This window comes from Paenibacillus sp. GYB003 (assembly GCF_036577625.1).
In the GTDB taxonomy this organism is placed as follows: Bacteria; Bacillota; Bacilli; order Paenibacillales; family NBRC-103111; genus Paenibacillus_AB.
In genome coordinates, this window is record NZ_JARBDC010000083.1 from 1 (window position 1) to 57,671 (window position 57,671).

46 protein-coding genes and 1 pseudogene (1 of these 47 running past the window's edge) are annotated in these 57,671 nt (G+C 57.9%); 12 read left to right on the forward strand and 35 right to left on the reverse strand.

Translation table 11 applies throughout. From position 1 onward, the window contains the following. The 3 genes from PV407_RS25895 to PV407_RS25905 all read left to right on the forward strand — a co-directional run. Window positions 1-1,278, forward strand: a 1,278-nt coding sequence (locus PV407_RS25895) for a hypothetical protein (protein WP_332092893.1), incomplete at its 5' end; no start/stop codon positions are given. Window positions 1,279-1,320: 42 nt separating this feature from the next. Continuing rightward, on the forward strand, window positions 1,321-2,196 hold the full coding sequence (locus PV407_RS25900; RefSeq protein ID WP_332092894.1) for a caspase family protein: 876 nt from the start codon (window positions 1,321-1,323) through the stop codon (window positions 2,194-2,196). Continuing rightward, the gene (locus PV407_RS25905; RefSeq protein WP_332092895.1) at window positions 2,187-3,272 is read left to right on the forward strand and encodes a hypothetical protein; all 1,086 of its coding nucleotides are present in this window, start codon (window positions 2,187-2,189) and stop codon (window positions 3,270-3,272) included. Before PV407_RS25900 ends, PV407_RS25905 begins: the two co-directional genes overlap by 10 nt. A gap of 695 nt (window positions 3,273-3,967) precedes the next feature. Here the strand turns inward: PV407_RS25905 and PV407_RS25910 are convergent. The 5 genes from PV407_RS25910 to PV407_RS25930 all read right to left on the reverse strand — a co-directional run bounded on the left by PV407_RS25910 (window position 3,968) and on the right by PV407_RS25930 (window position 7,881). Further along, entirely contained in the window at window positions 3,968-4,969 is a 1,002-nt protein-coding gene (locus PV407_RS25910; RefSeq protein ID WP_332092896.1) for a glycoside hydrolase family protein, read from the reverse strand. A gap of 65 nt (window positions 4,970-5,034) precedes the next feature. After that, window positions 5,035-5,484, reverse strand: coding sequence for a zinc-binding dehydrogenase (locus PV407_RS25915; protein WP_332092897.1), 450 nt, complete (start codon window positions 5,482-5,484; stop codon window positions 5,035-5,037). A gap of 896 nt (window positions 5,485-6,380) precedes the next feature. Beyond that, the gene (locus PV407_RS25920) at window positions 6,381-6,902 is read right to left on the reverse strand and encodes a TetR/AcrR family transcriptional regulator (RefSeq protein WP_332092898.1); all 522 of its coding nucleotides are present in this window, start codon (window positions 6,900-6,902) and stop codon (window positions 6,381-6,383) included. A 141-nt stretch (window positions 6,903-7,043) separates the two neighbouring features. Next, window positions 7,044-7,520 carry an SRPBCC family protein gene (locus PV407_RS25925; RefSeq protein WP_332092899.1) on the reverse strand — a complete coding sequence of 159 codons (477 nt, stop codon included), beginning with the start codon at window positions 7,518-7,520 and terminating at the stop codon, window positions 7,044-7,046. A gap of 28 nt (window positions 7,521-7,548) precedes the next feature. Further along, a complete protein-coding gene (locus PV407_RS25930; protein WP_332092900.1) occupies window positions 7,549-7,881 on the reverse strand; it encodes an ArsR/SmtB family transcription factor in 333 nt (110 codons plus the stop codon). A 194-nt stretch (window positions 7,882-8,075) separates the two neighbouring features. On the opposite strand from PV407_RS25930, the gene PV407_RS25935 reads away from it, so the two are divergent. Then, entirely contained in the window at window positions 8,076-9,494 is a 1,419-nt protein-coding gene (locus tag PV407_RS25935; RefSeq protein ID WP_332092901.1) for a LysM peptidoglycan-binding domain-containing protein, read from the forward strand. 389 nt (window positions 9,495-9,883) lie between these two features. On the opposite strand, the gene PV407_RS25940 is transcribed toward PV407_RS25935, so the two are convergent. From PV407_RS25940 to PV407_RS25985, 10 genes are all read right to left on the reverse strand, one after another. Next, the gene (locus PV407_RS25940; RefSeq protein ID WP_332092902.1) at window positions 9,884-10,600 is read right to left on the reverse strand and encodes a metallophosphoesterase; all 717 of its coding nucleotides are present in this window, start codon (window positions 10,598-10,600) and stop codon (window positions 9,884-9,886) included. Window positions 10,601-10,818: 218 nt separating this feature from the next. Beyond that, the gene (locus PV407_RS25945) at window positions 10,819-11,691 is read right to left on the reverse strand and encodes an endonuclease/exonuclease/phosphatase family protein (RefSeq protein ID WP_332092938.1); all 873 of its coding nucleotides are present in this window, start codon (window positions 11,689-11,691) and stop codon (window positions 10,819-10,821) included. 242 nt (window positions 11,692-11,933) lie between these two features. Then, window positions 11,934-12,806, reverse strand: a complete 873-nt coding sequence (locus tag PV407_RS25950) for an aldo/keto reductase (RefSeq protein WP_332092903.1) — start codon at window positions 12,804-12,806, stop codon at window positions 11,934-11,936. A 54-nt stretch (window positions 12,807-12,860) separates the two neighbouring features. Continuing rightward, window positions 12,861-13,868 (reverse strand): aldo/keto reductase, encoded by a 1,008-nt coding sequence (locus tag PV407_RS25955; RefSeq protein WP_332092904.1) that lies wholly within the window; start codon window positions 13,866-13,868, stop codon window positions 12,861-12,863. Window positions 13,869-14,097: 229 nt separating this feature from the next. Next, window positions 14,098-14,586: a MarR family winged helix-turn-helix transcriptional regulator gene (locus PV407_RS25960; protein ID WP_332092905.1), complete on the reverse strand. Its 489-nt coding sequence runs from the start codon at window positions 14,584-14,586 to the stop codon at window positions 14,098-14,100. A gap of 16 nt (window positions 14,587-14,602) precedes the next feature. Beyond that, window positions 14,603-15,622: a hypothetical protein gene (locus PV407_RS25965; RefSeq protein ID WP_332092939.1), complete on the reverse strand. Its 1,020-nt coding sequence runs from the start codon at window positions 15,620-15,622 to the stop codon at window positions 14,603-14,605. Window positions 15,623-15,845: 223 nt separating this feature from the next. Beyond that, on the reverse strand, window positions 15,846-15,968 hold the full coding sequence (locus tag PV407_RS25970; RefSeq protein ID WP_332092906.1) for a hypothetical protein: 123 nt from the start codon (window positions 15,966-15,968) through the stop codon (window positions 15,846-15,848). Window positions 15,969-16,135: 167 nt separating this feature from the next. Next, entirely contained in the window at window positions 16,136-16,642 is a 507-nt protein-coding gene (locus PV407_RS25975; protein WP_332092907.1) for an SRPBCC family protein, read from the reverse strand. Beyond that, window positions 16,642-16,995: an ArsR/SmtB family transcription factor gene (locus PV407_RS25980; protein ID WP_332092908.1), complete on the reverse strand. Its 354-nt coding sequence runs from the start codon at window positions 16,993-16,995 to the stop codon at window positions 16,642-16,644. The genes PV407_RS25975 and PV407_RS25980 overlap by 1 nt, the downstream gene beginning before the upstream one ends. Before the next feature lie 34 nt (window positions 16,996-17,029). After that, the gene (locus tag PV407_RS25985; protein ID WP_332092909.1) at window positions 17,030-17,368 is read right to left on the reverse strand and encodes a DUF1801 domain-containing protein; all 339 of its coding nucleotides are present in this window, start codon (window positions 17,366-17,368) and stop codon (window positions 17,030-17,032) included. A 300-nt stretch (window positions 17,369-17,668) separates the two neighbouring features. Between PV407_RS25985 and PV407_RS25990 the strand changes: the two genes are divergently transcribed. Both PV407_RS25990 and PV407_RS29655 read left to right on the forward strand, forming a co-directional pair. Next, window positions 17,669-17,860, forward strand: a complete 192-nt coding sequence (locus PV407_RS25990) for a hypothetical protein (protein WP_332092910.1) — start codon at window positions 17,669-17,671, stop codon at window positions 17,858-17,860. Between the two features lie 229 nt (window positions 17,861-18,089). After that, a pseudogene (locus tag PV407_RS29655) lies at window positions 18,090-18,218 on the forward strand (YkvA family protein); the annotation flags it as partial. Between the two features lie 132 nt (window positions 18,219-18,350). Here PV407_RS29655 and PV407_RS26000 read toward each other — a convergent pair. From PV407_RS26000 to PV407_RS26010, 3 genes are all read right to left on the reverse strand, one after another. Then, window positions 18,351-24,287, reverse strand: coding sequence for an S-layer homology domain-containing protein (locus tag PV407_RS26000; protein WP_332092911.1), 5,937 nt, complete (start codon window positions 24,285-24,287; stop codon window positions 18,351-18,353). A 332-nt stretch (window positions 24,288-24,619) separates the two neighbouring features. Next, window positions 24,620-29,080 (reverse strand): copper amine oxidase N-terminal domain-containing protein, encoded by a 4,461-nt coding sequence (locus PV407_RS26005; RefSeq protein ID WP_332092912.1) that lies wholly within the window; start codon window positions 29,078-29,080, stop codon window positions 24,620-24,622. Window positions 29,081-29,587: 507 nt separating this feature from the next. Continuing rightward, window positions 29,588-30,067, reverse strand: a complete 480-nt coding sequence (locus PV407_RS26010; RefSeq protein WP_332092913.1) for a DinB family protein — start codon at window positions 30,065-30,067, stop codon at window positions 29,588-29,590. 184 nt (window positions 30,068-30,251) lie between these two features. Between PV407_RS26010 and PV407_RS26015 the strand changes: the two genes are divergently transcribed. Continuing rightward, complete coding sequence (locus PV407_RS26015; protein WP_332092914.1) at window positions 30,252-31,139, forward strand: LysR family transcriptional regulator; 888 nt, start codon at window positions 30,252-30,254, stop codon at window positions 31,137-31,139. 118 nt (window positions 31,140-31,257) lie between these two features. Here PV407_RS26015 and fsa read toward each other — a convergent pair whose 3' ends face one another. The 3 genes from fsa to zwf are packed head-to-tail and all read right to left on the reverse strand — an operon-like array spanning window position 31,258 to window position 35,456. Then, window positions 31,258-31,926, reverse strand: coding sequence for a fructose-6-phosphate aldolase (fsa, locus tag PV407_RS26020; RefSeq protein WP_332092915.1), 669 nt, complete (start codon window positions 31,924-31,926; stop codon window positions 31,258-31,260). Between the two features lie 19 nt (window positions 31,927-31,945). Next, a complete protein-coding gene (gene tkt / locus PV407_RS26025) occupies window positions 31,946-33,955 on the reverse strand; it encodes a transketolase (protein ID WP_332092916.1) in 2,010 nt (669 codons plus the stop codon). After that, window positions 33,933-35,456: a glucose-6-phosphate dehydrogenase gene (gene zwf / locus PV407_RS26030; RefSeq protein WP_332092917.1), complete on the reverse strand. Its 1,524-nt coding sequence runs from the start codon at window positions 35,454-35,456 to the stop codon at window positions 33,933-33,935. Before zwf ends, tkt begins: the two co-directional genes overlap by 23 nt. Window positions 35,457-35,579: 123 nt before the next feature. Here zwf and PV407_RS26035 point away from each other — a divergent pair, with 123 nt between their 5' ends. Next, entirely contained in the window at window positions 35,580-36,467 is an 888-nt protein-coding gene (locus PV407_RS26035) for a LysR family transcriptional regulator (protein ID WP_332092918.1), read from the forward strand. A gap of 64 nt (window positions 36,468-36,531) precedes the next feature. Here the strand turns inward: PV407_RS26035 and mnmH are convergent, their stop codons facing one another. The 3 genes from mnmH to PV407_RS29660 all read right to left on the reverse strand — a co-directional run bounded on the left by mnmH (window position 36,532) and on the right by PV407_RS29660 (window position 39,042). Continuing rightward, window positions 36,532-37,584 carry a tRNA 2-selenouridine(34) synthase MnmH gene (gene mnmH / locus PV407_RS26040; protein ID WP_332092919.1) on the reverse strand — a complete coding sequence of 351 codons (1,053 nt, stop codon included), beginning with the start codon at window positions 37,582-37,584 and terminating at the stop codon, window positions 36,532-36,534. Between the two features lie 32 nt (window positions 37,585-37,616). Continuing rightward, entirely contained in the window at window positions 37,617-38,657 is a 1,041-nt protein-coding gene (gene selD / locus PV407_RS26045; RefSeq protein ID WP_442951711.1) for a selenide, water dikinase SelD, read from the reverse strand. A 151-nt stretch (window positions 38,658-38,808) separates the two neighbouring features. Then, window positions 38,809-39,042 carry a hypothetical protein gene (locus PV407_RS29660; protein WP_442951708.1) on the reverse strand — a complete coding sequence of 78 codons (234 nt, stop codon included), beginning with the start codon at window positions 39,040-39,042 and terminating at the stop codon, window positions 38,809-38,811. A gap of 43 nt (window positions 39,043-39,085) precedes the next feature. On the opposite strand from PV407_RS29660, the gene PV407_RS26050 reads away from it, so the two are divergent. After that, window positions 39,086-39,502, forward strand: a complete 417-nt coding sequence (locus PV407_RS26050; RefSeq protein WP_442951709.1) for a CAP domain-containing protein — start codon at window positions 39,086-39,088, stop codon at window positions 39,500-39,502. A 90-nt stretch (window positions 39,503-39,592) separates the two neighbouring features. On the opposite strand, the gene PV407_RS26055 is transcribed toward PV407_RS26050, so the two are convergent. The 9 genes from PV407_RS26055 to PV407_RS26095 form a co-directional block, all read right to left on the reverse strand. After that, entirely contained in the window at window positions 39,593-40,903 is a 1,311-nt protein-coding gene (locus PV407_RS26055) for an ABC transporter substrate-binding protein (protein WP_332092921.1), read from the reverse strand. 331 nt (window positions 40,904-41,234) lie between these two features. Beyond that, window positions 41,235-42,911, reverse strand: coding sequence for an ABC transporter substrate-binding protein (locus PV407_RS26060; RefSeq protein WP_332092922.1), 1,677 nt, complete (start codon window positions 42,909-42,911; stop codon window positions 41,235-41,237). A 28-nt stretch (window positions 42,912-42,939) separates the two neighbouring features. After that, complete coding sequence (locus PV407_RS26065; RefSeq protein WP_332092923.1) at window positions 42,940-43,836, reverse strand: carbohydrate ABC transporter permease; 897 nt, start codon at window positions 43,834-43,836, stop codon at window positions 42,940-42,942. Between the two features lie 24 nt (window positions 43,837-43,860). Further along, complete coding sequence (locus PV407_RS26070; RefSeq protein ID WP_332092924.1) at window positions 43,861-44,835, reverse strand: ABC transporter permease; 975 nt, start codon at window positions 44,833-44,835, stop codon at window positions 43,861-43,863. Window positions 44,836-44,989: 154 nt separating this feature from the next. Next, window positions 44,990-47,314 carry a helix-turn-helix domain-containing protein gene (locus PV407_RS26075; protein WP_332092925.1) on the reverse strand — a complete coding sequence of 775 codons (2,325 nt, stop codon included), beginning with the start codon at window positions 47,312-47,314 and terminating at the stop codon, window positions 44,990-44,992. 201 nt (window positions 47,315-47,515) lie between these two features. Continuing rightward, entirely contained in the window at window positions 47,516-48,700 is a 1,185-nt protein-coding gene (locus PV407_RS26080; RefSeq protein WP_332092926.1) for a mandelate racemase/muconate lactonizing enzyme family protein, read from the reverse strand. A 49-nt stretch (window positions 48,701-48,749) separates the two neighbouring features. Continuing rightward, window positions 48,750-49,586 (reverse strand): SDR family NAD(P)-dependent oxidoreductase, encoded by an 837-nt coding sequence (locus tag PV407_RS26085; protein WP_332092927.1) that lies wholly within the window; start codon window positions 49,584-49,586, stop codon window positions 48,750-48,752. Window positions 49,587-49,602: 16 nt separating this feature from the next. After that, complete coding sequence (locus PV407_RS26090) at window positions 49,603-50,544, reverse strand: dihydrodipicolinate synthase family protein (protein WP_332092928.1); 942 nt, start codon at window positions 50,542-50,544, stop codon at window positions 49,603-49,605. A 269-nt stretch (window positions 50,545-50,813) separates the two neighbouring features. After that, entirely contained in the window at window positions 50,814-51,662 is an 849-nt protein-coding gene (locus PV407_RS26095) for an AraC family transcriptional regulator (protein WP_332092929.1), read from the reverse strand. A 194-nt stretch (window positions 51,663-51,856) separates the two neighbouring features. Between PV407_RS26095 and PV407_RS26100 the strand changes: the two genes are divergently transcribed. Genes PV407_RS26100 through PV407_RS26110 form a run of 3 tightly spaced genes read left to right on the forward strand, consistent with a single transcriptional unit; the run spans window position 51,857 to window position 54,306 of the window. Beyond that, on the forward strand, window positions 51,857-53,185 hold the full coding sequence (locus PV407_RS26100; protein ID WP_332092930.1) for an ABC transporter substrate-binding protein: 1,329 nt from the start codon (window positions 51,857-51,859) through the stop codon (window positions 53,183-53,185). A gap of 50 nt (window positions 53,186-53,235) precedes the next feature. Continuing rightward, window positions 53,236-53,478, forward strand: a complete 243-nt coding sequence (locus tag PV407_RS26105) for a hypothetical protein (protein WP_332092931.1) — start codon at window positions 53,236-53,238, stop codon at window positions 53,476-53,478. Then, complete coding sequence (locus PV407_RS26110) at window positions 53,479-54,306, forward strand: alpha/beta hydrolase family protein (protein ID WP_332092932.1); 828 nt, start codon at window positions 53,479-53,481, stop codon at window positions 54,304-54,306. Window positions 54,307-54,436: 130 nt separating this feature from the next. Here the strand turns inward: PV407_RS26110 and PV407_RS26115 are convergent, their stop codons facing one another. Next, complete coding sequence (locus PV407_RS26115; RefSeq protein WP_332092933.1) at window positions 54,437-55,651, reverse strand: VWA domain-containing protein; 1,215 nt, start codon at window positions 55,649-55,651, stop codon at window positions 54,437-54,439. Window position 55,652: 1 nt separating this feature from the next. Continuing rightward, window positions 55,653-57,671, reverse strand: the 3' portion of a protein-coding gene (locus tag PV407_RS26120; protein ID WP_442951710.1) for a DUF5682 family protein. The gene runs 372 nt beyond the window's last position; only the last 2,019 of its 2,391 coding nucleotides appear in the window; the start codon falls outside the window, past its right edge; the stop codon is at window positions 55,653-55,655.

A 57,671-nucleotide genomic window follows, 5' to 3' on the forward strand; every position in this document is an offset into this window, starting at 1 on the left:
ACCGGCCGCGGCGAGGCCGCGGACGGCCACAACCCGACGCCGCCGGCGGCGCCCCCCGCGGCGGGCGTCAGTCCGACGGAAGCCACCGGCTTTCCGGCGCCGTCCGCCGTCCCCCAGCCGCCTGCCGCCGTCGGCGTGAACGTCCCGCCTTCCCGGGCCGCCAACTTGCCGGCCGGCGTGGCCTCCGCTCCCGGCGGCATCGGGAGTCCGGCGCTCGTGTCGTTCAAGCTGCGGTTCGTCCGCCAGGAGGAGCGCAAGCATATCAAGCTCGTCTACGACCGCTCCGAGGCGACCCAGCGCACGTATGCGCCGCAAGGCTTTTTCGGCCTGTTGGTCGCGGATTTGGAGCGGGACAACCATTTCGTCGAAGTCGATCTCGACGATCCGTTTTTCCGCGTATTCACGATCCAGGCGGAGACGTTGGTCGACTTCGACCGCATCGGGCTCAGCTCGGCCCATCTGTCTCTTACTTACGGCAACCCGGTTGATCCAGCGACCATGAAGCATAAAGATTTCGTGTTCGACAAAACCCGCAACGCCCCTCAGACGTTCGAGGTGTACATGAACGAGCGGCTCGATACGGATTACGAGTATTCCGTCCAATACCATTTCAACCCGCAATCGGATTGGGAAGGCGGCCGGATGAGCTACGAACTGGCCCCGCGCCGGACCGAAGACCGGACGCTGCTGCTCAACCCGTTCGACAGCATCGGCTTTCTGGAAGTCCAAGTGCGGCCCGCGAGCGTCGACTGGGGCGTCGTCGATTCCATCGACGTTCACCTGGCGTATCAGCCGCCCGGAGGCGCAGCCCAGAAAAAGCAGCTCGTGCTGACGCAAAGCTCGGAAGCGCAAACCTGGAAGCTGCGGCTGGATGACCGTTCGATGCGCAGCTACACGTACCGGTTCGTCCATCACCTGAAGGACGGAACGACCCGCGAAACGGAGCCGGTTACGAGCGAAGCCGCGCTGATTCCCGTGGACGATCCGTTCCCCGGCGCGATCAAGATCGAGTTCATCCCGCTGTTCGAGGCCGCGAAGGTCAAAATGGCGTATATCGACGTCGAGTACGACGATCCGGAGCACGGGTATCGTCGCGAGGAACGGCTGAAAATGGCGGGCAACCAATCCGATTCCGTCCAGCTGGTCATCGCCCTGCTCAATCCGGCGCGCAAAACGTTCCGCTACCAGCTGACGTTCATCGGCACGGACAATTCGATGCGCCGCGTACCGTTCGTCGAAACCGCCGAGACGCTGATCCTGGTTCAGGAAGAACCGTAAGCCCGAATCCGAAATCCAGTTCAGTTCCAAGGAGGAACCGCCATGACCAAACGAGCCGTTGTCGTAGGCGTCAACAATTACTCCGTCCAAGGCTTCCGAAACCTCGGCGGATGCGTGCGCGACGCCCAGGCCATGTATCACCTGCTGGTGGATGCGTTTCTGTTCGATCCGAGCCAGATCTGGCTCTACACCGACAGCACCGCCACCTCGTCGAACATCCGCCAGGCGATTCGCTACATGCTGTCGATCTCCGAACCGGGGGACGTAGCCTGCTTCTATTTCGCCGGTCACGGCGGCCTGCATCCGATCGGCGGAGGAGCCAGCTACCAGACGATCATTCCTTATTCCGGGTCCTTCATCACCGACTGGGACTTGGCGGCCGCGGCCGAAAGCCTGCAGCCGTCGCTCGTGAACTTCACGATCATCCTCGACAGCTGCCACTCCGGCGGCATGCACGAGGAGACCGAGCATCCGGCCGCCGTCCGTTCCATCCGCTATGCGAACGAATTCATCCAGAACCTGATCGCCACGCTGCAAAAGGTCATTCCTTTCGGCGTGACCGTGCCGAACGTGCAAGCCTATACCAACAACGTCAGCCAGGTGAGCCAAGCCGGCAACGGCCTGCTGTGCATGAACGAGGATCCGAATCAGCTGTTCATCCCGCTGGCCAAATCGACCTTGTTCGCCGCTTGCCGGTGGAACGAATACGCCGGCGAGACGTCCAGCCACGGCTACTTCACTCAGGCTTTCCTGGACCTGGTCAACCAGAGCAATTTCCTGATCGATCACCGCACCTTCCACCAGCGGCTCGTTACCCGCGTTCATGAGCTGGCCGGCCCGTCGCAAACGCCGCAAATCCGCGGACAGCAAAACCGGATGGAGGAAGAGTTTTTGATGGGATGGAAAGATTGCCGCTAGAAAGGACGCCGGATCGGGCGCGGGAGCATGCGCCGAAGCATGCGCGGGAGCATGCGCAGGAACAGGCGCCGGAACGAGAAACGCCGCCGGCTCTAAATCGGGCGCTTGCGCATTATCGCCGCGAGTCCCCGCTCCCCGCCGCCCGTGCCGCCGCCGCACTGGCACGGCTGCTGGCGGGCGTCTCCGCCTCTTCATCGCCCGAAGCCGCTTGGCGGTTCAGTGCGCTGACCGCCGACGGTTTCCCGGTCGAGCTCGGGTTCGCTTCAACCGGCGAAGCGATCCGCTATACGGTCGAGAGCGCGGGGCCCGAATGCGGGCCGGCCGACCGGCTGGACCGGGCGCTGGCGGCGGTCGCCGGTCTGACGGGCGAAGCTTTCGCCGGGTGCCCGCCGGCTCATCTGAAGCCGCACCTCGAACGGCTGCGCCATATTCAGTCCGCAGGGCGGCTCGCATACGGCGCCTGGATCGGCGGAAGACACGGCCCCGACGGCGACGCCTTCAAGCTGTACGCCGAAGTGCCGGCGGGCGGCTCCCCGACTGCGGACGCCTGGGTTCGGGACTTGCTGGGCCGCGCGCCGCTGCTGACGGCTCGCTCTCCGGTCCTGCGCATGATCGGCCTCGATCTCGCAACGGGCCGGCTGGAGTTTTATTTTCGCGCCGACGGCCTGCAGCCGTGGGAGATTCACCGGCTGACGGGACGCGTCGGCTTGGCCGATCAAGCCGCGGACCTGCTCGATCTCGTCGAGGCGCTGGCCGGCCGTTCCGCCGCGCAGCGGCTTCCTTTCACGCGAGCCGGCTTCAGCGTGTCGGTCATGCCCGGGTCCAGTGCGTTCCCGGCCGTTTTCTCCCTGTTCGGCCTGGCCCGCACGGCGATCGGTCCCGACGGCCTCGTCCGCCGCCGGCTGCTGGATGCCGCCGAACGGCGCGGCTGGCCGTTCCGGCATTATGCCGCCGTCTCCGCGCCGCTAGCCGGCCGGACGGACTCGCGCCCGCCGACGCGGCACGGCATGCTGTCGTTCGTCGCCGCGCCGGGCGTCCCGCCGCAGCTGCATATCGGCTTGAGACCGCCGCCGTAAACGCCGGAGAGGCCCATTCGATCCCCGCTTTGGAATCGAACGGGCCTTTTTCTTTCGGATCCTTTCAGAATATCTCGTGAATACGTATGGACAGGATTGTTGATTGTACCGATGACGCGGCAGGTGAAGGGTACGGGGTTGCACAAGAGACCGCGTCCCCTTACAGCAACCGGAATAGAACGAACGGGAAAACCTCCAGTTCATTCGACCTTCTGCTGGCGTTTCGAATGACCGGGGATAGCTCCAGTACCGCGGCAATCGGAATGAGCCGGATCGGTGGTTAACGAACCTTGCGATACTTATTGGCGGAAAAACGATCGTTTTTCAAGGCTAACGAACCCGTGCAACGTTATCGAGCCGAAAAATGAAGAAAACGATCCGATTTGCGAGAAATAACGTTACTGGAGTTCATTGCAAATCCAATACGCCGCATTCGGCTCCGATAACGATAGTACGATTCGTTAACCGTATGTCCGAAAGCCGGAAGAAAGCTCGCGGAAGCTTAGGGAGAAACTGGGGACTAATGCGAAACGTTGACGCGCCTATGAAGTCGCGATGCGGCCCAAAGATCGAATAATGAGCGATTTCACAGGCCGCTGGAGCCTCCCCCGTTCCGTCCCCAGGATCAAGCGTATCGGTTTGCACGCCAAAGAACCGTCCGGACGATTCCGGACGATTCTCTTGCATAGCATTTGTCACAGCCGCTCCGGCCGTTTCAGCGGAATGTGTATATTGTAAGCCGTTTCCCTCTTGTCGTCCTCGGCGACCGCGCAAAACAGGACGGCCGGCTCCCCGTCCTCAAGCAGCAGCTGCGGTCTTTCCAGCGCGTCGACTTTTTGCACCGTTCCGTCCGCCCATGCGATCTCGCGCTTAAAGGCGAACGGTTTGGCGGCCGGCCTCCAGTCGATGCCGTCCGGCGAGCGGAACAAGGCGACGGAGCTTTTGTCGTTCCCGGCGAAATAGCCTTGAAAATCTTTCACGAGCGCCCAAAACATGCCGTCCTGGAACCAAATATACGGGTCCTCGACCGACCAATCGTGCTCCGGGTTCACCATGATCGGTCCGGCCGTCTTGCGGAACGGTCCGAGCGGATGATCCGCAACGGCGACTCCGAGCACGACGGGTCCGCCCCGGGGCAGCGGGCCGTCGCCAACCCCTTTGTATACCATCAGGATGCGTCCGTCCGGCATTCGCGTTACGGTCGGGTTGGATACCATCAAATGATCCCATTCCCCCGGACTGACGGTGACGACAGGCTCCTCGAGCCTGCGCCAAGGGCCCGCCGGATGATCGGCGACAGCCGCTCCGATCCGCTGGTTGTTGCGATGATTCCAAAACTCGCCGTTCCCTTTATTGCCCATGTAATACAAGTAGTAGCGGCCGTCGACCTCCAGCATCGTCGGATTGTGCACGACGTCCGCGTCGAAGCGGTCGCCTCCGCTCCCCCGCAAAACAACGCCCGTGACTTCGTACGGTCCGAGCGGATGATCGGCCGCCGCGTGGCACACTTCGGAATGGGTCACCCAAGCCCGGTGCCCGAGCCGCTGCGGCCAGCGGGAGAACAGCATATGATACCGGCCGTCGGCAGCCCTTGCGACGGTCGAGCACCAAACCTGGTAACCGACCATCCGAAACACCGCGGATTTCGGGACGGGCTTCATCAACGCTTGGAAATCGTAATCATGTTTCGCCATCACTTAACCGCTCCCCCTCCGTTTCGACGAGCCTTCCATCCGACCCGGTGTCGATAAAACCTCCCGCGCTACAGCTCAACCATAGCCTTGATGACTTTCGACTCCGGCATCAGCCAGCGATCGAATTCATGAACGAGATTATCGAGAGTAGCCCGGTGCGTGACGTACCTTTCCACGTCGATCGTCCCCCGCCCGACTGTCTCCATTACGTGCTCGAAGTCCTGGCGCGTAGCGTTTCGGCTGCTTAACAGCGTCAGCTCCCGCTTATGGAACTCGGGATCGTGGAAGACGATGTCCGACTTAACCAGCCCGACAAATACGAGCGTCCCCCCGTGAGCCGCGAGCTCGAATGCGCCGTTCATCGATTGGACGTTGCCTGTCGCGTCGAATACGACAGTCGGAAAGTCGCCGGACGTCATCGCCGCTACTTGCTTTTTGGGATCCTCCCCCGCATGGATCGTGTGATCGGTTTGCACCCACGTTCGGCTGAAGGCGAGCCTTTCTTCGTTGATGTCCATCGATATGACTTTGGCGCCGGCCTCTTTGGCCCCAAACCAATCGGTCCGCCGCCGATGACCAGCACCGTTTCCCCGGCCTTCACCCCGGCTCGCCGCACCGCATGAGCCCCGATGGCGAGCGGCTCCAGCACGGAGGCTTGATCCGGCGCGAAAGGAGGCTCATTAGCGGCCGCCATGTCCGTTAGACACTTGGAACTGGAGACCCGTCCCACCACCGTCCCATGCCCGCCTCCCGCTCCGACTCCCGACGACGCCGGCATAGATCATACGAGCCGGTATCGCCGTGTCCCGCCGCCGGCAGCGGGAAACCGCTCCGGCTTCGGCGCTTAAGCGAAGGTCGGGACAGGGCGGTCTTTTTCTGCGCAAACCGAAGGCGCCGAAAAGGCAGCGGAGCGGGGAACGAGATGGAAATGTTCCCGTTATTTTCGTTCGTATCCCGTTTCCGGGCAAAACAACGGGAAAACATCCCGCTAAAATCGTCCATACCGTGCATTTCGCCGATTCGGCACCGTTTTAGCGGGAGCTTCTCCCGGTATTTCGACACGACGCCTATACGAGGGCGAGTGAACAGGAGATTTTCCCGTTCGTTCGATTCCGACGGTTCGGCGGGATTAGGATACGCCTGCCGTGAGCCGAAAGGCGCTGCTCGCTGCATCCTTTAGCGCACTCTCCGTTTACAAAACTGTAAGAAGACCCACTCTCCCGTCCCCTCGTCCGCAGCATCGATAAAGTCAACATTTTCAGTCATCCGAACACCACGAGATCATCAAAAAGGAAACAGGAAAGTAATACCGAAAAGTAATACCAAAAAGGCGCTCCCGTGCCGTGAGCGCCCAATGCCATGATGAACTATGATGAGGAATCCGGACGTTAGGTGCAAATGGTAGTGCGCCGCTTCATACGTCCTTTAATTCGGGCATGCCCAGCGCTGCCGAAACGTTGCACAGCATCCCCCGGGCCAGGAACAGCATCGTCCGTTCCTCGGCGTTCGGCATGCCGGCTGCGCGGAAGGCGTCCAGAACGATTCGGCGAACTTCTCCGTAGCCGCTGCGCATCGCTTCCTGAATCGCGTCCTCCCGGATCGTTTGAGCCTGCATCTGCAGCAGCACTTCATGCTGATACGCGTCCAATATATCCTCGTAAGCTTGGATCAGGCCGGTTTCCAGCTGTTCCGGCGACGCGGTCTCGACTACTTTGCGGAAGGAACCGATCACGCGCGCCCAGGATACCTCCAACGCCGTCAACAGCAGCGCTTCCTTTGTCGGGAAAAACCGAAAAATATACGGCTGCGAAATTTGAGCCCGTTCCGCGACCTTTGCCGTCGTGGCTCGGAAATACCCGATTTCCGCAAATACTTCGATCGCCGCCGAGATGATGTCCGATTTGCGATTGACCGATATCGAATCGATTTTAGCCATCGTGCCGCCGCCTCCATGCCGGTTAGTGATTCATCAATCAGTATAACCAGTATATACGATCGACAGCCCGGAGGCAACGCGGCGGCATTATCGGTAACGGCGGCAGGACCTCCGGAATATCCGGAGATCCTGTCATTCGCTTCATGAGGAATGCTTGGCCAGCAGGTGGGCGAAACGATCCATGAGCTCGATCGCCCCTTCGGTCATACCCGAGCGAAGCACGCCGTCGCGTATGTCCACCGACGGGTAGAGCGAGGTTTCCGTCAGTTTCGTTTTCCCTCCAGCTACTTCTTCGAACGTGACCGTCACCAGTCCGACGGCCGGAACGCCTTCGAATTCGTACGTATAAATAAGCCTCTCCGGCGACGTCACTTCGTGAAAGACTCCGTTATGCGCGTACTCGTTGCCAGCGGGATCCCGCTGTACGTATCTCCAAATGCCGCCCCTTCTCGCATCGAGACTGTCGACGACGGTCGTCATGCTGCTCGGCCCCCACCAATCGTTGATTTGGGCCGCATCCGTCCATAATCGGAATACGAGCTCGCGGGGAGCGTCGAATATTCGGCTGATGACGACCTCCTGTTTGTTCGGTTCCGCAATGATCGACGTTTTGGACATGTTCCCGTCTCCTCTTTTCGATAATAGGTTAATTCGGTTCGTTTTGCTGTTCCTTCATCTTGCTCAAAAGAGCATCAAACCGGTCGAATTGCTCTTCCTTGGCCTCCAAAAACGTTTGCACCCACCTGTCCAACTCGGCGAAGCGGTCTTTCCGCAGCTTGAAAATTCGCCGGTTCGCGACGGCCTGCACGACGACGAGACCGGCGTCGGTCAGCACTTTAAGATGCTTGGAAGACTGCGGCAGCCGAAGTCCGAGCCTCTCGGCGATTTCGCCGAGCGTAAGCGCTCCTCGGTCCCGCAGCAACTCCACGATGTTCATCCGGTTCGGTTCGGCAAGCGCGCTCAGCATGGCCGCATGCATGGAATCCCTCCTTTTGCTGCCGATAACGATCGGCTCGAGTGCCTGAATCCACTATACCACAGTATCAAGTTTCCTGTAAAGGAAATTTCTTTTTTAGGAAACTTTCGGCCTGGATTTACCGCGTTGCTAGGCATGAACGGAGAATACCGGGAATACAGTGTATAAGCAAATTCCAAATAAGCGAGGTCGTTCCCGTGCATATTCATGTGGTGCAAAGTGGAGAAACTTTGTGGCAGCTGTCTCAGCGATACGGAATCGGCACCGATGACATCGTCAATGCCAACGGACTTGAACATCCAAACCAACTCGTCGTCGGCCAAGCGATCGTCATTCCTACGCCATATGTCAGGTATACGGTTCAGCCGGGCGACACCCTCTGGAGCATTGCCGGTCAGTACGGAACTACGGTACCGGCGATCATGCAAGCGAGCCGAATCGCAAATCCTTCCATGATATATCCGGGGCAAACTGTTACGATCCCCGTTATTTTTTATGCCGTGAAGCCCGGCGATACGCTTTGGAACATCGCCCGATCCTTCGGAACTACGGCGCTGGCCATTGTGCAAGCGAATCGGATTGCGGATCCCGCCGGCATTTATCCGGGCCAAACTTTAACGATACCGGAACAACCGAAACCAACGATTGACGTCAACGCGTTTACGACCCAATTCGGACCGGCGGGCGCGCAAGGCGTTCGCGAAGCGGCTTCCGATTTGACCTACGCAAGTCCTTTTGGATATCGCATCCGAGCGGATGGGAATCTGGAAAGCATCGATGACCGCGCGATTATTCAAGCCGCCCTATCGAACCGTGTCGTTCCGATGATGGCCATCACGAACTTCTCGGCAACGGAGGCCGGTACGGAGCTGGCGCATACGATTTTGTCCGACCCCGAGTTAATCGAAACGCTGTTGACGAATATCGTCCAAACGATGAAGGAGAAAGGGTATCGCGGGCTTAACGTGGATTTCGAAAATGTCGCGCCCGACGATCGCGAGCCGTACAATCAATTTTTGAGACGCACGGTCGACCGGATGCATGCCGAAGGCTACTTCGTCTCCTCCGATCTGGCCCCGAAAACGAGCGGCGAGCAGCCGGGCTTGCTTTATGAAGCGCACGATTACCCGGCGCACGGAAGCATTGTCGATTTTGTCGTCCTGATGACGTATGAATGGGGCTACAGGAAAGGCCCGCCGCAAGCCATCTCTCCCATCGATCAAATGGCCGCGGTATTGGACTATGCCGTTACCGTCATTCCGAGACATAAAATATGGATGGGATTTCAAGTATACGCGCGAGACTGGATCGTTCCGCATGTTCAAGGACAGGAAGCCGAAACGTTCGACATGCAGGAAGCGATCCGGCGGGCGATCGAGCATCGGGCGGACATTCAATACAGCACGCATAGCCAGTCGCCGTTTTTCAAATATGTGGACGGCCAAGGACGCTCGCACGAGGTTTGGTTCGAAGATGCGCGCAGCGCCCAGGCCAAGTTCGATTTGGTGAAAACCTACAATTTGCGAGGGATCAGCTATTGGGTTTTAGGTTATCCGTTCCCGCAAAATTGGGTGCTTTTGGAGAACAATTTCAACATTCGAAAATACGAGGTGTAGCCTGGCGATGCGGCTGAAACACCTCTTCGACATGCTCGACCGCATTGACCCGAGTCGTAAAACGCCCGGACGGCTCCGGCACATTGACACTTCGATCTCACGAGCACGGAGGCTCCACCGAGAAAACCAGCTCGATTCTCGCTCATCTACCTTCCTCCATGACAGCTTCGTCCCAAACCCCGAAAGAAAAAAGCAAGCAATTTCAGCTGTTCGCCCATTTCCTCCACAAGCCGTTTGCTCCCGAAACCGCTCGGAGCTAACGGTTGAACTTGGGGTGCTTCCGGCTCCGTGTTTCCGCGAACGTAATGGTACGGCAATACCCAAACGTTGTCTCGATAATGGATTTCCGGGGACGATTCATCGCCATGGACGGCGGTTCCGCAGGGGCATCACGGCGATGAACGCAAAAACGCCGTACGGCGGGAAAAGCTCCTTTGCCGTGCGGCGATTACTGCCCGAAATATCGGGACTACGGTCTTCTTATTTTCTCCTGCTTTTTGTTTTCCGGAATCGGCGCAGGCTCGGCGCGTTCGTCGAGTCGGAATACCCGAGCGCCGCGCAGTCGGTTCCGATCCGCTCCGGGCAATCCGTATGTACCGAAGCCCGCGCTTCCGGCATAGCCGAGCAGAACGCCGTAATAATTGCCGTGATACGTGTTGACATGATCTAAACTTATAGGCCATGTAAAATTGCAGCATTTCCTCTTCGCCCGGACCGGCGTTCGGAGTCGAATCCTCGTCGTGATTGCCGAACGTTACGGCCCATTTGATTCCCCGCTGCTCCATGGGCCGGGCGACGTTGTTCATCGCCTGCTTCATCTCCGCCGCCGTATCGCAGCCCGACGTAATGTTATCGCCGTTAAGTACGACCAAATCCGGCTTTTCGGCGTCCAGCACCTTCTCCATCAGCTCCACGTTCCGCAGGTCGATATGCTCGTCATCCTGGGTATCGTTGAACTGGACGATTTTAAAGGTCCCGTCGGAGTTGAACTGCAGCTTCAAATTGTCGTTGATCGCCGCTTTCGCCTCTCCTTCGCCGAACAATCCGACGGGCACGCCCGCCGACCCGAGCGTAAGCGCAAGCGCGCCCGCTCCGCCGGCTTTCATAAAATCCCTCCTGCTCATGCTTTTGCTTGTTTCGCTTCGGCTCATCGATCGAATACCTCCTGTCGCGTATTGGACTGTCACCTCCCCCTCAATGTATCGAAGAAATGTAAGACGGATATAACCCCGGTTTAAACGTTTTATTAAAGACGGGTGCAAAAAAAAAAGAAAAAAGCGCCGAAAACCGAAGTTTCGGCGCGTCGGGTCAATCCTTCCAACCGTTACCGTCCAACCCCGTTCTCGAACGGCGCCGACCGTTTCAGCACGAACTCGGCGGTTACCGGGAGATGGTCGGATGCCGGAGTGGCGATGACTTCAGCCTTTCCGAGCTCGAGATCGTCGGAATGGAAAATATAGTCCGCCCGAATACGCGGCGCGTTCGACGGGAACGTGTAATCGGCGGCGCTTCCGGCGAACGCGTCCCGGAAAGCGTTCGACAGGATCAATATCTCTTTCGTGTTCGGAGCCGCGTTCAAATCCCCCATGATGATCGAGCCGTTCTGCTCGCCGACGATTTCGACGATTTCGGCGGTTTGCTCGGCTCTCTCTTCCGGGCTTAGTCCGAGATGGGTATTGAAAATGTGTATAAAATTGCCTTTGACGTTGATCGTCGCTTTCAGAAGCCCCCGCTGCTCCCGCGGGCTGCTCGTAATCAGCTGATTGTCGCTTGCGATAATCGGATATTTGCTTAAAATCGCCGTCCCGTACTGGCGGCGTTCGCCCCCCTCCTCGAGAGGATCGCGGTCCAGATTGGCGCCGAACGCGTAATGCATGCCCAAATAGTCGGCGAGCCATTTCGTCTCGTCCAGAAATTGGCTTCTGGCGGACCAGTGCTTGTCGATTTCCTGAAGTCCGATCACTTCGGCGCCCGAAGCGGCGAGCACGTCGCCGATCCGCTTCAAATCCCATACGCCGTCGACACCCATGCCGTAATGAATGTTATAGGACAAAACTTTCACGGTAATGTTTTCTCCTCTCGGAAATTCCGGCGGCGCCCCTTCCGCGGATACCCGGCTTCCCATCCCGATTACGGCGATCGCCAATACAAGCGCCAACCATCGCGATAAAACGGCGGTTCCCCGATTGTTCCCCATGGCCCTCACAATCGCTCACTCCCCTAACTAAACTGGCAATTGACGTCAATGCGGATTCTATCGTGTCGCGACGCTTTTATTATAGATTGATAGCTTTCGGAAAAGGATACCCGATTCTCCGAACCTTGTACCCGATTGTCGGCTGTTGTCCGGGGATCGACATCATTCCTTAACGAAAAAAGCCGCGGCACCGGCTGACCGGTAAACGCGGCTTTCGGTTTTGGATGTATCGGGGTGCGGCTTTACGGCGTAGATGCCGCAAATGGAGAAGCATATCCGGAGATCCGCCGTAAAATGCGATGCGCGTCTTCGTCCTTCATCGAGCCGAACCGGTTCGCCGCATCCACAATTTTCGGGAACAACTGAATGTCTCCCGCGCTTGCCAAAGCGGCTACCCCGGGGAACGACAGCGCAAAGTGAACGCAAGCGTCGATAATGTCCTGCTGATGGAACGGTTCGTACCAGGTGGAATAGTTTCGCCGCTGTCCTTCGCTCCACGGACCTTTCGCAATCGCTTTGATGACTCTGACGGCCGCGTTCTGCTTCCCCGCTTCCTCCGTCAGCTTGTCGAAATCTTCCTTGTACTGCGGGATGGAATACAAAAAATAGTTGAGCGGGAGCAGCACCGTGTCGAACGGATACCGGCGAAGCGCTTCCAAATGAGTCGCCGGCGCTCCGTGTCCGTGTCCGGTAATTCCGATCGCCTTGACGATTCCCTCGTCCTTGGCATCGATCAGCGCCTCCAGCGCGCCGCCTTTTTTCATGCATAAGTCCAGGTTTTCGATGTCCCCCACAGCATGCAGCTGGATCAGATCCAACGAATCGACCTGCAACCGCTCCAAAGAGCGGCGAATTTCCGCTTTTGCTTTTTCTTTCGTGCGTTCCCCCGTTTTGGTCGCCAAAAAAATGCCGTCCCGAACTTTCGGCATCCACGGACCCATGCGCACTTCGGCATCGCCGTAGCTGGCGGCGGTATCGAAATGATGAACGCCGTTGTCCAGCGCGAATCGAATCGATGCGTCGGCTTCTTCCTGCGACACGGAGCCCAGCTTCGCGGCGCCGAACATCACGACGGACGTCCTGTAATTCAACCTGCCCATTTTGCGTTCCAACATAAAGACCAGCTCCCCGCGTAGGATTATGCAATCCGGTACATGCCTTGGCCCGCATTACGCTCGTTCCCTGCCCCGCCTTTGCTGCAGCTCGGCGGCTTGATCGTACGGATAAGAGACCGGCGTCTCGCTGACCCGATTCAGCCGCTCCACCTGGTCGGCCGTCAAAGACCAGCCGGATGCGCCCATATTGTCCTCCAGCTGCTCGACGCAGCGCGCGCCGATAATGGGCGCGGTGATTTCGTCCCGCGACAGCAGCCAATTGAGCGACACTTGCGCAGGCGTCCTGCCGGTTTCGCTTGCGATCTCTTGAACGGTGTCGATAATCGCCCAGGTCGTTTCCGTATTCCATCTGGACCATAGCTCGGGACTGTCGCCTACGCGCGTATTTTCCGGCGGCTTCTCCATGCCGCGGCGAAACTTCCCGCTCAACCAGCCGCCGCGCAGCGGGCTCCACGGGATGACGCCGATGCCTTCGGACGCGCACAGCGGCAGCAGCTCGTATTCAGTCGCCCGGCAGAGCAGGCTGTATTGCGGCTGCAGACAGACGAACTCTTCCCAGCCGCGCTCCCGGCATATGCCGATGGCCTTCATCAGCTGCCATGCGCGAAAATTGCTGGCGCCTATGTAGCGCACGAGCCCTTCCCGAACAAGATCGTGGAGCGTACTCAGCGTTTCTTCGAGCGGCGTGGCCGGGTCCCATGCGTGTACCTGGTACAGATCGATATAATCGGTGCCGAGACGCCGCAGGCTGGCTGCCACGGCAGCCCGAATATGTTTGCGGCTAAGTCCGATGTCGTTGGGGCCTTCGCCCATGGCTCCGCGCACCTTGGTCGCGACGACGAAATTTTCGCGACGCTTGCCCTTCAACCAGGCTCCGACGATTTCCTCGGAGCGGCCGCGGCCGTACACGTCCGCGGTATCCAGAAAATTGCCGCCTTCTTCGGCATAGCGGTTCATGATGGATGCGCTTTCTTTTTCGTCGGCCGCGCCTCCGAACGTCATCGTGCCCAGGCACAGCTCGCTTACTCGAAGCCCTGTCCTTCCCAAATAACGCGTTTTCATGCCTTCATCCTCTCCCTTCGCTTTACCGAATCGAATCGGAGCTTTATAGCTATTATAAGTGGCATTCGTCAATAAATAATAGTAGTCAATTCATTTTACAATAATTATATATTTTATTCTTAATACTATTTTTGTAGTAACTAACGATGAAAGCTAATCATTGAGCAAAAAAAAAATCGCGAATGCCCGTCGGACATCCGCGCCATCGTCGGCACCATAAGCAGCCGGCTTATATTTCTTCGTTTTCGTCTGCCGTAACCTTCAACAATTGTTCCTGCCGCTTCCGAATGTAATCGTCGGCTTTCCTCAACGTCCCGACCAAGCGAAGGCTCTCCTCTTCCCCCAAATGGTTGACGAGACCGACGAACATATCGAGGCGGGCTTCATTGATGCGTTGAATGTACGCTTTGCCTGCGTCCGTCAGTCGAATCCGGACGACTCGCCGGTCGGCCGAATCGGCATGCCGCTCGACAAACCCTTGCGCCTCCAAATGATTGATATGCTGCGATACCGTCGGCGAGGTGACGTTCAGCTTCCCGCTTATGTCCGAAACCTTCAGCCCCGGCTCGCCGTCCTTGACATTCTCGCTGATGAAATAAAGAACCATGGCCTCGCCCGGCTTCTGATTATAAATCGCGCGCTGCTGCATCGAATTCCCGCGACTTTGGATGAACGATTCCATTAACAGCTTCGCGATATGCTGCAGCTTATCCGACAATTCGCTTCCTCCTCGATTATTGTTGTTCCTTGGACGCCGCGAATCGCTCCGCGATCGTGTAAAACGCTTCCTTGGGTTCCCAAGGCATGTCGGGATAAGCCGTGCCTCGGCCTTCCTTGAAGACTCGCACGATCCCGTAAGAAGCCCGGTCGAAATCGCGGCGAGGGTCATCGTCGTACGGCAAATTATGGGACGCGAACGTACACCAAAACGCCGTATCGACTCCGGCTTCCTCGAAAACGTCGAGGCTTTCGTTAAAATACCGGCTCTGTTCGGACTCGTCGCGGTCGAAATCGCCTGTCAGGCGGACGGCGCGCGGACCGTCCCATTCGACGATGAACATGCCGCGAGCGCCCAAATCGCGCGCGCCTTTGAAGGTTGTGCATCCGAACTCGGAAATTGCCAGCGGCTTGCCCGAGCCGGCCAGCTTCTTGACCGAATCGGCGTAGCGATCCGCAACCTCGGCGGAATTGTAGGCGTCGACGGCGATCAAGTCGAAGAGCTCCCAGTTCACCGGTTCGGATGGCAGGGCCGCGTATGTGATGCGGCCGCCGAATCGGGCCCGAACAACATCTGCGGCCCGCTTCAGGAAGCCGTTGAGCAGATCCGGCAGTTTCGCGAAAGCCGCGCGGACAACGGCCGGCTGGGACAATATCGAGAGGCGCTCCGGCAAAGTCTCGCCGGGCAGAAAGCCGCGGGTAAAGAGCGTCAGCTCGGCCCCCGCGACCATGATCACCTCAGCCCCGGCAAGCCGAAGCCGTTCGGCTCGCTCGGCGCAATCCGCGAGCAAGGCCAGCAGCTCTTCTTGGTCCAGATCGTTCGTGAACGGCGAGAACCATACCTCGAGGCCCGCCGCTGCCGCCGCTTGTGCCGCAATGTCCAGGCGATCGGGCTCGCCGCCCGTCACGCGCACGGCAGTGCAATGGAGATCGCGCCGGATAATCTCCATCTCCCGGCTCACTCTCGCCGCATCAAAATCGGGGTGCGTGCTGCCTCCTTCGCTCAGGAAGCCGGTATCGTAGGTCACTCCTCGCATCCGCACAGCGGACAACTCCTTTCGCCTTCTCAACTACATAGGTATCCTAATATATTGTGTGGTAATTAATTAGGTAACCTAAGTATATGCGGAATCGTTCCGGTCGGTCAACTGTAAAATCGACGGCTCCCCGATCCCGTAAAAGAAAAAAGCCGCCGAGTTGGCGACTTTTTACGCGAATAGGGCTTTGTTCGAACGGCGCTTTTACTTCCGGTTGCCGTGCTTACTTGATCGTATCCGGCAGTCGTCCCGACAATATTCCCGCTCTTCGGATCACTTCGATTCGTTCCTCCCTACCTTCAATCTTCTCGATCATGTCGATAGCGGTTTTAAAATTCGTAATCACGTATCCCGTCGTCTCGAATCCGTTCGGAATTTGCCGGGCGTTCCTCCCGCTGCATGGATTTTGGGATTGATACGAAGAGGCGACCGACTGTCCCTGTCGGCCGCCCAAGCTGTCCGTTAGTCTTTCATTCGTTTATTTTTTCCGTAACGGTTCGTCCTCTGATCCGTTTATTGCTGGCCGGCCAAGTAGTCGGCAAGCTGGTCGAAGGTGCCGCCGAAGCCTTGTTTGACCATCGGGGCCATGCCGTCGAATGCGGCTTGCTCTTCCGCGGTCGGGTTCAGAGGGCCGCCTTGCAGCGTAAGAGTGGTCTTGTTGCCGGTTTCTTCGAGCGTTAAAATATTGATGATTTCAAGCGGCCAGTTCGGGTTGAACGGCGCCCGAATCGTGTTTCCTTGTTCGTCCGAAAACGATTGGACATACACCAGCTTTTCCGGAGCGGCGACTTCCCGATAAACGAACTTCCCCCACATGACCTGACTGCCGTCCGGCGACTTTTGGCAGCCCAGGAACATCCCGCCGGGACGCACATCCATTTTGACGACGTCGAGCGAGAAGCCTTTCGGTCCCCACCATTTACCGAAATGCTCGGGGTCCGTCCAGACCTTAAATACAAGCTCACGCGGGGCGTCGAAGACACGGGTGAGCACCAGTCCAACATGTTGTTGTTCTGCCATCACGATTCCTCCTCTTTATTGGGGAAAGGAAGTCCCTTTCCTTCTTTGTGCAAATGCTTCAAATAATCGGAAAGCCGGTCAAACCGTTCTTCCCATAAGCCGCGGAACGAATCCAGCCACTCGTCGATTTCTTGGAGCGGTTCGAGCCGCAGCCGGTATATACGTCGATTGGCCTCGGGACGCACCTCGACGATTCCCGCTTCGTTCAGAACTTTCAAATGCTTGGACGCTTGCGGCTGCCGCATTTGCAATCGATCGGCGATCTCCCCGACCGTCTTGGGGCCGTCTCGCAGCAGTTCGACGATTTGCAATCGGTTGGGTTCGGCCAGCGCACTCCATGTTGTCGCATTCATGTCTCAACATCTCCCCCTCCCGATACCGGCAGGCTTACAGCGTACCGGAAGCTTGAGCCAACAGCCGGGCGAGCAAGTCGTAGTCGGGCGTATCTCCTTCGCGTATTTTCAGCCACTTCCGTTCGGCCGGTCCTTCGAAGCTTTTGGGAACTTCGAGACCGGTTGCGTTCATAATCATAAACGCAATCGCGTCCTTGGAAGGCGAAATAACCGCCGCGTAATGCCCGTTTTTCAGAAAATGCGGTTTCTTGTATTGAATTCGTTCTTCGACATCCGGGATGGTTTCATGGACCATTTGCCGAAGTTTGCCGCACAATTCGACTTGCCACGGTTGATTCAGGTTTTCGATAAACGAACTGACCTCTTGATTCATTGGGGTACTCTCCTTCTCCTCATTAGTATGATCCGGATCGGAAGTTGCGGGATCCGCCAATCGTTCCTCCCTGTTGGGGATATCTGGATTGCTTGTTTTGAATATACCATTAAGGGAATATTCCCGTCAAGGAATTTTTAGACAAAAATTTCGATCATGCATCGGATCGGCTTTACGCTCGGGAATACGCCGGATTTGCCCGCAAGCATCTTGCGCGCCTGCCCATTTGGTGCTGGGCAAGCTTCCCAATCTTCCGGCCTCACATATGATGATGTAGACGAATGGGAGGGGGTGTTTGTTATGGCTTACTATCCTTACGGTCAATATCACCATCATCACGTACACCCGTATTACCATCATTATTACCCGCATTACTATCACCCTTACGGGTATGGGCACCACCATCATTATCATCCCTGGCATCATTTCGGTCATCACGGCGGAATGTACGGCGGCTGGGGCGGCCATCATGACGGATACCGAAAAAAATAAGTTCCGGGAAAGGAGAGGGGCTCCCCTCTCCTTTCAACTTTTCGTCCGGCACTCGTTCGATTTATCGATACTGCGGTGATAATCTGAAATCGATGGCGGTTCATATTCCATTCGGAATCGCCCGTTTCGGAGGGTACGATGGAAGCGGCGGCGGTACTGGATAAAGCGAAGAAGAAGGCAAGAGAGCTGAAGCGAAACCTGTTCGTTTTATTTTTAGCCTATAAAGATCGGAGTGCCGTGGTATGCCAAATGGTTTGCCGCGTTGGTGGTCGCTTACGCTTTCAGTCCGATCGATTTCATACCGGATTTTATTCCCGTTTTGGGCTATCTCGACGATTTGATCCTTGTGCCGCTCGGCTTTGCCCTCGCCTATTTCGAAACGACGCCTATGCGAGAGCGAGTGAACTGGAGGTTTTCCGGTTCGTTCGAGAAAAAGCCGGAAGTCGACGGACTGCGTCGACTTCCGGCTTTTTTGCGCATGTGCTGCATGTTATTTTCCGGCAGGCCGCATCGGGGTTTCCGCATCGGCGGATGAAATAAGTTCCGATTTTTGCAAAAGCCTTTGCACGATGACGGCCACTTCCGCTCGGGAAATGTCCGATTGCGGCGCAAGCCGGTTTGCTTCCCGGCCGGAGACGATGCCGGCCTGCAAGCAGTCGGCAATGGCGGCGATCGCCCATTCCGACGCGTCCGACGCATCCGCATACGGACGCAGCAAGCTTCCCGCTTCGCCGGTCCGAACGCCCGCCCGCAGGCCGGTCATGCCCATCGCTTTCGCCATGATCGTCATCGCCTGCTCCCGGGTGATCGATTCCGTAGGACGGAAGGAACCGTCCTCGAATCCGCCGATCAAGCCGTACGCATAGGCTGTCCGTACGGCGCCGCCATACCAGTCCGAAGCCTTTACGTCCGTGAACGGAACAGTTCCGCTTTCCGGTTTGAGGCCGAGCGCCCGGACGACGATCGCAGCGAATTCGGCGCGGGTTATCGCTTGGTCGGGAACGAACCGGTTATCGCCCATGCCGGAGATGACCATTCTCGAGCCCATATCGTTTACGGCCTCGCGGGCCCAATGCCCTTCGACGTCCGCAAATGCGAGCGGGTGCCAGACGACGGAGTACGCGCTGTTGGTCAAGCTGTTCAGCACCGCGTAATAGCTGCCGTCCGCTACAATGATTCGGGTCGGCACATGGCGGACGGTACCGTCGGGATCGATGACGACGCCCGTCGTTATTTTGCCGGGATCCATGCCTTCGGGAATGGCGATCGTTCGTTCCACGTAGTCGTTGAACTTGGATAGTTCGATCGTCGTTTCGCCGTACGTTCCTTTTACCGTAAATTCGAGCGGAGGTGCGACGATCGTAAATGGTCCGGCGGATGCCGCATGTTCCAAGATTTTCACCATATCCGCAGCCGGCTTCGCGATCTCGATCCGGATTTTGATATCGCGCAGCTCCACGGACGCGCCGAACTTTTCCGATAACGAATCGATGTCGATATGCCGCGCCGGCAGCGTATAGGCGGCGTTACCCGTTTTGATTTCGACGATCGCTTGTTTAAGCTCCATGCTTTTGACCATTCGCCCGTTAAGCTCTCCGATGACGATGTCGGAATTCGCGTTTACCGGAATCGTTATGACGGCTCCTTCCCCTTCCGCCGCCAGCCTGCTTTCCAGCTTGCCCGGGTCGACGGCCACGGTCGTTACCGTCCGGCCGTCGATTCGGCCGGTCGTCGCCGTACCGGCGTTTTCGACCTTTCCGTTGATCAGAACGTCCACACCGTTTCCCGAGGTTCCCGAGGTTCCCGACGTTCCCGACGTTCCCGATGATCCCGGGCTCGTGGGAATCGGCGCCGCTGGAGCAGCGGGCGTTTCGTCGCCTCCTTGGACGGGGGCTTGCGGCGTTACGGCTTGCGACGGAGCCGAAACCGGGCCGTCACCGACGCCGTTCACCGCTTTCACCGTAAAGGTGTAAGCCGTTCCGTTCGTCAGCCCCGCGACCGTGATCGGGCTTGCCGTACCGGTCGCCGTAACGCCTCCGGGCGAAGCCGTCACCACATAATGCGTGATCGCGCTGCCGCCGTTGCCGGCCGGCGGCGTAAAGCCGACGATCGCCTCTCCGTCTCCGGCCGTCGCCGTGACGCCGGTCGGGGCCGGCGGAACCGTCTTCGGCACGGCGCTCGCTTCGTTCGATGCGGCGCTGTCTCCGCCCGGATTGGTCGCTTTGACGACGAAATAATATGCCGTTCCGTTGCTCAAACCGGTCGCCTCGTAGCCGTATACCGAACCGGCAACCGTTCCGACCGCCTCTCCGTACGGCTCGGCAGCGGTTCTCATGAATATTTTATATCCCGTCGAACCGTTCACTGCCGTCCAGCTCAAGCCGACTCGCCCGTCTCCCGCGACGGGAGCATGCAAGACCGGGGCACCCGGCGACGGCACCTGCGGTATGGCGCTCACTTCGTTCGATGCCGCGCTCGCCCCGGCCGGATTGGTCGCTTTGACGACGAAATAGTACGCGGTGCCGTTTGTCAGTCCCGTCCATTCGTAAACCGAGCCGCTGACGGATGCGAACGCCGCTCCGTACGTCCCCGGGACCGTCCCGGAATAGACCGAATAGCCGACCGCTCCGTACACTTCGCTCCAGCCGAGCATCACGCGGCCGTCTCCGGCCGTTACCGTTTCGATGACCGGCGCGGAGACGCCCGGCCAAGGCAGCGTCACGGCGGCGCTGGAAATTTGCGCGAGCGAGCCCGCGTCGAACGCAAGCTGCGCGCCTGCGACCTGCGCGACGTTCGTCGCGCCGAGCCCGTCGAACGTCGCTACGCCCGCCGTTGCGGTGACCGTCGTCGTTCCCGTCAACGTCCATGCCCCCGCATCTTTCCTGGATACGGTCACAACCGTGGCGTTATCTGCTGCGGCCGTATTGCCGTACGCATCCTTCAGCGTCACAACCGGCTGTCGGGCGAACGGCCCCCCGTTCGAGGCAGGCGCCGCGATTTGTTGCGTCAGCTCCATCGCTACCGCGCTTCCCGCCACAGGTGCGAACGTCAGCGTGTTCGACGCCGGCACCGTCACCCCGTCGACCGTAAACGCGATCGTTTGCGACGCCGCCTTGTGCAGCTTCAGGTTCGCCGTCGCCGCGCCGCCCGCGAACGCGACCCCGATCGTCTGCGACGAAGCCGCCGTCAACTCCGTCCCGGCGAAGCTGCCATAGCTTCCGTTCGGCGCCTGCGCATAGCCCGACACCGTGACATCGCGCACGCCGTTGAATGCCGTAACGACGTTGCCTTGCGCATCTTTGACTACGAGATGTATCGCAACGTTCTCTCCGACCGGGGGAGTTAATCGTGCCGCGGACGCTTCGACCGTCTGCACCCCCGCGTCCACGAGCACACCGGCGGCACTTCCTACGGAATTCAGCGTCAGCAGCGCCGCATTTCCCATACCGTCCTTGATCGTCGCGCCGTTCAAACGGATCGTTCCGACGGTCACTCCGTCCGTATCCCGATCGCCGGACCGGACCGTATACGCGAACGAAATCGCATTCGTTCCGGAGCCCGACGCATAAGCCGCCTGCACGGATGCCGTGCCGATCGAAAGCGCAAGCTCCGGCGTACCTTCGGCCGTATCGACCGTCACGATTTCGGAAAAGGTTACCGTAAAGGCAAGCGTCTGTCCCAACCGATACGTACCGTTCGAAGGAACCAGGACGCCGACGACGGTCGGAGAAACAGCGTCTACAAGTACTTTGTCCGTACGTCCGACGCCTTGCAGCGTCGGCAAAGCGTCGTTGCCCGCAGCATCGCGAATCGCCGAACCGCCCGTCAAGCCGATCGAACCGGCGACCGATACACCGTCCGTGTCCAAATCGCCGCTTGCAACCGGATAACGGAACGCCAGCTCGGTCGCCGTGCTGCTTTCCGCCATGTAAGCCGCGGTCCGAGCGGAGCCGCCGACCGTCAAATCAAGCGTCGGCGTGCCTGAAACCGTCACCGGCTCGCTTAGTTTCACGACGAAATCCAGATGTTGTCCCGCGATATAAGTGGCATCGGTAGGAACCGAAACTTCGGTCACGTGCGGCTGTATCGCGTCGATGCGAATACCGGCCGTATCCGTTTCGGTCAAAGTCGGAATCAGGGCATTTCCCGCCGCATCTTCGATCGTCCCGCCGTTCGGGCTAATGGCCGCACCGATGGCGATCCCGTCCGCATCCTCGTCTCCCGGCTGCACCGTATAAGTAAAATACATTTGCGATTTCGATAAATCCTGCGACGAATAGGCGGCATAAACGGTTGAAGTTCCGACCGTCAACGGGATCCGCGGAACGCCGCCCGCCGTGACGACCGTCACCGTTTCGTCCGTATGCACCGTGATCGTCAGTACATCCCCCGCCTTATAGCTTCCCGCTGCCGGCATAACTACGGAACCGACTTTGGGCTCGATCGTATCGATCGCGATCGCCTTGTTCGCGCCGAGCGAACCGATCGTACCGGGAGCCGCCAAGGCGGTAACCGCATCGTTTCCGGCCGCATCGCGAATCGACCCGTCGTTGACAGACAAGGCGGACGACGAAACGTAATCCAGATCGTTCGCCGTATCTCCGGATTGGACCGTATAAGTAAATACGAGTGTCGCCGTACCGGAGCCGCTTTCGTAACCGATCGCCCGGTCGGCCTCCCCCGTCTCGAGCGTTATTTGCGGCGTACCGGTTACAATGACCGGCTCGCTGAACATCACTGCGACCGGAATGACGGCTCCGGCCTTATACAAGCCGTTCACTTTAGCAGACGAAACGCCGGTGACGGACGGTTTCTGCGCATCGATCTTCACATCCGCCGTGCCGCCAACGTTGTTCAGCGTTAAATCCGCATCGATCGAACCGCCGCGGATCGCCCCTCCGTTAGCCGACAGCGTTCCGACCGTTATGCCGTTGCCGTCTAATTCTCCGGCCGCCACCGTATACCGGAACAACAATTCGGTCGTTCCCGTACCGGAAACATAGTTGGCCGCGACTTGCGCGCTTCCGATCGTCAAAGCTAGCGCAGGAGTGCCGTCGACCGTCACCGGCTGGTCGAAAACGACCGTGAATTCGAGCTTCCTGCCCTCCGCATACGTACCGTTTGCGGGCACGCCGACCGAAACGACGCTCGGTCCTGCCGTCACGCTCACGGCAATGGTCCGAATTGCCGAGCCTCCCCCGTCGCCGACCTGCACCTTGAAGCTGTCGGGGCCCGAGTAACCGTTTGCCGGCTGATACGTAATCGTGCCGCCCGGTGCGATGTCCGCGCCTCCCGATGGAGCCGTGGCGCCGGTAATCGTCAAGGTGCCGTGACTTGGCGCGCCGTCCGCCGCTTCCGTCCAGGTCAGCGTTTGGCCTAAATCCGCGTCGCTTGCGTGGAGCAAGCTTTTGACATCCGTCGCCGAAGCGTTCCTGGGCAGGGTCAAACTCGTTGCCGACCCAGCGAAAACCGGCGGCCGGTTAACGGTCAGCGCCGCTCCGTTCGACGTCGCCGGCGGATTTACGCTGCCGGCGACGACGACTCGATACGCATAGCCGTTCATGTCGGCGGTCGCGCCGGTAATAGTTAACGTATCGGTTGCCGAACCGCCGTAAACGCCTCCGTCATGGACATCGACGAACGTTCCCGTTCCGGCATCCGTCTGCCATCGGTACGTCAAAGGCGCTTTTCCCGTCGCCGTTACCGAAAAGCTCGTACTGCCGCCGACGTTAACCGTCTTGTCGACGGGCTGTGTTTGGACGGATGGCGGCTCGTTGGCCGGGTCGACGACATTGACCGCGCCCGGACCGGAAACCTTGAAGCGGACTTTGCCTGTAATCCCATGGTCATAACTGGTCATGACGATATAGTAACTTGTACCTTCCGTAAGCGGTATGTCGATCATGGCGGACAACAGCATGCTCTCGGCATCCACGTCGTCATTGCCGGCCATTAGATTGGCCAACGGGTTCGAAAAATCGAAACGATCGCGGTACAAAAATAAGGTCGTATCGTCAATGTCCGTATATTGCGGGTCCGAGACTACCTCGATATCGTAATTTCCGGACGTTTCCGGGACGATTTTCCTGACAAAATAATTTCGCTCGAAGGGAACATCCTCCAGGAATGTATACGGCTTCGTATCCCCCCCGCCGACCCATCTGCCGTTATCTTCGTCGTAAAACCACGTTCTGCTGAAGTACGCATTCGCCCATTGATCATCGGTCGGATCGTCGTTGTTTGTCGCTACATCGCCGGGCATGATCGGCCTGTCGAAGGAGGTGCCGTTCGACAATTCTCCGTCAAAAATCGTATCGACACCCGCCGCCGCCGCCCTTTCCGGAAAAAACGGGATGCAAGCGAGCACGATGATCGCGATTGCCGCCATAAACGTTGCCCGATTCCCCTTCGTACTCCAAGTCCTCATAGAGTTCATCTCCCCGCCGCTCGCCGCTTATAGATCGGTAGTCGACTCGCGCGTCGTCGAGTTTTCGCCATTTTTTGCGATAATCGTTTCCGGCCGAACTGAGCGCCGCGCGGTCGCCGTGCCCTTCATTATAACGGATCGGCTCTAAACAAATTCTAAACATTTAGATACTTTTGGACTATCCTATAATCCTATAGCCCTATTCCATCGCCGTTTTTCGTAAGTTGGAGGAATCGGGACCCGGATTCGTCCGGTTCGGCTTGCAGCAAAAAGAACCGCCGGAGCGTTTCTCCAGCGGTTCTTTTTGCTTTATGCGTCAGGCGAACGGCCGATTACGGACTCGCTCCTCCGCCCCCCGAGCCGGAGCCGGAAGCTTGCAGCGGTGCGATCGTCCCTCCGGCGATGCTTTTAACGACGCCCGAAACCGTCGTCGCCTCCAGCCGGTACGTAAAGCTTTTCGAGGCGTCTGGCACTTCGATAATAAATTCGTACGGATATACATTCGTCGTTTCCGTCTGCTCCGGTCCGTCCCCGATCCGGTAAAGGAGCGACACGCTTTGCGTCTGATTCGGCTTATCCGTCATGTAGACATAAGCGTAATACGACTCGGGGCTCATTTGCAGCACCATCGCCTTGCCGTACGCATGCTCGGAAACGGTTTGGCCGAGCTGCGGTTGGCCGTTCAGCTCGTACGACAGCTGCGAGAACGCCGGCGCCTTTACTCCGGGGATGCGGAGCACGGCGGCTTTCAAGCTTTTGGCCGGAATCATGGCGGTGAAGCTGCCGTTTACAACATTTACCTGCACCTTGCTGCCGTCGGGAGCATACAGCTCGGCCGTGCCGTTGAAGCCGCTTCCGCCGGGCACCTTGCTTCCGAGCTGAACGTCGACCTTCTCCGGCACATTGCTTTCATTGATCAGGGCGATGCCGAGCACTCCGTCTTTGCGCGCGGCCAGCCAGTCGATCTGCACGTTGTCCGTCTGAACGATACCTTCGTCCAGCCACAGCCACATCCCTTGTTCGTCGAAGAAGCTGCCCGGCGCGTGCCCGTATTGATTCGAATTAAAGTAAGCGTACCCCTGCTGCCGCAGCGAAGGAAACTGGATGCGATTTTCCGACCAAAGCTGCGTCAGGTTGATCAGGAAGTCTTCCAGCATCGACAGGAACGGCGGCAAATGATGCCAATAAATGCCCGTATAGTCGGGTCCTTGCAGCGGGTACTCCGGCTTTTGCTGGAACGTCGAAAACGTGTTCTGGTAATACCCCGGATAATTGGTAAACCGCCCGACGATCGCATTGCGCGCGATGTCCGCGAAATACGTATCTCCGGTATAATCGGCCAGCCTCAGCAAGTCGCCGGCCCAGCTCGACATAATGATGTTCGAGCTGCGGGCGAACGTCGAGGATTGTTCGAGCCCGAGACCGACGCGGGACGGTATCCAGCTCGGCAGCTGCTCCTGCTGCTGTTCGATCAAGTAGTTGCTGGAAAGGTTCCCCGGGTCGCCGGGCGGACGGCCGATACGCCGTTGGTCGTCGCCGTGCCACCAGAACTTGTCGCTTGCTTCGTTGCCGTAGTGGAAATTGGCGCGGATTTGCGCGATGTCGTTCACCGTCACGGGCTTCTTGCGTTTGCCGCCGTCGATTCCCGGCACCCACAGCGTTGTGGCCAGCCAGCGGGCCGCTTCCTCGGCCGCGGCCAGATCGGCCGGATCATGCGTCACTTCGTACAAATCGATCAGCGACGAAATATTCGGATAATACGAAATATAGATGAAGCTCGACCAGTTGACCGGCTCCGTCTGCGGTCGATAGACCGTATCCGTCACGTATTGCCGGGCCTGCTGCCGGGCTTTGTCCAAATATTGCGTATCGCCCGTATATTTATACAAATACAAGTTGTTCGAGAACGTCGGGATCGAGCCGTACGAATTGGTTACCGTCGATTTGCCTTTTTCCAGACCGTATTCGTACAAATAGGGGACGGCCCCGCGCGTCATTTCGTAAAGTCCGCCGATAACATTGAGGTTGTAGCCGCTGATCGGGGAGCCGATCGGCTTCGGCAAGTCGGTCCCGGTGATGACTCCGCCCGCTTCCGGCGTCCGGTTGAAGTGCAGCTCCCGGCGCGTCAGTAAATTGGCCAGAGTCGGGATCGCCCTGCGGGTCAAAATGTCTTTGTCTTCGGTGAGCAAATATTCCTGCAGCGCCTGCATCGGATTGGCGGAGGACGTCGCATTTTTCCCTTCCATATTGTAATGGGCTTTATCGTACACGTCCCATCCGCCGAGATCGTCGTTCATCATCAGCTTGCGGGCGTTGAAAATCGCATCGTTCAAAGTGCCGTACACGTTTTTGCGGTAATCGTGAACGCCGAACAAGTCCTGCGCCGCGAACTTGTAAGTGTCGTACCAGTCCGATACCCGGCTTATCACTCGGTACTGCATCGTATAGCTCTGGCCTGCGGCGAATTTCGCATCGGCGGAGCCGAGCACGGGAGCGAACATGGAGCCCTTCGGGTTGTAGCCCGTCCCCCGCATCGAAATGCCGAATTTGCCGTTATTGCCGTAAACCCAGCGAAGCGGGATCCAGGACGGCTCCGCCACGACCCCTTTCGTTATCGCGTGACCGGGGAAATAGGCGTTCGTTTCGCCAAGCGTGATCGTCCCCATCGGCGTAAACAAATATTGCTCGGTCATCAGCCCTCTTTCGGGAGCGATCCGTTTGCCCAGCACCCGGTACGGAGCCAGTGCGAACTCGTATTGCTCGTCGCCGAACGCGCGTCCTTCCCATGCCCCGATCGAGTAGGTGCCGGCCTGGCGGAAGGTCGCGTCCACGGTCACTTTCGGCGCCGGGTTATCGCCGTCCATTTCCCATACGGCTTCAAAGTCGGCGAGTTGCTCGTCGAACAGCAGCTTCACCCCGCCTTCGGGCGTCGTTTCGTAATCGGTCGGAATAAACCAATGGAGCCGTCCCGCCTTGTACAGATCGGTGCCCGAATAGCTTCTTTCGTTGCCGTTTGCCGTCGTATATTTGCTTTTGTACGAATAAAAGTCCTGCGACGTCGAAACCGTCGAGCTCGAATCGGCGGACAACACCAGATAACCCAGCTCCTCCGAGCGGTTTTTCGTTTTGACCCAGCTGTTCTCGTATCGGGCGTACACTTCGTTTTGGACGACTTGTCCGTTTGCGGTCGGTACTTTGTAGAAGACGACCCGGGTGGAGTCGTTTTCCAGCGCGATGCTGTGCACCGGCTCGTTTGCGGACACCGCCCATGCCGGGAAGCTTTCCGTCTCCTCTCCGAGCGGCGAAGCCATCCGCAGCAGCTGCGTGTAATCGTCGGGCGGAACCGCCTGCAAATCCGACGTGAGCAGCACCGCATCGCACCGCGCGTAAAAGCCCGACGTATCGTAGAGCTCGAGCGTTTGGGCGCCCGGCTGAAGCTGGACGACGCCGGCCTCCGCCCATTTGAATCCGTCCTGTCCGTGCGTGCCGAATCGCTGCGGAAGCATCTGGCCGTTCAATCCGACGTTGAAAAACCGCGTTCCCTGCTGGTTCGTCGCGAAATCGCGGGAGCGAACCCACACTTTGTACGTCCCGGCTTGCCCCGTTTGGAACGTGGCGACGGCCGGCTGCGCGGACGACGGATCGGCCATGTCCGGCGTAGCGCCCGGCGTGCTGGGAATAAGGCCGCGCAGGACCGATTTCTCGAAAGCGCCTTCGACGTTCGCCTCCATCGTCCACGTCCCGAAGTCGTCGAAGCTTTCCGGTCTGAACAAAAACGCGTCATGCGGAATCATCGCGACGATCACGGCCGTCCGACCTCCTCCGTCCCAATAAGTGATCGCGCCGAAATAATGCTGCACGAAGCCGAGCGGTACGAGCACAGCGCCTTCGCGCCAGGTCGCCGGCTTCTCCAGCACGACGCTTCTGCCGTTCACCAAAGCGGTGTCTTGGCCTGCGACAATTTGAAACCGCTTCCCGTTCTTGCTCGCCGTCTCCTGATACGTCGCCGCGTCGACAGTGACCGTTGCGCCCAAAGCGGCGAATATTTCGCCGAACGGCACCATGACCGTGGATTGTTCCAGAACGGGCTGTACGTTCAAGTTCACGTAATCGCCGTTCAGCCTCACCGCGATATCGACGGGAGGACGGTTCGGGTCGGGCTGATCGTTCACGATGGTGCCGGGTATGTAGCTGTACTGCGAGGCGAGCCATTCCAGCGTTCCCGGACCGTCTTGAATCGTGAAATTCAAATCGTCCGTGATGACGATCATATCGAAGCGGGCAAAATTTCCGCGGAAATCGATCGCCTGGAGATCGAACTCTCCCCGGATCATCGGAAGCGGACCGCTCGTTTCCCATCGCCATCCGTCCGAGCCGTGGGCGCCGAAGGTCGCGGGAGCGCCCGGGCCCGGCTTCAGCTTGAACGGGCGGGTACCGGGGTTGGTCGCGAAATCGCGGGAATGCACCATCATTTTGTAGATGCCGTCCTTCGGAATCCCGTATTTCGCTATGGCGGGCGTTGCGCTGTGGTCTCTTCCGTCGGTCGCTCCCATCATAATATCCGGCAGCGGACTTCCTCTCTTGTCGGCCGGATTCGTCCAGTTACCCATATTCGAAGCGAAATTGGCCGCCGTCAGCACGATATAGTGCTTGTCCGGCTGCGTTCCGGGCAGCGAGCCGGCGACATTCGCCGCGTTCGGATCGCCTGACTGCGCCTGGGCCGCAATCGCCCCGAAGCCGGGGCCGGCCAGCAGCATGCACAGCGCGAGCAGCAACACCGTCACTCTCTTCATCAATACGTTCCCTCCTTGACTTGGCCCGCCGGATCAAGCAAGTCCGGTCGAGTTTGAAGCAGCTGTTTCGTTCGGATCCTCGCGCGGTGGTTAAACGCTTTCACAACTCCAGCCCGCGAAGCCGCCCGCCCCTCTCGTCTCGGATGCCTTCATCGCCGCAAGCGGCGGCTTCTTGTCTTTCGGCCTCCCCCCTTCCTTATGCTCCAATGTCGAAAGTAACCGCAAGGTCGTTCCATCGTGCGGGGAACGGTCACGCCCATATTGTATTAAATATTGGTTGGACTGGACATTCACATTTTTGGGACAAAGTATATCCAATATTTCTCTTCTAACGCTTCCGACCTGCGGCGCAAGTCGAGCCGGCCTTTTGTTGAGAATTTAAAACGAAGTGACGCAAACTCGGAAGTCCGGGTAAAACAAAAAAGCCGCTCTTTTTCGGAAAAGAACGGCTCTCGTAGTTGAACAGCGCGCCACGATACGAATCGCGCCACATAGGCCATGCGAATATCAATTCCGATGTCCCGCCTGAATGACCTTGAGCAAGCTGCCGCAAGCCGAAAGATGCAGCCCTTCATGGATCAGGGCGAAGTTGAACAGTTCGCCTGCAAGATGGAAGGCGAGCGGCCCCATTTGCAGCGGGGATTCCAGCGGTTTGTTCAGACTGTCGGGCGAAATCTCGGATATTTGCTCCAACTGCAGGGACAGCTCCCGGATCATTTCTTCCTTGGATGGAGGCGCCTTCGTCCAGTCCGCCGGCTTCGTTCCCGAGTTGAACAATTCGGCATACGATGCCGGGATGGCGGAACCGGTCCGGAAGCAAAGCGATAGATAGGAATCCATCCAGAAAACGATGTGGCCGACGTTCCAACGAATGTTGTTGTTGAACACATCCGGCTTGATGTCGAACATCTCCTCGGGAATTGCTTGCACTTGCCGCACTACCAATTGACGTAACGATTGCGCTGTGCGGATAATTATTTCGGACATGTCGAACTCCTCCTTTGAATGGGAAACCGTTTGTTACGTGCCCAGTATAAGTTCTCCGCGGCTTGCCATCAATGCAGCGCCCGTTATCGTTACGTGAAGTGCGACTTAACGATAACGCTTGGTTTCGACGGAGCGATACCGGTATAATGAGGAGTAAATAAGGGTCCGGATAGGGGGGCGCGGAATGGAACTAAAACAGCTGCAATATTTTATGACTGTATGCGAGGAGCTTCACTTCTCCAAGGCCGCCGAGAAAATGGGGGTCAGCGCGCCCAACATCAGTCAGCAGATCCGCGCATTGGAGAACGAGCTGGGTGTCGTTCTGTTCGACCGGATCGGAAAAAAAATAACGATCACCGAGGCCGGCTCGATCCTGCGCGAGCACGGCGCGGCGGTATTCGGCCATCTGCGGCAGGCGACCGACGCCATCTCCGATCTGAAGCAAACGCGGGGCGGCTCCCTATCCATCGGCGTCTTGCCGGGAGACGCCGACTTGATGTTCAACTTTCACCAGACTTACCCGAACATTTCCATCTCCCTGCTGGAGACGACCCAAGTGACGGAACAAGTTTTGGATCGCAGCATCGATGTCGGCGTGACGATCGAGCCGGTTTCCGACGAACGACTTACGAAAATCCCCCTGTTTCTCGAAGAATTTTCGCTGGCGGTCAGCGTGCTCGACCCTCTGGCGAAAGAGACGTCCGTTCCGCTCAAAAAGCTGCAAAGCCTGAAAACCGTCCTGTTCCCGCCCGACCATCAATGCCGCCAATTAATCGATCGATTTTGCATGGAAAAGGGATTCCGTCTGCGGCCCCATATGGAAACGACGACGCTCTCCTCCCTGCTGCACATGGTGCAAAACGGGGTCGGCGTTTGCGTGCTTCCGCGACTTCTGCTGGACAATCTGGGCAGCAAGGACATCAAAATCGTACGACTGGCCAATCCCGTGCCCAGTCAACATATTTGCCTGATCTACCGCAGCGACAGATACGTCGGCTATGCGATACGCACGTTCATCAAAACGCTGCGTGCGCATATCGAGACCGCTGTCCGTCAGGCGAGTTCCTCTTGACATCGAAAGCGGCCATCCGAAAAAAAGCAAACCTCCGACATCGCCGCAGTGGCGTGCCGGAGGTTTGCTTCTTTTTTTCGGCAAATCGGGGAGCGAAAACGTCCCCATTTGCGACCAATTACACGTTCAACGTCTTTCTCCAGTCGGCGGCGAATTTCTCCAGCCCTTGATCCGTAAGCGGATGCTTGGCGATTTGCTCGATGACCGAGAACGGAACCGTGGCGATATGCGCTCCCGCCATTGCGACGCGCGTTACGTGATCCGGATGGCGGACCGAAGCGGCGATGATTTGCGCCTCCAGGTTATGCGTCCGGAACAGCTCGGCGACTTTGGAGACCAGCTGAACGCCGTCTTCGGAAATGTCGTCCAACCGCCCGAGGAACGGGGACACGTAGGTCGCGCCGGCGCGGGCGGCCAAAAGCGCCTGATTGACCGTAAACACGAGCGTCACGTTCGTTTTCACGCCTTTGTCGGACAAGTACCGGCACGCTTCCAATCCGTCCAGCGTCATCGGCAGCTTGATCGTGATGTTTTTGTCGTTATCGTTGATCTTGATCAGCTCGTTCGCCTGCCGGATCATGTCGTCGGCCGTCACCGCATCCGGCGTCACTTCGGCCGAGACGGATTCGACCCCCGGCACTGCGCGCAATATTTCCGCGATACGGTCCTCGAATTTGACGCCTTCCTTGGCGACGAGCGAAGGGTTCGTCGTCACCCCGGATAAAATCCCGATCTTGTACGCTCTTTTGATTTGTTCCACGTTCGCCGTGTCGATAAAAAATTTCATTGGATGTCCCTCCGTATTTTCATTTGCCGATCGCCTGGTTCAGCAATCGTTTCGCCATGTCGACGACATGTCGGACGGTAAAGCCGAAGTAAGCCTGAACTTCGCCGCCGGGCCCGGAGGCGCCGAACGTATCGATGGACAAGATCGCGCCTTCGGGACCCGCATATCGATCCCAGCCCAGCGAGACGCCCGCCTCGATCGCGATCCGCTTCGGCGCCGAATCGGGCAGGACGCTCTTCTTGTATGCGTCGGACTGGCGGTCGAACAGCTCCCGGCAGGGCATCGCCACGACGCGTACGGAGACGTTCTCCCGCTCGAGCTCCGTCTTGGCGCCCATGGCGAGCGATACTTCCGATCCGGTCGCGATGAGCAGCACGTCCGGCCGATCGTTCGTTTCCGCCAGTACGTAGCCGCCTTTGGCGACGTGATCTTTGCTCGCCTTGGTTTGTTCGAATACCGGCAAATTTTGACGGCTCAGCACGAGCGCGACGGGACCTTCTTTCCGCTCCAGCGCGTACGCCCATGCGCTCGCCGTCTCGTTCGCATCCGAAGGCCGGATGACGGTAAGGCCCGGGATGGCGCGCAGCGCCGCCAAATGCTCCACGGGCTCGTGCGTGGGACCGTCTTCGCCGACGGCGATCGAATCATGGGTAAATACGTAAATGACGGGCAGCTTTTGCAGAGCGGCCAAACGAATCGACGGGCGCAAATAATCGCAGAACACGAAGAAGGTGCCGACGAAAGGCTTGACCCCTCCGTGGAGCGCCATGCCGTTGCCGGCCGCGCCCATCGCATGCTCGCGGACGCCGAAGTAGACGTTGCGGCCCGCATACGATTCGACGGCGAACACCCGCTCGCCCCGGATATCCGTCATCGTGGAATGCGACAAGTCCGCGCTGCCGCCGAAAATCGAAGGAACGCGCTTGACGAAATGATTGATCGCTTCTCCGCTGGCGACGCGGGTCGATACGGCTTTGGCGGTATCGAACGTCAGGATGTCGGCCGCATCGATCGTCACCGAACCGTCGATGACCCCGGCAAGCTCCTCGCCTTGCGACGGATAGCGCGCTTTATAGGAAGCGAACAGCCGGTTCCACGCTTCTTCTTTCGCGGCGCCGTTTTGCTTCAGCTGCTCGAAATGCGCTCTCACGGCGTCCGGGACGGTGAACTCCTCCTCGTAAGGCCAGCCGTACCGGGCTTTGGTCGCCGCGGCTTCCTCCTTGCCGAGCGGATTGCCGTGCACTTTGTTCGTCCCCGCCGCCTTGCTGCCGTAGCCGATAACGGTACGAACTTCGATGAGCGTCGGCTGCTCCGTATTCCGCTTCGCCTCGGCGATCGCCTCGGAAATGCTCGCGATATCGTTTCCGTCTTCGACGCGCAAATAATGCCAGTTCATCGACTCCGCCCGCTTTTGCACGTCTTCCCCGAAGGAGAGACGCAGCTCCCCGTCCAGCGAAATGTCGTTGGAATCGTACAGCACGATCAACTTGCCCAGCTTCATATGCCCCGCCATGGACATCGCCTCGTACGAGACGCCCTCCATCAGGCAGCCGTCTCCGACGAGCGCATACGTGAAATGATCGACGACCGGATGATCGGCCTGATTGTATTTCGCCGCGAGATGCGCTTCCGCCATCGCCATCCCGACCGCCATTGCGATGCCTTGTCCGAGCGGTCCGGTCGTCGCGTCCACGCCGTCCGTGTGCCCGTATTCGGGATGGCCCGGCGTACGGCTGTTCAGCTTGCGGAACTGCTTCAAATCGTCGAGCGTCACCCGGTAACCGGACAGATGCAGCAAGCTGTACAGCAGCATCGAGCCGTGACCGGCCGACAACACGAAACGGTCGCGGTTAAACCATTTGGCGTTGCCGGGATTATGATTCAAATGCGCGGACCAAAGCGCGTAAGCCATCGGAGCGGCGCCCATCGGAAGGCCCGGGTGGCCGGAATTGGCCGCGTTTACAGCATCGATGGACAAAGTGCGGATCGTATCGATCGCCAATTGCTCAATCGTTTGCATGGTAGGCATATCGTTCTCCTTCGCTGTTGTCGTTATTTCGTTCGTGATGGTCGTCGAGCCACCAGTGGAAGCCGTCCTCCGCGAGCAACCCGTCGGATTCGGACGGGCCGTACGATCCCGCCGGGTAGGTAAGCAGCGGTACCGTGCGTTCCGCGAAGGCGTCCAATATCGGCTGCACCCACTGCCACGATCGTTCGACCTCTTCCCAATGCGCGAAGTACGTCGCGTCTCCGCGCAAGGCGTCGTACATCAAGGTTTCATAAGCTTCGGGCGCCCGCGGCGAATCCGGCTGCGGATCGATCGGGATCGGCTCGAATGCGCCGAACGACTCCGTCCCTTTCGCGACGCGCCGCAGCGAAACGCTTTCCTTCGGACCGATTTCGATCACGAGCAGGTTCGGCGCGAGGCGCTCGTCGCCCGTCAAGGAACGGGGTCCCGCGTCCTTGAACTCGACGACGATTCTCGTCGATTTCTCTCTCGTTCGTTTGCCCGTACGGATGTAGAAAGGGACGCCCCGCCAATCGTCGTTATCGATTCGCACCCTGGCGGCGATAAACGTATCCGTCATCGAATCGGGCGAAATGCCCGGTTCGTTCCGGTAACCCGGCACCGGCTCCCCTCCGATCGTTCCTTCCGCGTACTGCGCCCGGATCACGTGGGCGCCGGCGTTCTCTTTTCGCACCGGCTCAAGCGCTTCGGCAACGGCGATTTTGCGAAGGCGTATCGAATCCGGCGCACCGTGATCCGGAATGTGAATCGCCGCCATCATTAGCAGCTGCAGCATATGGTTTTGGAACATGTCCCGGACGGCCCCGGCCTGATCGTAGTAGCCCGCCCTTCCTTCCAAGCCGATCGATTCGTTCGCCGTAATTTGCACGTTCGCGATTCCGCGGTTCGCCCATAATTCGCGAATGGCCGGATTGCCCTGCATCACGGACCCGAGACGCTGCACGACCGGCTTGCCCAAGTAATGATCGATCCGGAAAATTTCGTTCTCCGTGAAGACTTGGCTTAACGTGCGGTTCAATTCCCGGGCGGAATTCAAATCTTTGCCGAACGGCTTCTCGACGACGAGACGCTTCCAGCCATTCGCCGAGCCGAGTCCGCTTTCCCGAATGTTCAAAGCGATCGGCTCGAAATATTCGGGCCCTACGGACAAGTAAAACAGCCGGTTCGGCGGCATGCGAAGCTCGGCTTCGCGCCGTTCGATCAAATCCGACAAGTTCCGGTAATGCTCCTCGCGGCCGATATCCAGCACGCAGTACCGGAATGCGCCCAAAAAGCCGCGCAGCGCCTCGGTCTCGCCCGGTGCTTGCCGTAAAAACGGACGCAAGGAAGTTTCGACGTTCGTCCGGAACGATTCGTCGGTCCATTCCCTTCGGCCCAGCCCGATCAAGGAGAACGGCTGCGGCAGCTTCCCGTCGAGGAACAAATGATAGAGGGCGGGGTAAATTTTTCGTTTGGCCAAATCTCCCGTCGCCCCGAACAATACGATCGTAACAGGCTCCACCTCGATTGCTCCTTTCGGACAAGCGCATATGCGGCTATGGCTTCTTTTTCATAGCTTCACTATAATACGAGTAGGAGCCATACAAGTAATTCGAATATTTTGGAGGAGATATAGACCGCGTCTATGATCAATAACTACGAACTGTACAAAGTGTTTTATTGGGCGGTGAAAACGGGGAGCTTGACGAAGGCCGCCAAGGCGCTTTACTTGACGCAGCCGAGCGTCAGCCACGCGATCAAGCAGCTCGAGGAAAGCTTCGGGATGACGCTGTTTTACCGGAACGCCAAGGGGGTTACGCTGACGCAGGAGGGCGCCGTTCTGTATTCCTACATCGAACAATCGATGATTTTAATTTCGATCGCCGAAGAGAAAATGATCGCGCTCAAAAATTTGGAAAGCGGCGAGCTGCGGGTCGGCGGGAGCGACTCGCTGTTCAAGCACTACTTGCTGCCGATTTTGGAAGCGTTCAATTCCCGGTATCCCGACGTCAAGCTTCATCTGAACCACGGCACGACGCCGGAAGTGATCGCGTTTCTGAAAGAAGGCCGGATCGATCTCGGCGTCGTGCGCATGCCGATCGTAGACCCTCAGCTGAAGGTCCGCGAAAGCTTCCAACTGCACGATTGCTTCGTCGCCGGGGGACATTATGCCGAATTGAAGGATAAAACGTTGTCGCTGGACATGCTGCTCCGTTATCCGATCATTTTGTTTTCGCGGAATAGCCGGGCCCGAATGGCGATCACGGAAACGTTTCAAAGCTACGGGCTCACGCTCAAGCCGAACATCGAGGTCGGGAGCGTCGATCTGCTGATCGAATTTGCGCGCCGCGGGCTCGGCATTTCATACGTAACCCGGGAGTTCGTGTCAAGCGAGCTCGAATCGGGCGCTCTGTTCGAAATAAAGCTCGACGTCACGCTTCCGCCGTCGCGCGTGGGCATTATGACGATGGAAAACATGCCGCTTTCGAACGCGGCGAAGCAGTTCATCGAACTCATCTGGATGGTCAAATAACGAAGTCCGCCGCCACTACGGCCAAAAACAAAAGAGGCATTTCGCGGAAATGCCTCTTTCGAATTTACGTTTTGACGGAGCCGCCGGTTTGTTGACGAAGGTAGGCTTGAATCTCCTGAACCGCATCCTCGACATTGTCGGCGACGATCCTGATTCCTTCGCGGTTCCCGCGCTGCTCTGCCGTGTAGGCGTACCGCGGATCATAGTAATGCTCCAGCAGCAATTGTACGGCGGCCGCAAAACGGTCGGAGCGCATGCACGCTTCGATTTCAGCGGCTATCGGAGTATGAATGCGCGGCTTGATTTGTTTGAAGGCTTGTAGATAGGGCTCCTTATACGCCCACGGGCGATAATCGTGCAAAATTTGTTCGACCCTCGCATGCATCGGCATGTCGATCCAAATCGGCACGGCGCTCTCTTTCTTGTTGGTGATCGCATCGGGCAGAATCACTTTCCCGATCCGTCTGCTTTCCGCTTCGAACAACACGTACGCCGATTGCTGCAAGGATAAAATTTCCTCGAGCAGCAGAGCATCGAATGTCTTCTGATTGTTTCCCGCCTGGCCGACTTGACCGAAAATCGATCCCCGGTGTCCCGCCATCGCTTCCAAATCCAATACCGGGTAGCCGTCTTCCTTTAATCGTCTCAGGACAGCCGTCTTTCCAACTCCCGTATTGCCATGAATGACGAACGCTTTTGGAGCGACGTCGATGGATTGCAGCGTATCGACAACCCATCTCCGATATTCGCGATAGCCTCCGATGAGCCGGTATACATGGATCCCCATCAACGATAACAGGGTGGCCGTCGTCTTGCTTCGCATGCCGCCGCGCCAGCAGAACACCGCCTTTTTGGGGCCGATTTCCGCGATTTGCTTAATAAATGACGGAAGCTTGGCCGAGACGATTTCCAGTCCCCGTTCCTTGGCGGCTTGAATGCCGACTTGCTTGTACAAGGTTCCGATCTCGGCTCTCTCCGCGTCATTGAATATCGGGATATTCAAGCTGCCCGGAATGGTGGAATCGCGATATTCGGAAGGCGATCGTACATCGATCCAAACAAGCTCTTGCTGAAGCTGAAGAGCTCTCAGCTCTTCTAACGAAAGATCTTGAACCAACTGCTTCGCTCCTTCTTTCCGCTGCCTTAACCTTACAAAACTTCGATACGGCCCGGATGCTCCCGAACCGCTTCGCCGATTTTGCTTGCCTCGACGCCTGCGCTCCTCAACGATTGGAGCAGCGCTTCCGATTGCTCGGCCGAAACGGAAATGAGCAGTCCGCCGGAAGTGACGGCATCGCACAAAATCCATCGGTCCACCTGGTCCATCGTGTCGGGGAACGTCACCGAGCCTTGCACATGAGCAAAGTTGTTTTTCGTTCCGCCGGGTACGAATCCTTGTTCCGCCAATTCCCTCACTCGCGGAAGCAGAGGCACGTTTTCTTTGACGATTCGCAGCCCCACTCCGCTTCCCTTCGCCATCTCCATCGCATGACCGAGCAAGCCGAATCCGGTCACGTCCGTACAAGCATGCACCTCGTAGCCGCTCATCGTTTCCGCGGCGGTTTTATTCAACGCAGCCATAACCGAGGTTACTTTGGCGATTTCGTCTTCCGTTAATTGATCTTTCTTGATCGAGGTCGTTAAGATGCCGACTCCGATCGGCTTCGTCAATAGGAGCGCGTCGCCCGGTTTGGCGCCCGCATTGGTCCGAATTTTGCTCGGATGAATGATTCCGGTAACGGCAAGACCGAATTTCGGTTCCTTATCGTCGATGGAGTGCCCTCCGACAAGGGTGGCCCCCGCTTCCTTCACTTTATCCGCAGCCCCGCGCAATATATCCGCCAATATTTGCTTGTCCAACGCAGAGATCGGGAACGCCACGATATTTAAAACGGTCAGAGGGGTGCCCCCCATCGCGTAAATATCGCTGATTGCATTCGCCGCGGCGATCTGCCCGAACGAATACGGATCGTCTACGATCGGAGTAAAAAAGTCGACGGTTTGAACGATCGCGAGCTCGTCGTTTAACCGATAGACGCCCGCATCGTCGCTCGTCTCCAAGCCGACGAGCAAATCCGGGTTGGGGACGGATGGAGGAAGACTGCGGATAACCTGCAGCAAATCGGCGGGGCCGATTTTACAGCCGCACCCTCCTTTGCTCGATAATGCGGTCAGCTTGATTTTTTCCATTTGCGACATGAAGCAAGCCCCTTTCTGCTTCCAAGAGTGGATACGGCCTTTTCCTATCCATTATAACTGAAATCGGACGAAACCGCTTGGGAACCGTTTATAAGCTCGGCGCAGGAAATATTTGAATAAATGGAAGACCCGATACAAAAGCTTAAATCGAGTCTTCTCCACTTTGACCGTTCAAGGAGGTTATTCGTATCAAACCGATACTGTTTGTCGCAGCGCTGCTGCTCCTTGCCAGCTGTTCGGGCAATCCTTCGGCGAACAAGCAGCAATCCGCCGAACCGTCGAAAGTCGAAACGCATGCCCGAAATCCCGCTTCGACGCCAAACCTGACGCAGGCGTCATCCATTTCGACGCCGGATGCGCGCAAATCTTCGATCACGGCCAACCAGCTCCCGGGCGGGGCTCCGAATTGGACGGACGGGATGAGCGGCAATTACGGCATGCCCGCGAATCCGCAAGTTCCCGCCGACGGCTCCCAATTCGCGCAGCAGGTGCTCGCTCTCGTGAATCAAGAAAGAACGAAAGTGGGCCTGCAGTCCCTGAACCTGCATACCGGTCTGTCCAACATGGCGATGGCCAAGGCGAAAGATATGTACGACAATCACTATTTCGACCATCAGTCGCCGACTTACGGATCTCCGTTCGATATGATGCGGACGTTCGGAATCACGTATAACACGGCCGGAGAAAACATCGCCAAAGGCCAGACGAGCCCGACGGAAGTCATGAACCAATGGATGAACAGTCCCGGACACCGCGCCAACATCCTGAACGCGAGCTTCACCCAAATCGGCATCGCTTACTATAACGGCGAGTGGGTTCAAGAGTTTATCGGTTAGCATCCGCCCTGTCTCTTGAACATCGAACAAATGCAAAACGCAGCCTTCCCGGGCTGCGTTTTTGCATCATCGTATTCGGTTCGCTCGCGCTTATTTATTTTGCAAAACGGAAATCGCCTGGTTCGCGTCCTCCCCGATTTTTTGCATCAATTCGTTCACGTCGATCGAGCCGCTGCTGAAATCTTTGTAAAATTTGTCGATGCTTCTTTGCACCGCGATGTCCTCATTCGCGAATACGACGTTCGGCGCCGGCTGCGTATCGAAAAAGGCGGTGACGTTTTTTCCTTTAATGAGCTCCATTTCGGCGCCGAGCTCCTGCTCGACCCGCTTGTTCGCGAGCGGCGAGGCGCGGCCGGTCCGGCGGGCGCTGATCAGCTGCACTTCTTCGGACGTCAGCATGTCGATGACGAGCATCGCTTCCTCCGGATGCTTCGTGCTGTTCGAAATCGTGATCTGGTGCAGATCGACCGGCGGAGCGATGTTCGGCTTTTCTTTGAAGCTCGGGTAGCCCGCGACGTCCCAGCGCAGCGTCTGGTACTTTTCCTGCTTCAGCGTCGGCACGAGATTGTAGGCGCCGACCATCGCCAGAGTGCGTTTGTCGTAAAAGTCGGCGACCGGGCTGCCGCGCTCGTTCCCGGGAATCGTATCGATCGTTTTCATCAATTGGAAAACGCGGCTCCAGCCGTCCGTATTGATCGCCGATTTCTTTTTCGCCGGGTCCGTAAACGGCAGCGACAACTGGTAGCCGAGCCAGTACGTGTTCAAATACATGAACCCTTTGTACGGAACGCCGTTGTCGGATCGGCTAAGCCGCTTTGTCGTCTCGATTATGTCGTCCCACGTCATTCCGCTCTTCGGATACGGAACGCCGAACTTGTCGAACAGGTCGAGATTGTAATAGATCGCGTTCGTGTTCATCGCGTACGGCAAACTGTACAGCTTGCCGTCCGCTTTGATGTTGTCGAGCACCCACGGCTTGAACCGGCTCAAGTCGATTTTCAGCTTGCCGAGCAGCGGCGTAATGTCGGTCAAAATGCCGAGATCGCGATATTGCGTATAGTTGCCGATTCCGTACAGAAGCAAGTCCGGCACCGTCTTCGCGGCGACCAAATCGTCGATCATCGTTCCTTTGCCGGGAACGACGTACTCGACCGTAATGTGCGGATATTTTTTCTTGAGCGGCTCGGCGACCAGCAGTTGGAAATCGTCCTCGTACAAATAACCGGCCCCGACCGGCTGCAGCTTCAGCTTGACCGGTTCCGGAGCACTCGCCTTGGACGCGGGATCGGACTTGTTGTCCGGACTTTCCCCCGTCCCGGCCGATTGTCCCCCGGGGCAGCCGGACGCGAATGCCGTCAGCGCCGCCAATGCCGCACATGCAAACGTTCGTCTCCCGTTCACATAAGCCACTCCTTCTTAAACAAATTCGACAAACCGATCGACGGCGATGTTTCCGTTCGAATGCAAGGCTGCAGGCTATATGCGCGATTAACGCAACGTTTCCGACGCACCGTTTCCGGCCCCCTTTGTTCATTCTTAGTAATCGAATTCTAAGTTCATCATATCCAAACTCGATGCCGTAAGCTTTGCCTTTTCGGTCCTATATTTTGCACTTTTTTAAACGCTTACATAGAAGCGGATAAGCTGAACGCGGCCCTGCGAAGGGCCGCGTGAAAAGGGGCATTTATGCCGTTCGGCATCCGACGGCCAGACCCCGGATGTCGGCGGGGCGTCATTTCTTTTTCGATTTGGCGTCGTACGCCGTCTGGTAAATGGCCAAATAGCGCTTCAAATTCATATTGTCGAGGTTTTTCACGTAAGCGTCCCAGTTTTTATCGATATCCGAATCGCCTGTAATGAATCGGGCCATCATCTCTTTCACATGATCGAGAATCGTTTTCTCCAGATCGGCGATTTCCGACGCTTGGTCGGCGGTGAAAAATACCGGAGGCATCACCTTTTCGATTTTCATCTGGTACGGCTCCATCTTCGTCTTCGTCTCGTTGTACAAAATCACTTCAAGCGGCTGATCCGGATTCGCCGCTTCGCCGAGCCGGAAATCGTTCGAACGGTAGTTCGGCCCGGTCTGGCTCCAGTTGACGTTTTGCACGCCGCCCCACGGCGTCAGCTGCTTCCAGATGGCCGGCTTGCCGTTAATGCCGATTTCGCCCTTCTCCGCGTAACGCCATTCGACCCCCTCGCGCCCCGCGTACCATCGCAGCGTCGTATCCGGCGAGTTGAACAGAAAGTCCGCCAGACGGAACGCCGCCTCGGGATTTTTCGCATGTTTCGTAATAATGTATTGCCCGTTGCCGACGACGTAAGGATGATAGGCGGCGTTCTGAAAGCCGTTCGGCCCTTTCAGCGGAGGCACGGCGACGTAATCGAGCCACCGGCCGCTGCTCCCTCCGAGCGTCGTCAGCGATCCCATATTGTGTCCGCTCGAGGCTCCGAGAATGACCGTGTCGGGGTTCTCGCCCAGCTTCTTCAGCTGATTGTTGTCCTGCGTAAGCGATTGCGGATCGATCAACCCTTCGGCATACAGCCTGCGCAAATATTTCAAGCCTTCCTTCCATTCCGGCTTATTGTACGGTACGGTCACTTTGCCGTTATCCAAATACAGCTTCTTTTCCCCATGGTCGTATATGAAGGCGTTCATCAGAAACGAATCGAGCATCTGCGGCGAGAACAGGTGGCTGCTGCCCGCCTGAATCGATCCCGAGAGCGGAATTTCGTCCGCCTTGTTGTTGCCGTTAGGGTCTCTCGTTTTAAACGCCTTCAGCACCTCGTAAAACTCGTCGGTCGTCGTCGGCATGTTCAGCCCCAGCTTTTCGAGCCACGGCTTGTATATCCACATCCGCTGATGATACATGCAATGATAGCATTCGTTCACTTGCGGCAGCGCGTAAATGTTCCCGTCCGGAGCCGTTATCAAATCTTTGTAGAACGGATTGACGTCGAACATTTTTTTCATCTCGACGCCGTATTTGTCGATCAGCTCGTTCAAAGGAAGGAATACGCCCTGGCTGCCGTAGATCATCATCTGTGTCGGCGATACGCCGAAACCCATAATGACGTCGGGGTAATCCCCGCTCGACAAGACGAGATTCAGCTTCTCCGTCGCGGATTTTTCCGGCGCGACCTCCCATTCGATATGCACGTTCGTCTTTTGCTCCAGCCATTTGGTAAACTCGTTCGTCGCAAAATCTTCGACCGACGCGTTGCCTCTGACAAGCACGCTGAGCGTCGTTTTCTCGTTTGTGATCGGGAGCTGCCCCGCCGGGGTGACCGACGCTTTCGGCGTATTTCCGGAATCGTTCCCGTCCGGCTCGTCTTTGCCGGAACAGCCGCTTAAGGCCATGCCGATGCAGAGCAGGACGGAAAGCGCGATAGCGATCGTTTTGTTCAAATAAAACCCTCCTTCACAGGAAAAGCGTTTACCCTTTCAGCGAACCGATCATAATGCCTTTGACGAAATATTTTTGCACGAACGGGTAGACGACCAGCAGCGGGACGGAAGCGACCACGATGAGCGAATATTTCAGCAGCTCGCGGAGCCCTTCCCGCTTCGCCTGTTCCTGGACGTCCATGAGCATGTTCAGATCGACGTCGTTTTGCACCAGGATGTCTCTCAGCACGAGCTGGAGCGGGAACAAATGTTGACTTTTCAAATAAATGAGCGCATTGAAATACGAATTCCAGTGGCCGACCGCATAAAACAGCGTAATGACGGCGATGATCGGACCGGACAGCGGCAGCACGATTTTCCGCACGAACTGAAAATCGGTACAGCCGTCCAGCTGCGACGCCTCCAGCAATTCGTCCGGAATCGTCGTCTGGAAATACGTGCGCGTAATGATCATGTTCCATACGCCTAGCGCGCCCGGCAGCAGCATCGACCAGACCGTATTGAGCAGCCCCAAATCTTTGACGACCAGGTATGTCGGAATGAGACCGCCGGAAAACATCATCGTGAAGACGAACAAAAACATGAACACGTTTTTCCCGTAAAAGTCTTTGCGCGATAACGGATACGCCGCCAGGATCGTCATCGCGACATTGATCGCCGTTCCGGCGGCCGTGTAAAACACGGAGTTCATGAAGCCGCTCCAAATGAGCTTATGCCTGAAAACGGCGGCGTACCCTTCGAGCGTCGGTCTGACGGGCCACAGCCACACTTCTCCCGCGATAACGGCATCCGAGCTGCTCACGGAAGCGCTTGCCACATAGATGAGCGGATAGAGGACGGTGACCAGAAACAGCGACAGGACGATGTAGTTCGCGACCGTAAACAGCTTGTCGCCGCGGGTTTCCCGTATCGTCGAACGTTCCACCGGCTTCTCCTTTCCGGCCGCCGATCACCATAGGCTGGCCTGCTTCGTTTTTTGCGCGATTTTGTTGACGAGAACAAGCAAGACGAGATTGACGACCGACTTGAACAGGCCGATCGCCGACGAGTACGAATAATTCATCGCCTGCGACGCCAGCCCGACCTTGTACACGTACGTGTCGATCACCTCCGATGTGCGCAGATTGAGCGGATTTTGCATGAGCAGCACCTTCTCGAAGCCGACGTCCAGCATATGGCCCGTGTTCATGATGAGCATAATGACGGCGATCGGCATAATGCCCGGAATGTCGATATGCCGCATTCGCTGCAGCTTGCTCGCGCCGTCGACGACGGCCGCTTCGTGCAGCGACGGATCGATGCTCGACAAGGCGGCCAAATAAATGATGCAGCCGAAGCCTACGTTTTGCCAAATGCCCGACCAGACGTAAATCGATTTGAAATAACCGGGTTCGCCCATGAAGTTGATCGGGTTCGCGCCGAACAGCGCAAGCACCGCATTGACGATGCCGCCCCGCGGATCGAGCATCTCGAGGATGATTCCGACCATGACGACGACGGAGATGAAATGCGGCGCGTACGTGATCATTTGCACCGATTTTTTGAACAGGCCGCTTCCGACATAGTTCAAACAGAGCGCCAGGATGATCGGAAACGGGAATCCCGCCACGAGACTGTACAAGCTCAATACGATCGTGTTGCCCATCAGCCTCCAAAACTCGTACGAATGGAAAAAGCGGATGAAATGCTTGAAGCCGACCCATTCGCTTCCGACGATTCCTTTCGTTACGATATAGTTTTTGAAAGCGATTTGGGCGCCGTACATCGGAACGTACTTGAACACGATCAAATAAACGAGCGGCAGCGCTATGAGCGCGTACAGTCTCCATCCTTTGCGAATGCTCGAAAACGGCGTTCGTCTTCCCGTCGTCGCGCTTCGTTCGGGCGGCGCTCCGGCCGTTCGGTTAAGCGCTTCCAATCGCACACCTCCCGCTACAAGGATCCGGCTCCCGGCCGAACGCGCCGATCGGCAGCCATAGCCAAACGATAGCCTTGTTCGGCCCGAACGTAAAGCGGATTGCGTATCGATCCGTGTGCAGCCGTTCAGAATGGCGATGTGCATTTGCCGCGGGCGATATTCATTTGTACAGAAAAGGCTTGCCTTCGTCGGACGAGCCGCGAAACGCCGTCGCGCTGACGCCGTTCAACCGCTTGAACGCGCGGCAAAACGTATTGGAGGAGCCGTAGCCTACGCGCAGGGCGATTTCGTATACGGGCAGACCGGTTTGCAGGAGCAGCTTTTTCGCTTCGGTCATCCGCAAATCTTCCACATAATCGGAAAAATTAACGCCCGTCTGCTCCTTGAAAAATTGCGACAAATACCCTTTGGAGATGCCCAGCCGGTCCGCGACCGCATCGAGGCAAACGTCCGCATCGGCAAACGATTCGTGCAGCAGGGCGACGATCTGTTCGAGCAGCTCCACGTTTTGGCTTTTTTTATGGTCGTTTACGATGCCGCATATTTGCCCGAACAAGCCGACGAGCGCGGCATACATTTTTTTCAGCCCGTCATAGGACGCCGCATCCGCCGAAAACGGCTTCATCCGCTCCATCGCCGTCCTCTCGTCCAGCTGCACCTGCGGCATAAGCTTGACGACCGTCCCCAGCAGTTCATTCGCGAACAGCTGCAGCATCGGGATCGTCAGCCGTCTTTCCTCGAAATTGATCCGATACAGCTCCTCAAGCAGCGTATCGACCGCTTCGCGTTCTCCCGCCTTGGCCAAATGGCCGAGCCGTATTTCCAGATCCGGCGGGTAAAAGTAGCCGCTCTGTTCCTGCGGAAGCTCGCCGAATTCCATGAAGCCGCTCAAATTTCGCCATGTCAAATAATCCAAAACGAGCCGCGCCTCCTCATACGACCGGGAAACGTCGAGCAGCTCGTCATACGCCTTTCCGAGCGCAATGCAAATCGGAACGTTCGCTTGGCGTTCGATCGTCTCGCGTACGCGCGCCAGCATGCTCGGCAAACCCGTCTCCGGCACCGCCTTGGCGGACGTGAACAATATCGCGATCTGATCTTCGGCCGCATCGTGCCAATAAATCGTTCCGTGATATTCGCTTTGTAACACGTCCTTGATCCGGACCCGCTTCACGTCCAGCTCCTCCAGACGGGTCCGGTCCAAACCTCCGTCGTAGCCGCGCAGCTGAACGATCGCTACGGCGAAGCCGTTCCCCGCCGTTTCGATCCCGACGTGCTGCAGCAGCAAGGGCGTATCTTTGGCCGACATCATATCGCCTTTCAGCAGCCTTTCGAACAGCGCCGCCTGCAAAAAAGGGGCCTGCTTCTGCATCTTGTCCTGCAGCTCGCGATGATGATCGATCAGCCGCGATACGGATTCCCGGATAAATCTGTACGCATCGCGGCCGGAATACGCCTCGCCGTCCATTCGGTCCACGATCGTTTCCATAATCGTTCGGAGGGGTCTGCTGTTCCGGTAAGCGAGCGAATACGCGATAAGCAGGCCGAGCGCCAAAAATACGAACGCCATCGTAAACGTAATGTTTTTGATATACAACACTTTCTTCAATACGACGGAGGCGGGTTGGGCGACGACATACGTCCATCCGTTGTACGAGGAGGTCGTGTACGTCACCATCATGCGCTGGTCGCCGATCGTCTGCAGCATGCTACCCTGCTTGCCGGGCAGCTTGCTTCGATCGATTCGGCTTGCGGTCGTGGCGGATGCCGTCGAGCTGATCGTTTCGCCGGCATCGTCGATAACGGTCGCCCAGCCGCCGCCGGACAATTGCAGCGCGCCGAGCAGCTTTTGGATTTCCCGGTTATCGACGGTAATGACGACCGCCCCTTGCGGATATCCCGGATAACCGAGGGAATGCACGTACGTCACGAGCTCGTAAGCGGTTCCGTTAAAAGTCGCCGGTCGGGCCGGCAATACGTCCCGCTGATGATATACGCCGACGAGCATCTGCTTCCAGCTGTCCGGATCCATTTGATCGTACCGAAATTGTCCGTAAAAATCGGCAAGCTTGTACGTGCTGTTCTCGGCCAGGACGATGTCGCTGTTTTTATACAAGACGAAGTAGTTGAAGATGAAGCTGTTGGTCAAGCTGTAATTGCCCAAGCTTTTGCGCGTTTCGAGAATCCGGTTGACGTTCGACCCTTGAAACGGCTCGGTCACATGCTGGAATTGCATAATTCTCGTATCGTTTGCGAGCTGCATGGCGATGGACGCAAGCTCGGCAAGCCTGCGGTCCAGAATGTCCCGGCTTTGCTCCAGCATGTTCCGATGGTTGGCCGTCGCATCCTTCTCCATTTCTTCCAGCGTTTGATTGTAAATGACCCAGCCGACAAGAAGCGGAAGCAGCAAAAACAACAGGTTCGGCACCAACAGCCGCAAAAACAACGCGTGTCCGCCCGGCTTGCTCCGTTTCGTTATCCGCATCGCGCGTCCCTCCATGGCATGGCTTGACTCCATTGTATCGCATGGGAGCGCAGGAAGTAGTCGAATGGCGTCGCACGATAACGAAAGACGGACGTTCGCCGGCGGCCGTCGAAGCCGCCGTGCCGTAGAACGAGATCGAAACGAAAAGGACGATCCTCCGGGGGATCGTCCTTCCTGCGTTCGGCATCGGGCGAAAACGGTCTAGCTTTTGACCTGAAAATGCTCCGTAACATAGGCTCGCATCGCCTGCTCGTCGATTTCGACGCCGAGTCCCGGATCGTCCGGAACGACGATATGCCCTCCGTCCAGCCGGAACGATACGTTCGAGTAAGAAGCGCACGCCTTCAGCGCGTTGGGCTGGTACTCGTAGATCAAGAAGTTGGAAGCCGCCGCGGACACATGAATCGACGCGGCATGGCCGACGCCCTGGTGGGCGCTTAAATGCGGGGCGAACGGGACATGATACGCTTCCGCCAGATGAGCGATGCGCATCATTTCCGTAATGCCGTTCCGGCCCATATCGGGCTGGACGACCTCCGCCGCGCCGGAGGCGATCCATTCCTTGAACGTATAGATCGTCCGCAGCGGTTCGCCTACGGCGACGGCGGTATCGATCGCATCCGCCAGCTTGCTGTGGCCCGTCCGGTCCTCGAACGCGAGCGGCGCTTCGAAAAACAGCGCATCCAGCTCGCTCAGCGCCCGCCCGATCGTATACGCTTCGGGCTGGGTGCATTTGCCGTGAGCGTCGTACATCAAATCGAGCCGGCTCGCATCGTATTCGCCGCGGATCGCCTGAAGCAGCTCCAGGTCGGCCGGCTTTCCTTTGCCGAACGTATGAATTTTGACGGCGTCGAACCCTTCCTCTTTCAGACGCGCGACGTTTTCCAGCTTCTCCTTGACGCTCGAGCCCGGCACGCTCGAGCAGTAGCAGCGCAGCCTGTCGCGGTACCGGCCTCCGAGCAGCATATGGACCGGCTGTCCCAGCGCTTTCCCTTTCAGATCCCAGAAGGCGATGTCCAGGCCCGCCATCGCGTCGACCAAAAAGCCGCCGGCATAGCCGCGCTCCCGCAGCGTATCGAGCATTTTGTCCCACAACACTTGATTTTGCAGCGGGTTTTCCCCGAGAACCATCGGCGCCAAATACGTTTTCAAAATCGCCGCGACCGTCTCCGGCATCGTCGGCGCCAATATTTCGCCCCAGCCGTATACGCCTTCGTCGGTCGTCAGCTTGACGAACACGGTTTCCGCGTTGACGGAGTAGACGCAGGAACGCCTGTCGCTGACGCCGACGAAGTAGTCTTTCGTAATGAACCGCTTGCCGCTCGGCGCCGCCGGGCGGGCCGGCGGAATTTTCACGATGTAAACGTCGACGCTTGCAATTTTCATTTCCCTTTGCTCCCCCTGTCGTTTATGCGATCGAAGCGCCCGTATCGGGCTACTCTTCGGGCTCGAGCCTGTACACGCCCGTCTTCCAGCGACGCCGCAATTCCGGGCGGACCAGCCCGCTGACCGCCTGAAGCGACATGCCTCCGTCGACGACGAGGTTGATGCCGTTTACGAACGAAGACAGATCGGACGCGAGAAACAGGGCGGCGTTCGCGACGTCTTCCGGATACCCGAGCCGCCCGAGCGGGTAACAATCGAGATCGATGTCGAATCCCGGCTTCGCTCGAAGCTCTTGCTGCCTCTCCGCGCCGATCGTCAATCCCGGAGAAATGCAGTTCGCCCGTATGCGATAGGCCGCCCCCTCCAGCGCGGTTTGCTGCGTCAACGCGATGATGCCGCTCTTCGCCGCCGCATACGCGGGAAGACCGGGGTTCATCCGGCTGGCGTTAATGGACGACATATTGACGATCGCCGGTACGGTCGAATGCTTGAGCAAGGGCAGCGCATATTTCGTGCAAAGAAAGACGGAGAGCAAATTCGCGTTCATGACCTCGTTCCACTGCTCTACCGTCGACGCTTGAATCGACCGCCCTCTGCTCATGCCCGCATTGTTGACCAAAATATCCAAGCCGTCCAATTCGCCGAATACGCGCCGCACCGTCTCCTCGTCCGTTACGTCCAGCACGTAAGCGTCGGCGTCCGATCCGGACTGCCTCAAGCGCGCCGCCGCCGCCTCGACGTCCGCCGCGCGGATGTCCGCCAGCCGCACGATGCAGCCCTCCGACGCGAATCGCTCGGCGATCGCCCCGCCGATTTTTCCGCCTGCCCCGGTAATCAGCGCTTTTCTGCCTGCGAGCAGCAATGCCTCCAACCCCCATTCGTCCAAATGTGCCGCTTCTCGTCTAGGATACGGGGGTACTGCGGCTGTTTTTCCATCGGAGCACCAGCGGATCGAGCCCTTCCAACGTCTCGAACAGCTCGTTTCGCAGCGTGTCGTCGATCGGGGCGTTCGGATTTCTGACGTAGGCCGAACGAATGACGCCGCCCGCCTTCAGCACCTCTTTATGGACGGCCATCGCGAAGCCGGCGATCGTTCCGATTCGGATGAACGGCAAATACCGGTAAAACAACGCTCTCGCCGCTTCCCGGTCACCGGACTTAAACGATTCGTAAATGCGCACGCAAACGTCCGGAAATTCGCACGCCGGCATCGTTCCGACCGCCCCCCGGCAAAGCTCTTCGTAATAATACATGCCGTTCAGTCCGCCGAATACCGCGAGCCGGCCTTCCGCCTGCTCGATCACCTCCGTTATTTTCACCGTCGTCGGCGGGGACTCCACTTTCACGTAGGAGATGTTGTCGAATTGCTTGGCCAGCTTGACCATCATCGCCACGGGGATGCTGACTCCGCTCGCGATCGGCGCGTCCTGCAGCATGATCGGGATGTCGACCGCTTTGGCGATCGCCGCGAAATAGTCGAACATCCGCTGGCCGTCCGGCTTCACCATATAGGGCGGCATGATCATAAGGGCGTCCGCTCCCGCCTTCTGCGCCCATTTGCTGAGCTGGACGGCTCCTTCGAGTCCGGTATGTCCGCTGCCGAATACGAGGGGAACTCGACCTTTCGTTTCGTCGGCCACGATTTCCGCGATCGACTCCCGCTCCCGGTCCAGCAGCGTGTACGCTTCGCTGGCGTTTCCGAACAGCGCGAGGCCGTTCACCTTCGCCTGCAGCAGAAAACGGACCAACTCGCGCAAGCTTTCCTCGTCCACTTCGCCCGTTTCGGTAAAAGGGGTGGCGACGATCGGATATACGCCTTCCAACGGCTGTTGCGCGTTCGCCATGTTCCTTGTCACCTTCTTCGATTGGTTTGCGCCTTGCGGCGTGTTAGCGCTTACCATGCGAATGCGAACAAATCCGCCGAGAATCGAGTCCGACGGATAGGCACGCAATTCGCACGGACCGCCTATGCTGATCATATAAAATGCCGGCGCATCGGAACATGCACATTCTTGTTCGGCGATCTATGCATAATTTCTTCCGAGGATAAGGGATCGCCATGCGAAGGTCGGATGCCGGGAAGCCGGAGATGCGGGTCTTCGCTTTCAGGGGATTATTGACGGTACTTTTTGCGGTACTGCAACGGCGTACAATGGCAAATCGCTTTGAAAATTTTCCCAAAATGAGCAGGATCGCGAAATCCGACATTTTCCATGATGCGGTGGATCTGCCATTTCGTTTCGCGCAGCAGTCTTTGCGCAACCTTAATCCGGACGATAGTCAAATATTCCACATAGGTGAATCCCGTCGTCTGTTTGAACAGCCTGCTCAAATAAAAAGGGCTGATGTAGAACTGTTCGGACAGCAGCGTCAGGGTGATCTGTTTCTCGTAGTTTTCATTGATGAACCGGATGATCTCGGAAATTTTCCGATGCGACGGTCGGTCGAACGCGATCGGCTTGTTCATCGCGTCCCTGTTCAGCCGCAAGCCGAGAATGAGTAGCTCCAGAAGCGCCCCTTTAATGCTCGTTTCAAACCCTTTATCTTTGGTGCGATATTCGATCACCATGCGGTCGAGCAGTTCCTCGACTCTCTTCTGCAAATGCACGGGCAAGGAGATGAGATGCGTGCCGGTTATAAAAGGGGATTGCGCGTCCTCGAGCCAGAAAGCATCGTGCGCAAGAAATCGTTTCGTAAAGTGAATCACGATTCTTTCGTGAAAAGGAACCGACGTGTTCGTTGCCCGGTGTATTTCATGAGACGGGATGAACAGCAAATCTCCGGGAGAAACTTTATACGTTCGGTTGCCGACCAAATAATTGCGTTCCCCGGAAATGAGATAATAAATCTCGAACATTTCGTGAAAATGGGGCGCCCGCATTTCCTCCGACGTTTTGACGCTTTCCTCCAAGTAAAAATCCCCGCTCATCATGATTTTGTGCGACTTGCCGATTTCGCCCATCTTCCCCGACTCCTTTCGTTTGAAATGTATCATAAAAAAAATAGCAAAGTAAACCGCTTTCTTTCGCAAAAAGGCAATATAGCCGGAAGAAGTCATGGCATTTTTATACTATATTGAAGAAGCGGTTTCATAAATAGAGGAGACAGCCTTAACGGGGGATCGTATAAAACATTGTTGAAAGGATGAACAACCGAATGGACGTTCAAGAACGAAAGAAACGGAACTGGGCGGGTCCGGCGCTGTTTGCGATCGCTTTGATGATAGCGGTTTCCGGGTGCAGCGGCAGACAGGCGGCCAACTCAAACGAATCGAACGACGGCGTGAAGGAGCTTGTGGCGGACGCCTCCCCCGTCACTTTGCGGGTGTTTCTGCAGCAGACGCTCTCCGATGCGGAAGTTCAAGAGCTTTTGGTCAAACCGTTAAAGGAGAAGCATCCGAATATTTCGCTCCAAATCCATAGACCGGGCAAAGAGGTGACCATCGATTCTTTGATTGCCTCCGGCGAGACTCCCGATATCATTTACGCTTTCAACGGCATTTTGCCGCAATATTACTTGCAGGACCTGCTGATGGATATGACTCCGCTGATCAAGCAGCATAAAATCGATTTAACGCGGTTCGATCCGGCCGTCATGCAATCGATCAAGGTCGTTTCCAAGGAAGGAGAGCTGATCGCTCTGCCCTTCGCTTACCAATTTGCCGCCTTGTATTACAATAAAACGCTGTTCGACCAATTCGGCGTCCCTTACCCGAAAGACGGCATGTACTGGGATGATGCGATCGAATTGGCCAAAAAATTGTCGCGTTCGGAGGGCAATGTGAAATATGCCGGATTGGATGTGGAGACGGTTTCGAGGGTAGCGCGGCCGCTCGGAGCGCTCAAAGTCGACGGCGCCTCCGATAAAGCCGCCGTGGATACGGATGCGTGGAGGAAAGCGTTCGCCCTCGTGCGTGCCGTCTACACCATTCCGAACAACGAACGTCCGAGAACGACGAACTCCTACAACCGATTCATGAAAGACAGATCCGTAGCCATGCTGGCCACCGTCAACATCCTGGCGCTGGGCCTCGAGGATGCGATGAAAAACGGGTTGGATTGGGATCTCGCTCAATATCCGAGCTACAAGGAAGCTCCGAACGTATCCACCATCGTGGACAGCCATGTGTTCACGATTACCAAAACGAGCAAGCATAAAGATCAGGCGATGCAAGCCTTGAGCGTATTCACTTCGGACGAGGTGCAGCTGAAAAGCACACGTACGACAGGAAGGCTGTCGGTGCTGAGCAACGAGCAAATCAGACAGCAGATCGGGAAAGATATGCCTTTCCTCCAAGGCAAGCATTTGGAAGCCGCTTTCAAAAGCAGGATCATCGCTTCGCCGGCATTTTCGCGGTTCGAGTTCGGAGCCAACAGCACCGCGTTGGAAGACGCCATGTACGAGTATTTGAACGGCAAAGATCTCAATACGACGCTGCGGGATTTGGAGCAGAAGATCAACAGCAACATTGCGGGTCAAAAATAAGCGCGTTACATTTATTCTGGGATTACTAAACTTGAACCGGTGGTGAAACGATGGCGGAGTCCATTCTGTTTGCGACGGACCGCTACAAGCGGAACCTGGAGGAAAGCGCGTCGCGGGAGTTCGATTACACAAAAGCTTTGAAAAGCGGGAACTGGAGCGAGTGGCAGCGAGCGTTCCGGCAGCGTTTGGCGGAAATGACCGGGCTGACCCATATCCGGGAGCGGAACCGCAATCTCCCCCTGTCCCCGAGAATTGCCCTTGTCGAGCATTTTCCGGGCTATCGGAGGGAGTAATTGTATATCGCCGCGGAGCCCGGGGTCGAAATTCCTTTCTATCTGCTGCTTCCGGAGAGCGGTTCGAAGCCGTACCCTCTGGTGCTCACTCCCCACGGACATGGCCGCAGGGGAAAGGAAGTGTACGTAGGCAACTACGCGAACGACAAGGAACGGCTGGAAAGCTTGGCGGGAGAGCGGGATGTCGCTCTGCAGACGGTGGCGGAAGGATACGCCGTGATCGCCATGGATGTGCGGGGGTTTTGGGAAATGTCGCGCGAGGAGGATTTCGCTCTTAACAAAACGAGCTCGTGCGACGAGCTGCAGAAGCTCGCCTTCATGTACGGGAGAACGCTGATCGGCGAAAGAGTTTACGATATGGGAAGGTTGATCGACTATGCCTTCACCCGACCGGAGATCGATGCGAGCCGGATCGCCATCACCGGCAATTCCGGAGGCGGAACCGTCTCCTTCTTTACGGGGGCGCTTGACGAGCGTATCTCCGTTTGCGTGCCGAGCTCGTACTACTGCACGTTCCGCGGTTCCATCATGAACGTTCCGCATTGCCTCTGCAATTTTATCCCCGGCATCATGCGGCTCGGGGAAATGTACGACATCGTCGGCCTGATCGCGCCGCGTCCGGTATTGTTTGTCAACGGCGTCAAGGACAACATCTTTCCGATCGAGCATACCCGCGAGTCGTTCGCCCATGCGCGCCGAATTTACGAGGCGATCGACGGCGAACGGACGGACCGCTGCGAGCTGTACGAAGGCAGCGGCGGGCATCGCTACTACAAGGAGCGCGTCTGGCCGTTTGTCCGCCGGCATTTGTATCGCGACATGAGCTGAACCGTCGACCCGGCTGAGCGACGGATCGCCCTTTTGCATCGATCAAACATGGTTGCCTTCGCTACCGCCGACAAAAACGGACCGTCAGGGGCTGCTTCTATGAACTACACCCTGACGGTCCGTTTTCGGTTCATTGCTTTTTCGTCGCAACCCGCTTCGCCAGCTCGGACAAATCTTGCCCTTTCAAAGCGCCCTCCACCAGCTCCGGCAGCAGCGCCGGGGTACAGGCGAAGCAGGGCGTTCCGTCGTTGGACAGCGATTTCGCCAATTGCTCGTCATAGTACGGCTGGCCTTGGTCGGACAGCGCCAGCAAGCACATCGTCTTCACTCCCGCTTCCCGCAGCTCGCGCATGCGGCGCACCAGCGCCCCCCGGTTGCCGCCTTCGTACAGGTCGGAGACGATGATGAACAGCGTCTTCTTCGGCTCCTCGATAAACTGCTCGCAGTAGGCGACCGACTTGTTAATGTCCGTCCCGCCGCCAAGCTGGATGCCGAACAGCATATCGACCGGATCGTTCGCGCACTGCTCCGTCAAATCGACGACGGCCGTATCGAACGCGACCACTCTCGTGCCGAGCGAAGGCATGCTGGCAAAGATCGAGCCGACGACGGAAGCCCAAACGATCGAATCCGCCATCGAGCCGCTTTGGTCGATATCGACGATGACGGTCCATTCCTTCCCGCGCCGCATGCGGTCGAAATAATAAAATTTCTCCGGAACGATCTGCCGCCGCCGTGCGTCGTAATGCTTCATATTGCGCCGGATCGTCCGCTTCCAGTCGATCCCGCTCAGCGACGGAAGCGGAGAATGCCGTCTGCGGTTCAACGCCCCGGTGACCGCCCGGCGCAAATCGGATTCGAGCCGCTTCGCCAGGTCGTCGACGACGGCCTGCACGAGCATGCGTGCGGTGTCTTTCGTCTTCTCGGGAATTTTCCCTTTCAGCGACAGCAGCGTGCCGACGAGCTGGATGTCCGGCTTTACGGTCGCCAGCACTTCCGGCTCGAACAGCAGCTGCTTCCAGCCTTTCCGCTCCATCGCATCGTTCTGGATGATCGAGACGACGTCCTCCGGGAAAAAGGAGCGCACGTCGCCGAGCCACTTCGACAGACGCGGCGCCGATTTGCCCGTCCCGGCCCCTTTGCCGCCGGATGCGGGGCCGCTTCCGCCGTCCGTTCCGTCGCTCGTCTCGTCGTATATATCGGCGAGCGCCCGGTCCATAATTCGCTCCTCCTCGGTCAAGCCGACCGATTCGCCGCCGGCGCAGCTCGCCAGCTGCTTCTCGGCGCTTTGCCCGAGGATGAGCCGCCAACGCGCAACGATTTTGTTGTCCGTCGCCGCGCTCATGTCAAATGTCCTCGAAATCGAATTCGTTCAATTCGTCCACCATCTTCGCTTCTTCCTCCTTGAGCTCTCCGGTCAGCAGCTCCTCCGCCTGGTCGGCGCGCACGCCCCACAGCTCGCCGAGCAGCTCGGCGACCATCGCCTTCTCGCGCGGAGCGAACGCGGCGAACGCCCGCCGCAAAAAGACGAGGGCGCGCACGAATTCGTCGTCCCCGAGGGAGCCGATATAGTCGTTCAGCTGCTCCCACAGGCTCATCCGCGACAGCAGGGCGTACCGGTTGCGCATCGCCAGCCCTTCGAACCAGCCCGCGCCGAGCTCGGCCGGGATGCCCGGCGACAGACGGCGCGACACTTCTTCCGCGCACTGCTGCGCGGAAATGGCGCCACGCTCCATCAAAATGGCGCAGGCGAAGCCGGACAGCCGGGGGTTGCGGTCGTCCCGCTCCGCCAGCCGGAGCAGCTCCCGCAGCCACAGCGCCTCGTCGACCCGCTCGCCGTGCTCCAGCGCAACGCCGTTCAGCTCGTTCATCGCGGCTACCATCGCATGGGCCGCCTCGTCGTTGCAGCCGGCGGCATCAAGCAGAAACAGGCAGGCGCGCATGAACAGCTGCTCGAGCAGCGGCAGAAGATGAGCCGTATCGATCCGCCTGATGTCGCCGTACGATACGATCGCGGACAGCTCCCGCGCCGCTGCGGCCATCTGCACGACGTCCCGGCTGTCGACGGCAAGCCGCTGCAGCGTTCCGCGCGCGGCCTCCATTTGCGCCGGCATGCCGCACTCGCAGGCGGCGCGGATCCATTTCGACGCTTCGGCGATCGAGCCGCAGCCGTCGAGCTTTTGCTGAAGCGCGTAAGCGGCGGCGACTTCGACCGTTTCTCCGAGCAGCGTCGATTCGACGACCTCGATTTCCGCCTCCGGCGTCCACTGCACGACCCAATGCTCGGCCCACGATGCGCGTTCCTGCCCGCTCGGCCGCCGCTTCGCGAACGAAATGCCGAGGAGCGCGAGCCGGTGGAACAACGTGGACCGGTTCAAATCGAGAAACGCGGCCTCCTCCGACTTGACGCGCCGGTTTTCGCGCAAATCGAGCGCCAAATCGGTCGCGACCGCCGTTTTGTACGACTCCAGCTTCAGCCGCTTGAGCTGCCGGTTCAAATCGTCCTGGATCGGCGTCTGGCTGACGCCGTCGGCGAGCGCCCCGATCGCCGTCCCGACTTCCGTACGCGCCATCGGCTCCGCGACGACGGACAGCTCCCCGCGTCCGAGCAGCGTCTGCGCCGCGTCCCGCAGGTCACGAAGCGTCGGCGCCCCGCCGCCGTGCAGGGCGGCGAGCGACTCGGCCAGCCGGACCGCCTCGATCACTTCCGCGGTCGACCGATGGGTGCCCGCTTCCCGCAGCAGGCGGGCGATCGTCGACAAGTAAAACTCCGGCAAGCCGTCAAGCGAGCCTCCCGCCATTCGCTCCCACATCATTTCATAGTAGTGCGGGGCGTTGTTGCCCGCTCCGTATCCGGACATCGAGGATAACCGGAAATACGAATACGGCATCAGCGTAAGCTTCGTTCGGCGGGAAGGCAGCGCGGACCGCTCTTCGTCGGTCATCGCCGCAGACGGATCGGCCAAGGCGTCCGCATGGTAAGCGCCGCAGACGACGACGATTTTGTCCGGGGCGTGGCCGGCTTGAATCGTATCGCGGATTTGCCGCCGCATATAGGCTTCCCGGACCGCGTTGTACGCGTAATCCGCCCGCTCCCGCGGCCCCTCCCGCTCCTCGGCCAGTTCCCGCATTTGCGCGGAGTACGCCCGGATCGCCGCTTGATAGGCGCCTTCGTTCAGATTGTGCTCGAAGCGGCGCTCCCAATACATATCGAAATCGTGCTCCCCGGCCAGCTCGGCGATGCGGGCGTACACGGAACGTTCGTCGGCCTTTTCGTCGGAAAATCGTTCGGGGGGCTGGCGCCGGGAATCCGCCGAATCGTCTTCGGCCGGACCGGCTTCATGCTTCCTCAACGCGTCCTGCAG

What these genes read in the sequence shown, in the direction of transcription:
- fsa (WP_332092915.1), bottom strand. Translation starts at nt 31,926, where the DNA reads ATGAAATTTTTTATCGACACGGCGAACGTGGAACAAATCAAAAGAGCG.
- PV407_RS25900 (WP_332092894.1), top strand. Translation starts at nt 1,321, where the DNA reads ATGACCAAACGAGCCGTTGTCGTAGGCGTCAACAATTACTCCGTCCAA.
- PV407_RS25980 (WP_332092908.1), bottom strand. Translation starts at nt 16,995, where the DNA reads ATGAATGCGACAACATGGAGTGCGCTGGCCGAACCCAACCGATTGCAA.
- PV407_RS26080 (WP_332092926.1), bottom strand. Translation starts at nt 48,700, where the DNA reads ATGAAAATTGCAAGCGTCGACGTTTACATCGTGAAAATTCCGCCGGCC.
- PV407_RS25990 (WP_332092910.1), top strand. Translation starts at nt 17,669, where the DNA reads ATGGCTTACTATCCTTACGGTCAATATCACCATCATCACGTACACCCG.
- selD (WP_442951711.1), bottom strand. Translation starts at nt 38,657, where the DNA reads ATGGAAAAAATCAAGCTGACCGCATTATCGAGCAAAGGAGGGTGCGGC.
- PV407_RS25940 (WP_332092902.1), bottom strand. Translation starts at nt 10,600, where the DNA reads ATGAAAGCCGGCGGAGCGGGCGCGCTTGCGCTTACGCTCGGGTCGGCG.
- PV407_RS25985 (WP_332092909.1), bottom strand. Translation starts at nt 17,368, where the DNA reads ATGAATCAAGAGGTCAGTTCGTTTATCGAAAACCTGAATCAACCGTGG.
- PV407_RS26000 (WP_332092911.1), bottom strand. Translation starts at nt 24,287, where the DNA reads ATGAGGACTTGGAGTACGAAGGGGAATCGGGCAACGTTTATGGCGGCA.
- PV407_RS25925 (WP_332092899.1), bottom strand. Translation starts at nt 7,520, where the DNA reads ATGTCCAAAACGTCGATCATTGCGGAACCGAACAAACAGGAGGTCGTC.
- PV407_RS26035 (WP_332092918.1), top strand. Translation starts at nt 35,580, where the DNA reads ATGATCAATAACTACGAACTGTACAAAGTGTTTTATTGGGCGGTGAAA.
- PV407_RS25920 (WP_332092898.1), bottom strand. Translation starts at nt 6,902, where the DNA reads ATGGCTAAAATCGATTCGATATCGGTCAATCGCAAATCGGACATCATC.
- PV407_RS26095 (WP_332092929.1), bottom strand. Translation starts at nt 51,662, where the DNA reads ATGGGCGAAATCGGCAAGTCGCACAAAATCATGATGAGCGGGGATTTT.
- PV407_RS26010 (WP_332092913.1), bottom strand. Translation starts at nt 30,067, where the DNA reads ATGTCCGAAATAATTATCCGCACAGCGCAATCGTTACGTCAATTGGTA.
- PV407_RS26075 (WP_332092925.1), bottom strand. Translation starts at nt 47,314, where the DNA reads ATGCGGATAACGAAACGGAGCAAGCCGGGCGGACACGCGTTGTTTTTG.
- PV407_RS26100 (WP_332092930.1), top strand. Translation starts at nt 51,857, where the DNA reads ATGGACGTTCAAGAACGAAAGAAACGGAACTGGGCGGGTCCGGCGCTG.
- PV407_RS26115 (WP_332092933.1), bottom strand. Translation starts at nt 55,651, where the DNA reads ATGAGCGCGGCGACGGACAACAAAATCGTTGCGCGTTGGCGGCTCATC.
- PV407_RS25950 (WP_332092903.1), bottom strand. Translation starts at nt 12,806, where the DNA reads ATGTTGGAACGCAAAATGGGCAGGTTGAATTACAGGACGTCCGTCGTG.
- PV407_RS26015 (WP_332092914.1), top strand. Translation starts at nt 30,252, where the DNA reads ATGGAACTAAAACAGCTGCAATATTTTATGACTGTATGCGAGGAGCTT.
- PV407_RS26090 (WP_332092928.1), bottom strand. Translation starts at nt 50,544, where the DNA reads ATGGCGAACGCGCAACAGCCGTTGGAAGGCGTATATCCGATCGTCGCC.
- PV407_RS25955 (WP_332092904.1), bottom strand. Translation starts at nt 13,868, where the DNA reads ATGAAAACGCGTTATTTGGGAAGGACAGGGCTTCGAGTAAGCGAGCTG.
- PV407_RS26050 (WP_442951709.1), top strand. Translation starts at nt 39,086, where the DNA reads ATGAGCGGCAATTACGGCATGCCCGCGAATCCGCAAGTTCCCGCCGAC.
- PV407_RS25965 (WP_332092939.1), bottom strand. Translation starts at nt 15,622, where the DNA reads ATGCGAGGAGTGACCTACGATACCGGCTTCCTGAGCGAAGGAGGCAGC.
- PV407_RS25915 (WP_332092897.1), bottom strand. Translation starts at nt 5,484, where the DNA reads ATGGACATCAACGAAGAAAGGCTCGCCTTCAGCCGAACGTGGGTGCAA.
- PV407_RS25975 (WP_332092907.1), bottom strand. Translation starts at nt 16,642, where the DNA reads ATGGCAGAACAACAACATGTTGGACTGGTGCTCACCCGTGTCTTCGAC.
- PV407_RS25945 (WP_332092938.1), bottom strand. Translation starts at nt 11,691, where the DNA reads ATGGGGAACAATCGGGGAACCGCCGTTTTATCGCGATGGTTGGCGCTT.
- PV407_RS25930 (WP_332092900.1), bottom strand. Translation starts at nt 7,881, where the DNA reads ATGCATGCGGCCATGCTGAGCGCGCTTGCCGAACCGAACCGGATGAAC.
- PV407_RS26105 (WP_332092931.1), top strand. Translation starts at nt 53,236, where the DNA reads ATGGCGGAGTCCATTCTGTTTGCGACGGACCGCTACAAGCGGAACCTG.
- tkt (WP_332092916.1), bottom strand. Translation starts at nt 33,955, where the DNA reads ATGCCTACCATGCAAACGATTGAGCAATTGGCGATCGATACGATCCGC.
- PV407_RS26005 (WP_332092912.1), bottom strand. Translation starts at nt 29,080, where the DNA reads ATGAAGAGAGTGACGGTGTTGCTGCTCGCGCTGTGCATGCTGCTGGCC.